The sequence below is a fragment of the Cupriavidus pampae genome (assembly GCF_914271485.1).
Classification (GTDB): Bacteria; Pseudomonadota; Gammaproteobacteria; order Burkholderiales; family Burkholderiaceae; genus Cupriavidus; species Cupriavidus pampae.
Map to the genome: position 1 here is coordinate 1 of NZ_CAJZAG010000010.1, position 57,671 is coordinate 57,671.

52 protein-coding genes and 1 pseudogene (1 of these 53 running past the window's edge) are annotated in these 57,671 nt (G+C 64.5%); 26 read left to right on the forward strand and 27 right to left on the reverse strand.

The window, feature by feature from the left end; all coding sequences use genetic code 11:
- Window positions 1–1,542: hypothetical protein (locus LDO41_RS24000; protein WP_223992859.1), on the forward strand; the 1,542-nt coding region annotated here is incomplete at its 5' end.
- A 1,635-nt stretch (window positions 1,543–3,177) separates the two neighbouring features.
- Here LDO41_RS24000 and flgL read toward each other — a convergent pair.
- From flgL to flgB, 11 genes are all read right to left on the reverse strand, one after another.
- Window positions 3,178–4,401: a flagellar hook-associated protein FlgL gene (gene flgL / locus LDO41_RS24005; RefSeq protein WP_223993406.1), complete on the reverse strand. Its 1,224-nt coding sequence runs from the start codon at window positions 4,399–4,401 to the stop codon at window positions 3,178–3,180.
- Window positions 4,402–4,437: 36 nt separating this feature from the next.
- Entirely contained in the window at window positions 4,438–6,354 is a 1,917-nt protein-coding gene (flgK, locus tag LDO41_RS24010; protein WP_223992861.1) for a flagellar hook-associated protein FlgK, read from the reverse strand.
- A gap of 240 nt (window positions 6,355–6,594) precedes the next feature.
- The gene (flgJ, locus tag LDO41_RS24015) at window positions 6,595–7,608 is read right to left on the reverse strand and encodes a flagellar assembly peptidoglycan hydrolase FlgJ (protein WP_223992863.1); all 1,014 of its coding nucleotides are present in this window, start codon (window positions 7,606–7,608) and stop codon (window positions 6,595–6,597) included.
- The gene (locus LDO41_RS24020; protein WP_290370914.1) at window positions 7,608–8,852 is read right to left on the reverse strand and encodes a flagellar basal body P-ring protein FlgI; all 1,245 of its coding nucleotides are present in this window, start codon (window positions 8,850–8,852) and stop codon (window positions 7,608–7,610) included. The genes flgJ and LDO41_RS24020 overlap by 1 nt, the downstream gene beginning before the upstream one ends.
- A 7-nt stretch (window positions 8,853–8,859) precedes the next feature.
- Complete coding sequence (flgH, locus tag LDO41_RS24025) at window positions 8,860–9,564, reverse strand: flagellar basal body L-ring protein FlgH (protein ID WP_223992864.1); 705 nt, start codon at window positions 9,562–9,564, stop codon at window positions 8,860–8,862.
- Window positions 9,565–9,569: 5 nt separating this feature from the next.
- A complete protein-coding gene (gene flgG, locus LDO41_RS24030; protein WP_223992867.1) occupies window positions 9,570–10,355 on the reverse strand; it encodes a flagellar basal-body rod protein FlgG in 786 nt (261 codons plus the stop codon).
- A gap of 46 nt (window positions 10,356–10,401) precedes the next feature.
- Window positions 10,402–11,145: a flagellar basal-body rod protein FlgF gene (gene flgF / locus LDO41_RS24035; RefSeq protein ID WP_223992869.1), complete on the reverse strand. Its 744-nt coding sequence runs from the start codon at window positions 11,143–11,145 to the stop codon at window positions 10,402–10,404.
- Between the two features lie 19 nt (window positions 11,146–11,164).
- The gene (flgE, locus tag LDO41_RS24040) at window positions 11,165–12,400 is read right to left on the reverse strand and encodes a flagellar hook protein FlgE (RefSeq protein WP_223992871.1); all 1,236 of its coding nucleotides are present in this window, start codon (window positions 12,398–12,400) and stop codon (window positions 11,165–11,167) included.
- 77 nt (window positions 12,401–12,477) lie between these two features.
- A complete protein-coding gene (locus tag LDO41_RS24045) occupies window positions 12,478–13,143 on the reverse strand; it encodes a flagellar hook assembly protein FlgD (protein WP_223992879.1) in 666 nt (221 codons plus the stop codon).
- Window positions 13,144–13,182: 39 nt separating this feature from the next.
- On the reverse strand, window positions 13,183–13,590 hold the full coding sequence (gene flgC, locus LDO41_RS24050; RefSeq protein WP_223992886.1) for a flagellar basal body rod protein FlgC: 408 nt from the start codon (window positions 13,588–13,590) through the stop codon (window positions 13,183–13,185).
- Between the two features lie 25 nt (window positions 13,591–13,615).
- On the reverse strand, window positions 13,616–14,023 hold the full coding sequence (gene flgB, locus LDO41_RS24055) for a flagellar basal body rod protein FlgB (RefSeq protein ID WP_223992887.1): 408 nt from the start codon (window positions 14,021–14,023) through the stop codon (window positions 13,616–13,618).
- A 207-nt stretch (window positions 14,024–14,230) separates the two neighbouring features.
- Between flgB and flgA the strand changes: the two genes are divergently transcribed.
- From flgA to LDO41_RS24080, 5 genes are all read left to right on the forward strand, one after another.
- The gene (flgA, locus tag LDO41_RS24060; RefSeq protein WP_223992888.1) at window positions 14,231–14,980 is read left to right on the forward strand and encodes a flagellar basal body P-ring formation chaperone FlgA; all 750 of its coding nucleotides are present in this window, start codon (window positions 14,231–14,233) and stop codon (window positions 14,978–14,980) included.
- Between the two features lie 211 nt (window positions 14,981–15,191).
- A complete protein-coding gene (gene flgM, locus LDO41_RS24065; protein WP_223992891.1) occupies window positions 15,192–15,509 on the forward strand; it encodes a flagellar biosynthesis anti-sigma factor FlgM in 318 nt (105 codons plus the stop codon).
- 5 nt (window positions 15,510–15,514) lie between these two features.
- A complete protein-coding gene (locus LDO41_RS24070) occupies window positions 15,515–15,979 on the forward strand; it encodes a flagella synthesis protein FlgN (RefSeq protein ID WP_223992892.1) in 465 nt (154 codons plus the stop codon).
- Window positions 15,980–16,166: 187 nt separating this feature from the next.
- Window positions 16,167–16,841: a response regulator transcription factor gene (locus LDO41_RS24075; RefSeq protein WP_223992893.1), complete on the forward strand. Its 675-nt coding sequence runs from the start codon at window positions 16,167–16,169 to the stop codon at window positions 16,839–16,841.
- Between the two features lie 141 nt (window positions 16,842–16,982).
- Entirely contained in the window at window positions 16,983–17,867 is an 885-nt protein-coding gene (locus LDO41_RS24080) for a sensor histidine kinase (RefSeq protein ID WP_223992895.1), read from the forward strand.
- Here the strand turns inward: LDO41_RS24080 and LDO41_RS24085 are convergent.
- From LDO41_RS24085 to LDO41_RS24115, 7 genes are all read right to left on the reverse strand, one after another.
- Window positions 17,858–18,232 (reverse strand): flagellar protein FlhE, encoded by a 375-nt coding sequence (locus LDO41_RS24085; RefSeq protein WP_223993410.1) that lies wholly within the window; start codon window positions 18,230–18,232, stop codon window positions 17,858–17,860. The genes LDO41_RS24080 and LDO41_RS24085 overlap by 10 nt on opposite strands.
- A gap of 95 nt (window positions 18,233–18,327) precedes the next feature.
- Window positions 18,328–19,044: an RNA polymerase sigma factor FliA gene (locus LDO41_RS24090; RefSeq protein WP_223992897.1), complete on the reverse strand. Its 717-nt coding sequence runs from the start codon at window positions 19,042–19,044 to the stop codon at window positions 18,328–18,330.
- A gap of 100 nt (window positions 19,045–19,144) precedes the next feature.
- A complete protein-coding gene (locus tag LDO41_RS24095) occupies window positions 19,145–19,978 on the reverse strand; it encodes a MinD/ParA family ATP-binding protein (RefSeq protein ID WP_223993412.1) in 834 nt (277 codons plus the stop codon).
- A 12-nt stretch (window positions 19,979–19,990) separates the two neighbouring features.
- Window positions 19,991–22,504 carry a flagellar biosynthesis protein FlhF gene (gene flhF / locus LDO41_RS24100; protein WP_223992898.1) on the reverse strand — a complete coding sequence of 838 codons (2,514 nt, stop codon included), beginning with the start codon at window positions 22,502–22,504 and terminating at the stop codon, window positions 19,991–19,993.
- 13 nt (window positions 22,505–22,517) lie between these two features.
- The gene (gene flhA, locus LDO41_RS24105) at window positions 22,518–24,608 is read right to left on the reverse strand and encodes a flagellar biosynthesis protein FlhA (protein ID WP_223992899.1); all 2,091 of its coding nucleotides are present in this window, start codon (window positions 24,606–24,608) and stop codon (window positions 22,518–22,520) included.
- On the reverse strand, window positions 24,605–25,747 hold the full coding sequence (flhB, locus tag LDO41_RS24110) for a flagellar biosynthesis protein FlhB (protein WP_223992903.1): 1,143 nt from the start codon (window positions 25,745–25,747) through the stop codon (window positions 24,605–24,607). The genes flhA and flhB overlap by 4 nt, the downstream gene beginning before the upstream one ends.
- Window positions 25,748–25,966: 219 nt before the next feature.
- A complete protein-coding gene (locus LDO41_RS24115; protein WP_223992905.1) occupies window positions 25,967–26,683 on the reverse strand; it encodes a YceH family protein in 717 nt (238 codons plus the stop codon).
- An 84-nt stretch (window positions 26,684–26,767) separates the two neighbouring features.
- Between LDO41_RS24115 and LDO41_RS24120 the strand changes: the two genes are divergently transcribed.
- Window positions 26,768–28,171 carry an MFS transporter gene (locus tag LDO41_RS24120; RefSeq protein ID WP_223992907.1) on the forward strand — a complete coding sequence of 468 codons (1,404 nt, stop codon included), beginning with the start codon at window positions 26,768–26,770 and terminating at the stop codon, window positions 28,169–28,171.
- A gap of 70 nt (window positions 28,172–28,241) precedes the next feature.
- Here LDO41_RS24120 and LDO41_RS24125 read toward each other — a convergent pair whose 3' ends face one another.
- From LDO41_RS24125 to LDO41_RS24150, 6 genes are all read right to left on the reverse strand, one after another.
- Window positions 28,242–28,661 carry an organic hydroperoxide resistance protein gene (locus LDO41_RS24125; protein WP_223992909.1) on the reverse strand — a complete coding sequence of 140 codons (420 nt, stop codon included), beginning with the start codon at window positions 28,659–28,661 and terminating at the stop codon, window positions 28,242–28,244.
- Window positions 28,662–28,709: 48 nt separating this feature from the next.
- Window positions 28,710–29,033, reverse strand: coding sequence for a hydroxyquinol 1,2-dioxygenase (locus LDO41_RS24130; RefSeq protein WP_223992911.1), 324 nt, complete (start codon window positions 29,031–29,033; stop codon window positions 28,710–28,712).
- Between the two features lie 323 nt (window positions 29,034–29,356).
- Window positions 29,357–30,673 carry an ATP-binding protein gene (locus LDO41_RS24135; protein ID WP_223992912.1) on the reverse strand — a complete coding sequence of 439 codons (1,317 nt, stop codon included), beginning with the start codon at window positions 30,671–30,673 and terminating at the stop codon, window positions 29,357–29,359.
- Window positions 30,670–31,410 carry a response regulator gene (locus LDO41_RS24140; protein WP_223992914.1) on the reverse strand — a complete coding sequence of 247 codons (741 nt, stop codon included), beginning with the start codon at window positions 31,408–31,410 and terminating at the stop codon, window positions 30,670–30,672. Before LDO41_RS24140 ends, LDO41_RS24135 begins: the two co-directional genes overlap by 4 nt.
- Before the next feature lie 190 nt (window positions 31,411–31,600).
- Window positions 31,601–32,992, reverse strand: coding sequence for a sensor histidine kinase (locus tag LDO41_RS24145; RefSeq protein WP_223992916.1), 1,392 nt, complete (start codon window positions 32,990–32,992; stop codon window positions 31,601–31,603).
- A gap of 34 nt (window positions 32,993–33,026) precedes the next feature.
- Window positions 33,027–33,770, reverse strand: coding sequence for a response regulator (locus LDO41_RS24150; RefSeq protein WP_223992918.1), 744 nt, complete (start codon window positions 33,768–33,770; stop codon window positions 33,027–33,029).
- Between the two features lie 214 nt (window positions 33,771–33,984).
- Here LDO41_RS24150 and LDO41_RS24155 point away from each other — a divergent pair, with 214 nt between their 5' ends.
- Together LDO41_RS24155 and maiA are read left to right on the forward strand one after the other, a co-directional pair.
- Entirely contained in the window at window positions 33,985–35,814 is a 1,830-nt protein-coding gene (locus LDO41_RS24155) for a redoxin domain-containing protein (protein ID WP_223992924.1), read from the forward strand.
- Between the two features lie 38 nt (window positions 35,815–35,852).
- Window positions 35,853–36,485, forward strand: coding sequence for a maleylacetoacetate isomerase (gene maiA / locus LDO41_RS24160; RefSeq protein ID WP_223992925.1), 633 nt, complete (start codon window positions 35,853–35,855; stop codon window positions 36,483–36,485).
- Window positions 36,486–36,494: 9 nt separating this feature from the next.
- Here the strand turns inward: maiA and LDO41_RS24165 are convergent, their stop codons facing one another.
- Window positions 36,495–36,905, reverse strand: coding sequence for a RidA family protein (locus tag LDO41_RS24165; protein ID WP_223992926.1), 411 nt, complete (start codon window positions 36,903–36,905; stop codon window positions 36,495–36,497).
- A 196-nt stretch (window positions 36,906–37,101) separates the two neighbouring features.
- Here LDO41_RS24165 and LDO41_RS24170 point away from each other — a divergent pair, with 196 nt between their 5' ends.
- From LDO41_RS24170 to LDO41_RS24215, 10 genes are all read left to right on the forward strand, one after another.
- Window positions 37,102–39,468: a hypothetical protein gene (locus LDO41_RS24170; protein ID WP_223992927.1), complete on the forward strand. Its 2,367-nt coding sequence runs from the start codon at window positions 37,102–37,104 to the stop codon at window positions 39,466–39,468.
- Window positions 39,469–39,473: 5 nt separating this feature from the next.
- On the forward strand, window positions 39,474–41,843 hold the full coding sequence (locus LDO41_RS24175) for a hypothetical protein (RefSeq protein WP_223992928.1): 2,370 nt from the start codon (window positions 39,474–39,476) through the stop codon (window positions 41,841–41,843).
- A gap of 42 nt (window positions 41,844–41,885) precedes the next feature.
- The gene (locus LDO41_RS24180) at window positions 41,886–44,201 is read left to right on the forward strand and encodes a hypothetical protein (RefSeq protein WP_223992930.1); all 2,316 of its coding nucleotides are present in this window, start codon (window positions 41,886–41,888) and stop codon (window positions 44,199–44,201) included.
- Between the two features lie 139 nt (window positions 44,202–44,340).
- Window positions 44,341–45,552 (forward strand): efflux RND transporter periplasmic adaptor subunit, encoded by a 1,212-nt coding sequence (locus LDO41_RS24185; RefSeq protein WP_223992932.1) that lies wholly within the window; start codon window positions 44,341–44,343, stop codon window positions 45,550–45,552.
- Entirely contained in the window at window positions 45,549–46,298 is a 750-nt protein-coding gene (locus tag LDO41_RS24190; RefSeq protein ID WP_223992933.1) for an ABC transporter ATP-binding protein, read from the forward strand. Before LDO41_RS24185 ends, LDO41_RS24190 begins: the two co-directional genes overlap by 4 nt.
- A gap of 13 nt (window positions 46,299–46,311) precedes the next feature.
- Window positions 46,312–47,466 carry an ABC transporter permease gene (locus LDO41_RS24195; RefSeq protein WP_223992935.1) on the forward strand — a complete coding sequence of 385 codons (1,155 nt, stop codon included), beginning with the start codon at window positions 46,312–46,314 and terminating at the stop codon, window positions 47,464–47,466.
- 24 nt (window positions 47,467–47,490) lie between these two features.
- Complete coding sequence (locus LDO41_RS24200; protein WP_223992937.1) at window positions 47,491–48,657, forward strand: ABC transporter permease; 1,167 nt, start codon at window positions 47,491–47,493, stop codon at window positions 48,655–48,657.
- A 171-nt stretch (window positions 48,658–48,828) separates the two neighbouring features.
- The gene (locus LDO41_RS24205) at window positions 48,829–49,215 is read left to right on the forward strand and encodes a hypothetical protein (protein WP_223992938.1); all 387 of its coding nucleotides are present in this window, start codon (window positions 48,829–48,831) and stop codon (window positions 49,213–49,215) included.
- Entirely contained in the window at window positions 49,212–50,018 is an 807-nt protein-coding gene (locus LDO41_RS24210; protein ID WP_223992939.1) for a zeta toxin family protein, read from the forward strand. The genes LDO41_RS24205 and LDO41_RS24210 overlap by 4 nt, the downstream gene beginning before the upstream one ends.
- A gap of 187 nt (window positions 50,019–50,205) precedes the next feature.
- Window positions 50,206–50,850, forward strand: a complete 645-nt coding sequence (locus LDO41_RS24215; protein ID WP_223992940.1) for a carboxymuconolactone decarboxylase family protein — start codon at window positions 50,206–50,208, stop codon at window positions 50,848–50,850.
- Window positions 50,851–50,898: 48 nt separating this feature from the next.
- On the opposite strand, the gene LDO41_RS24220 is transcribed toward LDO41_RS24215, so the two are convergent.
- A complete protein-coding gene (locus LDO41_RS24220; protein WP_377743133.1) occupies window positions 50,899–52,269 on the reverse strand; it encodes a M20/M25/M40 family metallo-hydrolase in 1,371 nt (456 codons plus the stop codon).
- Between the two features lie 247 nt (window positions 52,270–52,516).
- Between LDO41_RS24220 and LDO41_RS24225 the strand changes: the two genes are divergently transcribed.
- The 3 genes and pseudogenes from LDO41_RS24225 to LDO41_RS24235 form a co-directional block, all read left to right on the forward strand.
- Window positions 52,517–52,783: an antitoxin Xre/MbcA/ParS toxin-binding domain-containing protein gene (locus LDO41_RS24225; RefSeq protein WP_223992941.1), complete on the forward strand. Its 267-nt coding sequence runs from the start codon at window positions 52,517–52,519 to the stop codon at window positions 52,781–52,783.
- Window positions 52,780–53,388, forward strand: coding sequence for an RES family NAD+ phosphorylase (locus LDO41_RS24230; RefSeq protein ID WP_223992942.1), 609 nt, complete (start codon window positions 52,780–52,782; stop codon window positions 53,386–53,388). The genes LDO41_RS24225 and LDO41_RS24230 overlap by 4 nt, the downstream gene beginning before the upstream one ends.
- Before the next feature lie 77 nt (window positions 53,389–53,465).
- Window positions 53,466–53,591: pseudogene (locus tag LDO41_RS24235) on the forward strand (hypothetical protein); the annotation flags it as partial.
- Window positions 53,592–53,632: 41 nt separating this feature from the next.
- Here the strand turns inward: LDO41_RS24235 and LDO41_RS24240 are convergent.
- Window positions 53,633–54,586, reverse strand: coding sequence for a LysR substrate-binding domain-containing protein (locus LDO41_RS24240; protein ID WP_223992943.1), 954 nt, complete (start codon window positions 54,584–54,586; stop codon window positions 53,633–53,635).
- Window positions 54,587–54,768: 182 nt separating this feature from the next.
- Here LDO41_RS24240 and LDO41_RS24245 point away from each other — a divergent pair, with 182 nt between their 5' ends.
- The 4 genes from LDO41_RS24245 to LDO41_RS24260 all read left to right on the forward strand — a co-directional run.
- Complete coding sequence (locus LDO41_RS24245) at window positions 54,769–56,001, forward strand: MFS transporter (protein ID WP_223992945.1); 1,233 nt, start codon at window positions 54,769–54,771, stop codon at window positions 55,999–56,001.
- A 138-nt stretch (window positions 56,002–56,139) separates the two neighbouring features.
- A complete protein-coding gene (locus LDO41_RS24250) occupies window positions 56,140–57,042 on the forward strand; it encodes an SDR family NAD(P)-dependent oxidoreductase (RefSeq protein WP_223992947.1) in 903 nt (300 codons plus the stop codon).
- A gap of 30 nt (window positions 57,043–57,072) precedes the next feature.
- Window positions 57,073–57,480: a Zn-ribbon domain-containing OB-fold protein gene (locus LDO41_RS24255; RefSeq protein WP_223992949.1), complete on the forward strand. Its 408-nt coding sequence runs from the start codon at window positions 57,073–57,075 to the stop codon at window positions 57,478–57,480.
- Window positions 57,477–57,671, forward strand: the beginning of a protein-coding gene (locus LDO41_RS24260; protein WP_223992951.1) for a thiolase. Its footprint extends 975 nt past the window's final position; only the first 195 of its 1,170 coding nucleotides appear in the window; it begins with the start codon at window positions 57,477–57,479; its stop codon lies off the right edge, out of view. The genes LDO41_RS24255 and LDO41_RS24260 overlap by 4 nt, the downstream gene beginning before the upstream one ends.

Genomic DNA, 57,671 nt, shown 5'->3' on the forward strand with positions numbered 1-57,671 from the left:
TGGTTGATGTCATGCGCAACGCCAATCCTGCCTTCCGGTTCGCTCGGTCACGTTGCCGAAATCACCGGTCACGATCCCGAAACGGCCGGTCACGTTCGGCCGAAATACGCAAAAATCGCTCAAGAACGTCTGCGAGACTTCGACCGGGTGCTCGCCTGCCAGATCATCAACCTCGGCGAAACCGACCTCAATCGGCTCCGAACGGCGCCCGACATCTTAGATGGGTTGCAACTCGACCTCAGTCGAACCGCGTTGCTCTATGCATTGGGTCACGAAGAGCTCCTGCGGTCCGATGGGTCGATCCCTGCCGAGCAGACGCCCTCCGAGGTGACCGAGCTGTTCCATAGGCTGGCAGACCAACCGGCTGCGGACGCTTTATGGCGTCCCGCTGTTTTCAACGCTGCGGGCAAGCAGCGCTTCTCAATCTCGGTGCTGGGGGTCCGCATCGATGTGGTTCACGAAGCGACGGATGCCTCGATCACGGTGGCCGAGGCCGTGGCCGGCGTCATCGAAGCGTTCTTCGCAACCGCCTATGAGCTCGAAGCCGCGGCCCATATCGAACGATTCTGCGTCCGCATTGCCGAGGCCGATATCTCAGAGTACACGGTATCGATGGACGACGATCGAACCGGACTGACTATGCGATGGCCGCGCAGCGTCGTTCCGACCCCGGCATCATCGTATAGCGCCTTCCAAGAGATGCTGATTGATGTGGCTGCGGATGTGTTCTCTTCCACCTGCCATATCAAGAACGCGAAGGAGGCGCTGCCGCGTCTGTTTGAGAATGACGCGGCAGGGGATCGCGTGGCGATGGTCGGATCCTCTTGCCTAAGCCGCGCGCGCATCTTCGGTGGCGTGGCGCGTCTCACGGACTGGGACAAGCATTCACTCAAGAGCTACGACGTGCAGGCGAGCAGGCCGCGCATCGTGCGCTCGGCCTCAGTGAGGCAACGTAACCAATCGGATGCAGGTGACGACGAGGGGTCGTCAGAACTCCCGGCGATTCATGACCATCGCGAAATGCGCGTTCGATCCGTCATCGACGTGCATCTTTGGGACCGTGCGAAATGGATCGGCGCGGCCTATGGCGATGTTGGCCCGCACGCCCCACCATGGTTCGGCCTCATGTTCACGGACGGCGAGACTGGGACGCGGATTTTTGAACGCTGGCGCGAGCGGTTCGGCAACGTGGACGCGGACGAAGAGATCTACATCAGCGTTGTACGCAGGTTCTCGGCGGAGCAGCCGACGCATTACGGGATCATCATCACGTCAAACGTGCGAGACGATGGACGCCTGTCGAGTGTCACTTCTCGCATGCATACCATGCTTCCGACGAACGATGTCAACCTGAACCGATTTCTGACCGCCTATCGGCGGAGCGGTGCGTACCTGCTGATGCCTGCGATATACGACGGTTCAGGCCAACCCGCGTTCCGTCACGACCTGTGCATCATGAAGCGAGCCTTGAGCGTAAGGGATGCGGTAGATGTCACCGCCACCGACATCGAATCGGCGTACCTGAACTGGTCACGCTCTTAGGAGTGCCGCGCCAGCTCTAGCGTCAGCAAAGGTCGCCAAGCTCAATGACTGCTTAATGGCAGACAGCGAGCGGCAACCACTGACCACAATCGCTGTGAAACGGCTTTAGACCTTGCTCCGCCAAACTTCCGATTTGAGTCGGATAGAGTGAGTCGCCGCCCGCGGGACAGCTGCCCGACTCGATCGGCTTCCCGGCCAATAGCGGTCATTTAGGCCGCGTCACCCAAGGAAGTGCGTACAGCGGCCGATGTCGTTTCGGGGCTCTCCTATCGCCCGGATCTCAGGTTCCAGCATGTTGTTGGCTTGAACGACCGCAATGGGTCGATGGCCATACGTCCAACGTACGGCGTCACGCGCTTGGATGAGATGGCTTTGAGCGATCCAGAAGGTGGTTCAATCGGAACTCCAATAAATCTCGGAAACGTGGAGGGCTTGCCACCCACCCATTTCGAACCACCTGCGCGCTCTCGATGAGTTCGGAGGGATGCAATGAAAAGTAGTTCTCGCATATAGCCCACAACCTTTCCGACTCGGTAGGAAATCTGGGCCGCAGAATCATGGCAGCTAGCCGGAAGACGTTCGCATCGCGGTGATTCAGGGGCGCGACGACACCGTGCATTGCGACGTCGATACAGAACTCAACTAGCTTTTCTTCTTCCGATCTGAATGACATTTCGTCGAGATCCGTGAGACCCAGCTGGCTCGTAGTCGGGTGAGTCGAATTGGCTAAAGACGATCGCGTTCGCAAGTCGTACTCTTCCAAACGGACGCTTGTGCAAGGCGTCGCAACGAGATTCAGTATGACCGAAGGCAGCGCAGGAAGGTTAGTTCGGCGTTGTTGTGCTTTTACTGTTATGGATTTGTAGACTTTATTGGCCGCTCACAACTTTACGCTTTGCAGGGCGTTATTGAGGGAACCAGTGATGCAAGAGGTACAAGCCTTCCTGCATTGATCAAAAATAGAGTGGGTTTCGGCTGGTCCGGAAAACCCGATGCCCTTGGCTCTCTTGGCAAACGGCCAGAAGACGAACGCCATGGCAGGCGACCACTTCGGGTGATGACAAAGGCTGTATTCAGTTCTTCGAGATACCCGGCGCGAGTACACACCGAAGTCGCGATTCAGAGCCTAGTCACCTGCCGCCAAGTGTTTCTGGGCAATCCGACGGGTCAATCTGACCAACTATTATGCGAAGTGCTAACAGCTATGTTGCGGCCCAGCACCGTGTCGGCTGCGATCGCAATGGCTAGGGAAGATCGGAACGCGGGGCGCCCAAGCGAGGAACTTCACGCGCCAAAATCTGACATCGGTGAGCGAGAGGCAATCCTGGAGCATGCGCGGACGCAAGTCGAGATCGAACGTACGTGCCGCATACATAACGCTGGATTAGCGCAAAAACAGTCTCGAACTTCGGATGCTCTATGCGTTACGCATTGGCCAGAGTAAGTAGCCCGTATGGAAACGCATCAGGACTAAGCGGGTCCAATGGTGCTTTTACAATAAAGACGCAAAACCCGCGCCCAGTAAGGCAGCGCGGTTGGCGGGAGGTACCATTTTCACGACTTTATTGTCGCGAATTTCATGACTTTATTGTCAGATCACAATGATTGAACAGGGCCCTCAGGCCCGCGTCACTCTTACAGGAATCGGAACAGGTTCATCCCTTGAATCTGCATGAACGATTGCTGCGCACCTTGCAGTGCCGTCGAGCGTTGGTAGAACTCGCTGATCGCCGCCGGGATGTCGAGGTCTTCCAGGCTGGAGCGCGTAGCCTCGTTGGTCAGGTCGCGGTTGGTGCCGATGGTATCGAGCGAGTCCAGTTCCTGCATGCGCGAGCCCACCGACGAGCGTACCGTCAGCACGTTGTCGAGCGAGTTCGAGAACTGGCGGATGCCGGTAGCCAGCACGTTCTGCAGCCTGGCGTTGTCCGTGCCCGTGTTCATCGGCTGCTTGAGCGTGTCGATCACGGTCTGCAGGTTCGCGAACATGTCCGCGCCGGCTTGCTGCGCGGGCTTGATGGTCATGCTGTCGCCGGTCACGGGCGTGCCCTTGACCGAGAACGACACGCCGCCCACCGAGATCGGGGTGTCTTCGATGTAGTCGATCGGGGCACCGACCACGGGCGGCACCGCGCTGTTGTCGGTGATCGTGTACTGCATACGCCCCGCGCCATTCGGCGCGAAATTGAGCGTGAAGGAATGGCCATAGGCCGGGTCACCCGGGTTGGCAGCCGACACCGCGCTGTACGTGGCGGTACCCGCATTGGCAGCATTGCCCTGCAACACATAGCCAGCGTTGGCAGTCACGCTCTGGAAAATCTCCGCGCCGTTGTTGCCAGCTTGCATCTGACGGGCCACATCGACCTGCAGCAGCTGGTGACCGGTATCGCCCTGGTACACCGCGCCACCCGCGGCGTTCTTCGCGAACGGTACGGTGCTGCTCTGCAGACCCGCGAACAGGTAGTTGCCGTTGCCATCGTCGGCATTGGCGAGACCGAGCAGTTGGTCATACTGACCTTGCAGAGCCGTGGCCAGCGAGGCGCGATCGGTGTCGGACATGGTGCCGTTACCGGCGTTGACGAGCAGCGTCTGGATATTCTGAATGGTCGTGGTGACCGTCTTCAGCGTGTTCTCTTCGAGTCCGAGCGTGGAGTTGGCCTGCTTGCGCGAGGTGGCGTACTGCCCGTTGACCGAGGCGGCAAGTTTGACGCCGAGCACGCGGGTTGCCGCGACGGGATCGTCGGAGGGGCTCAGTACGCGACGGCCCGTGCCCAGCTGCTGCTGCACGTGCAGAAGCGCGGACTGCTGGGTGTTCATCGACGACAGGCCCTGGGTGTACAGGGTGGAGCTGGCTACGCGAATCATGGCGATGTTCCTTCAGTTCCGTGGGTTCTGCCGTCAGTTACCGATACCGATCAGGGTGTCGAAGATGTTGCTCGCCGTCTGGATCACGCGCGCGTTGGCCTGATACAGCTGCTGAAACTGCAGCATGTTGACGGTCTCTTCGTCCATGTTCACGCCGGAGATCGACTGCTGCGAGTTGTAGATCTGCGTAGTCACGCTGTCCTGCGAGGTGGACTGGATCTTGATCGATTGCGCCTTGCTGCCAACGTCGTTGACCAGCTGGGCGTACGCGTCATTGAAGCTCGCCACACCATTGATGGTCTTGGCGGTCTGCAGCTTGGCCAGCGACAGCATATTGCCGTTGTCCGACACCGCGCCGGAGTTGTTCGACAGCGTGATCGTGTCGCCGTTGGCGGGCGTGCCGCTGAAGCTGAACGTCATGCCGTTGAGCGTGTAGTCCGTGTTGGGGCCGTTCGGCGTTCCCACCGGCTGCGGAGCCAGCGGCGTACCGGTGGCATCGGCAAACGTGTAGGTCGACGTGGTGCTGTTCCACGTGGCGGTGATCTTGCCGGTGAACAGTGTGAACGGCTGCGCGACGTTGGTCAGCTTGGCTGCAGCGTTGCCGGCATTGCCGGTAGCGGCATCGGCGCGCGCCGGCGAGGCGGCGGCGATCTTGGCCGGGTCGCTGATCAGCACGTCGAAGCTCGCCGCGGCATTGCGCGTCGGCTGGATCTCGAACGAATCGTTGGCAGCCATGCCGGCGCCCACGTTCACGGTGAAGCCGTCAGCGGTGAGCGTCATCGGCGCGGCGCCACCTGCCGTGGCCACCACCTTGTTGTCCGACTTACGCAGCAGCGAGTAGTTGGTGCCATCGAACTTCAGCGTGTAGTCGCTGGTCGTCAGCGCACCCGAGTTGGTGATCTGCGCGGAAATCGTCGCGGTACCGGTGTTGCCCTGCTTGCCGTAGACGGTCGGGCCGCCAATCGCGAACAGGTCGGTGCCGACCGCGCCGTTCAGGTCCACACCAAGCTTGTGCTGATCGTTGAACGCCTGGCCCAGCGCGATCGAGATGCGGCCAATCGAGTTCTGCGCGCTGTCCAGCGTATCGCTGCGGAATGCCAGCAGGCCGCCGAGCGAACCGCCATTGATCGCGCCAGCATCGGCTTCCTGCAGCGCGCCGTTGGGCAGCGTGAAGGCGATCTCGGTGCGGCTGCCGTCGGTGGCGGACTGCACTGCCTTGAGGTTGTACGAATCGGAACCCATCACCAGCGGCTGGCCGTTGGCGGTCAGGATGTTGTACGAGGTACCGCCATCCTGCACCACGACCTTGGCGCCGATCAGCCCGTTGAGCTCCTGCACCAGCTGGTCGCGCTGGTCGAGCAGGTCGTTGGGCGGCTGGCCGCCAGCCTGCGCGCTCATGCGCGTGATCTGGGTGTTCAGCTTGGCGATCTGCGCGGTGTAGGTGTTGACCTGATCGACCGTGGTGGAGATCTGCTGGTTCACACCGTCCTGCAGTTGCTTGAAGTAGCTGCTGGCGGACTTGATCTGGCCGGAGAGCGCCTGCGCTGCGGACAGCATGCCCTGACGCGTTGCCGGGTCGGCGGGCGTGTCGGACACAGCCTGCACGGAGGCGAAGAACTTCTGCATCAGCGGCGCGAGGCCACCCTTCTGATCGGCGAGCAGGTCGTCGATCTGGGAAATCTGATCCGAGTATGCCGACAGCTGCGCGCTGGCGGAGGTCGCGCCACGCAGCTGGTTGGTCAGGAACGAGTCGTACACGCGTTGCACGGACAGCGTGTTGGAGCCCTGGCCGTAGAAGCCGGAGCCGCGGATCTGGCCACCGGCCGAGGCGATGATGGTGTTCTGGCGCGTGTAGCCTGCCGTGGCGGCGTTCGCGAAGTTGTGGCCGGTCGTCGACAGGGCGTTCTGCGCGACGTTCAGGCCCGAAAGACCGATATTGAAGAGAGACATTTGCTCTGACCCCGGATCGTTTAGCTACGCTCGGCACACGGCCGAGAGCGGTGAATGTGCTAGATAACGGCAAAAGGACGGCGGGACTTTAGCGACGCTTCCGGTCCTTTTTTTGTTAGTGTTTATTACGGTTCGAAGCTAATTCCCAGCATGAAGACGTCAATTGCAGGCGTGATAACGCCCTTCTCGCGCATAGCGGGAGAAGGGCGAGCGAAACGTCTCCGCGTTGCGCGATGACGGCTACGTGGACACCTTCTTCATGATCCGCACGAGCTTCTCGCCATACGCCGGGTCGGTGGCATAGCCCGCGCGTTGCAGGCCATGCGCCGCCTCATCGGCGTTGTTGGCGGCGACCACGCCCGCATAGCGCGGGTTGGTCGTCAGCAGGCGCGCGTAGTCAGCGCACGCTTCGTCGTACGAGCCATAAGCACGGAAGCGAGCGCGCACCTTCTGCGGCTGGCCGTCCACGTATTCGGTCGTCATGACTTCCGCCACCGGGCCGCGCCAGTTCGCGCCGGCCTTGATGCCGAACACGTTGAACGTGGTGCTGCCGTCGGCGTTGGTGATCTCGCGGCGGCCCCATCCCGACTCGAGCGCGGCCTGGCCGACGATCAGCTTGGCCGGGACGCCGCTGGCGCGGGAAGCCGCCATGGCCGGTGCGGACATGCGGTTCACAAAGTCGCTGATATGGGCGGGCGAGTCGTCGGGCAACTGGCCGAGGTCGGTCTGACCGCCCTGCCATTCGCTCGCGGACCGATACTGGCGCACGCCAGTGCCCGGACTCCACGAGCCGCCCTGCAATACGGTACCGACCGGCGGCGGGCCGTCGGCATCGGTGGCGCCGCGGCTGTCAAGCATTGATGCCAGTTGCGCGTTCTGCGCGCTGGCGGCGGCCTGAGCGCCGGTCACGCCAGGCGTCACCGCTGGCACCTGCACACCCGCGGCACGCGCGAGCTGGCGGTACATGACATCGGCCAGACCCACGCCGCGCGCGGACATCTGCTGCGACAGCTGCTGGTCCATCATCGACATGTACAGCTTGGTCTGCTGGCTGTCGAGCACGCCATCCTGCGGCGTGGCGTCGCGCATGCTCTTGAGCACCATCTGCGTGAACACGGCCTCGAACTGCTTGGCCGCGGCCTTCAGCGTCTGGTCGTTGTTGCCCGCGCGCGCCTGGTTCTTGAGCGCCTCGAAACCCTGCGTATCGAGCGCGAAGCGTTGCGAGATATCGCCAGCGGCGGTGTCCAGCGCCATCAGATGATCTCCAGTTCCGCGCGCAGCGCGCCAGATGCGCGCATCGCTTCGAGAATCGTCTGCAGATCGGCCGGCGTCGCGCCCAGTGCGTTCAGGCCCTTGACCACCGCCGCCAGCGAGGCGCCGGCCTTGACGATCTGCAGCGAACCGCCGCCCTGCTTGAGGTCGATCTGCGATACCGGTGCGACCACCGTCTGTCCGCCACTGAACGGCGCGGGCTGACTGATCACCGGCTGCGTGTTGATGACGATGGAAAGGTTGCCATGCGCGATCGCGCAGTCTTCTACCGTCACGGCCTGGTTCATCACGATGGAACCGGTGCGTGCGTTGAGGATGACCTTGGCGGGGCCGCGCGCGCGCGTGATGTCGATGTTCTCGATGCGCGCAAGAAAGTTCACGCGCTCGGTGGGCGTCTGCGGCGTGCGCAGCTGCACCACGCGGCCATCGACAGCCTGTGCCACGCCGGGGCCCATGGTGCGGTTGATGGCCTCGATCACGCGCTCTGCCGTGCCGAAGTCCGTGTCCTTGAGTTCGAGGTTCAGGTAGCCGCCTTCGGGCTGGAACGACGGCACCGCGCGCTCGACCACACCGCCGTTGGCGATACGGCCCACCGCGAGCTGGTTGACCTGCACCTTGCTGCCATTGGCCGAGGCACCCGCGCCGCCGACCAGCATGTTGCCCTGCGCGATCGCGTAGACCTGACCGTCAGCCCCCTTGAGCGGCGTCATCAGCAGCGTGCCGCCGCGCAGGCTCTTGGCATTACCCATCGACGACACCACCACGTCGAGCTGGCTGCCCGGCTGCGCGAACGGCGGCAGCGTGGCGGTGACCATCACCGCGGCCACGTTCTTGAGCTGCATGTTGCGGCCCGCCGGCAACGTGATGCCGAGCTGGGACAGCATGTTGGTCAAGCTTTGCGTGGTGAACGGCGTCTGCGTGGTCTGGTCGCCGGTGTTGTCCAGGCCTACGACCAGGCCATAGCCGACGAGCGGGTTGTCACGCACACCCTGAAAGTTCACCAGGTTCTTCAGGCGCTCGGCGCGCGCGCTGCCCATGCTCGCGCCGAGCAGCAATGCCACCATCAGCGCGAAGATCAGCACGCTCGTCAGTGCCGCAAGGAAGACCGCGCGATCGACGGGGCGACCGGTGGGGCGACCGGCAGGGTGACCCGCGCGGGAGAACAGGCCGGGCGGGATGCCCAACGGCGAGCCCGGCTTCTGGAGATGCGTCGGAGGCAAAAGCATGGCGGGATCAGTACGGTAAGACATTGAGGAAGAAGCGCTGGAGCCAGCCCATGTTCTGCACTTCGTCGATATACCCCTTGGCGGTGTACTCGATGCGCGCATCCGCCACTTGCGTGGACGGCACTGCGTTGTCGCCGGTGATCGTGCGCGGATTGACCACACCCGAGAAGCGAATGAACTCCGCTCCCTGATTGATGGCCATCTGCTTTTCGCCGGACACCACCAGATAACCGTTCGGCATGACCTCGAGCACGGTAACGGTGATGGTGCCGTTGAATGTGTTGGCCGCCGACGCGCCGCCGCTGGCCTTCATGCCGTTGGCACCGCTGATGTCGGCGTTCTGTGACGAGCTGAACAGCCCGCCAAACGCCTTGGGCACCGCGTTGAACGCGAGTGCGGTGTTACCCGTACGGCTTGCGTTGGTTCCCGAGGCCTTGGTGGCGTTGACGTTCTCGTTGATCACAATCGTCAGGATGTCGCCGACGTTGCGCGGGCGACGATCCTCGAACAACGGATTGCCCGCGTACGACGCCTGGAAGATGGAGCCGGACGGTGCCATCACGTTGCGTTGCTCGGCGCGCGCGGAGGTCGGCAACTGCACCAGCGGCTCCTTGGGAATCAACGCGCAGCCACCGGCGGCCAGCACGGCGATGCCGGCCAGGCAATACAGCGCGAACGTGCCCATGCGGGACACCATGGTGGCTTGATTCATGATCATCATCCCATCTGGGTCAGGCGCTGCAGCATCTGGTCAGACGTCTGCACGGCCTTGCTGTTGATCTCGTAAGCGCGTTGGGTCTGGATCATGCTGACCAGCTCTTCCACCACGTTCACGTTGGACGATTCCACATAGCCGCCCTGCAGCGTGCCGGCGCCGTTCAGGCCGGGCACCGACGTGTTCGGCGCGCCCGACGCGTCGGTCTGCGCGTACATGTTCTCGCCCAGGCTTTCGAGGCCGGTCGGGTTCGGGAACGTGGCCAGCTGGATCTGCCCGACATTGACCGCATTGGTCTGGCCCGGCGTGGTCACGGTCACGGTACCGTCGCGCGCGACGGTCAGCGAGGTGTAGTTGGCCGGCAGCGTGATGGCCGGGTTCAGCACGAAGCCGCTCGACGTGGTCAGCTGGCCGTTCGGGTCCACCTGGAACGAACCGTCACGCGTGTACGACGTGGTGCCGTCCGGCATGGTGACCTGGAAAAAGCCCTGGCCGATGATCGCGACATCGCGCGAGTTGCCGGTCTGTTGCGGGTTGCCTTGCGTGTGGATACGTTCCGTGGCGACGGGACGCACACCGGTACCCAGCTGCATGCCCGAGGGCAGCACGGTCTGGTCGGACGACAGCGCGCCAGGCTGGCGGATCGTCTGGTACATCAGTTCCTCGAACACCGCGCGGCTGCGCTTGAAGCCCGTGGTTGCCACGTTGGCCAGGTTGTTCGAGATCACGTCCATCTGCGTCTGCTGCGCATCGAGACCGGTCTTGGCAATCCAAAGAGAGCGGATCATGTTGTTCCTTGTGTATCTGTGGTGAGCGTGGCGGCTGCTGCGCGCGTCAGTTGTTGCCCAGCAGCGAGTTCGCGCGCTGGTCGTTCGAATCCACGCCGGAGATCATCTTCATTTGCATCTCGAAGCGGCGCGCGTTGGCGATCATGTCCACCATCGCTTCCACGGGATTCACGTTGCTGCCTTCCAGCGCGCCCGAGACGACTTTCACGCTCGGGTCCGCCTGCAGCGGGTCCGCGCCCTGGCGCAGACGGAACAGACCGTCGTCGCCACGCGCGAGAGAATCGGGCGGTGCGTTGACCACGCGAATGCGGCCAATCTGCGCGAGGCCATTGGGCTGATCGCCCGGGCCCCGCGCCACCACGCTGCCATCGCTGCCGATGGTCAGCTGTGCGTTCTGCGGAACCGCCATCGGACCGCCTTCGCCGAGCACCTGCAGACCCGTGGAGGTCTGCAACTGGCCGTCGGCCGACACCTGCAGCGAGCCAGCACGCGTGTAGGCTTCGGAGCCGTCCGGCAGTTGCACTGCCAGCCAGCCGTTGCCCGTGAACGCGACATCCAGATCGCGGCCGGTGTAGGTGAGCGGGCCCGCCTTCATGTCCGCGCCCGGTGTGGATGCGAGCGTGAAGGAACGGGTCTGCGTTTCCGGCCCCGTGACCGGCACCGCGCGATACATGTTGATCTGCGCGCGGAATGCCGGCGTGGAGGCGTTGGCCAGGTTGTTCGATACCGCGGCCTGCTGGTCGAGTATCTGCTTGGCGCCCGAGAGGGCGGTATAGATCAGGCGATCCATGGCGGTCCGTCGGCGCGCGTCAGATGTTCACCAGGGTCTGCAGGACGGTGTCCTGCGCCTTGATGGTCTGCGCGTTGGCCTGGTAGTTACGTTGCGCCACGATCAGGTTCACCAGTTCGCCGGAAAGGTCCACGTTGGACTGTTCCACGGCGTTCGACTGCAGCGTGCCCATCGAACCGCCGGCCGAGCCGAGCAGTTCCTGACCCGACGAGCCAGTGGCGGACCACACGTTGTTGCCTTCCGGCTTCAGGCCTTCGGCGTTGGCGAAAGCAGCCAGCGCGATGGTGCCCAGCGAACGGGTCTGCTCGTTCGAGTACGAGCCCTGGATGCTGCCATCTGCCTGCACGCTGAAGCCAAGCAACGCGCCCGATGCATAACCGTTCTGCACCAGCGACTTCGGATCGTTGTCGGCGCCGAACTGCGTGGAGCCGGCGAGGTTCAGCGTCATGTTCATCGCGGCGGCGCCATTGGCGGCCGGCAGCGTCAGCGCCGGGTTGGCCGGCGTGGTGGACTGCATCACACCGGCGTTGTCGAACGACATCGTCACCGGCGAGCCGGCCACGATGTTGCCGTTGGCGTCCAGTACGCGCATGGTCCAGTCGGTACCGCCCGGCACGGTCGGCGCGGCGGCCGACTTCGAGAAGTACGCGGTCAGCTGCACCTTGTTGCCGAGCGAATCGTACGTCGTAATCGGCGTGGTGTAGTTGTACATGTCCTTGGTCGGCAGCACGGCCGGGGCCGGCGGCGCGGCCGGCGTCGTGGCGAACGCGGTGGTCGGCACGGTGCTGCGCGAGTCCAGCTGGAACTGCGCGGTGATCTGCGTGCTCGCCTGCGGCGGCAGTTGCGCGTTGCTGATCGTGATCGGCTGCGGCACACCCGTGGTCTGACCAGCCGGGTAGCCCGTCACCTGCAGGCCGCTGGCGTTGACCAGACGGCCGTCCGGCAGCTGCTGCAGCTGGCCGTTGCGCGAGTAGTAGACCTGGCCTTCTTCATTGACGAGGCGGAAGAAGCCGTTGCCGTTGCTGATGGCGGTATCGAGATTGCGCCCCGACGCGGCGATATTGCCGTTACCGAACGATTGCACCACCGAGTTCACGCGCACGCCCAGACCGATCTTCGAACCGGCGTAGACGTCGGCGAACTGCGCCGTCGAGGCCTTGAAGCCAACCGTGTTCGCGTTGGCGATGTTGTTGCCGATCACGTCCAGGTTGGACGCCGCGGCGTTAAGACCGCTTACCCCTTGACCAAAACCCATGACTTTCCCCTTTTAAGGCTGTCTTTCGATATCTGCCCGCACTCGTATGCGGACCGGGTGAAGAATCTGAAACCGACTTACGAGATGCGGCGGACGTCGTCCACGTTGGCGGTGGTACCGTCTTCGAGGTTGACCAGCACACCGGTGCTGTCGCCACTGATGCCTTGCACCTTGCCGAAGACCAGTGCGATCGGACCCACGTCCTTGCCAGCGGCAGTAGCCGTGACCTTGAACTTGTATTCGCCGTCGGGCACCGTGCCGCCCTGGTCGTTCTTGCCGTCCCACGCGATGTCGTGCACGCCCGCGGTCTGGCCCTTCATATCGATGGTGCGAACCACATTGCCGTTCGCGTCCAGCACCTGCACCTGTACCGAATCCGCAGTGCTCGGAATGTCCACGCCGATCTTGCCCGGCACGCCTTCGTCCACGTTGACCTTGGCGCCCGGCACCATCACGGTGTGGCCGATCAGGTTCGCGGAGTCCAGCGCGCGGCTGGCCGCGGTCTGCGACAGCAGCGCGTTCAGCGTCGAGTTGACGTTCTGCAGGCCGCTCACCGTGCTGATCTGCGCGAGCTGCGAAGTCAGCTGCGAGTTGTCCATCGGATTGAGCGGATCCTGGTTGTTCATCTGCGTGACCAGCATCTTCAGAAAGTTGCTCTGGATGTCTGCCGCGCTTGCGCTGCCGCCAGCAAGGGCGCTGTTGAGGGCTGCGGTGTCGTTGCCAACGCTCGAAGTCGAAGTCATTGTTGTTCTCGGCTAGTTCTGGAGAGAAATTCGTTCACATCACTGACCGATGGTCAGCGTCTTGAGCATCATGGTCTTCGCGGTGTTGAGCACCTCGACGTTGGCCTGATACGAACGCGAGGCGGAGATCATGTTGACCATCTCCTCCACGGGGTTCACGTTCGGCATCGTTACGTAGCCATTGGCATCGGCCAGCGGATGCGCGGGGTTGTGGATCTTCCGCGCCGGCGATGGGTCTTCCATCACGCCTTCCACCTGCACGCCGCCCACATCGCTCTGACCCGGCGTCGGCGCCATGCCAAAGATCACCTGCTTGGCGCGATACGGCTGGCCGTTGGGCGCCACCGCGCTGTCCGCGTTGGCGAGGTTGGACGCCGTCACGTTCATGCGTTGCGACTGGGCCGCCATGGCGGAACCCGACACGTCGAAGATATTCATCGAAGGCATTCGCTAGCTCCTTGGCTCTCGATTCTTAGCTCTGAATCGCGGCGAGCATCGTCTTGATCTTGCCGCTGACCACCGTGAGGCCCATCTCGTAGTGCACGGTGTTGTCAGCGAACGCGACGCGCTCGGTGTCCATTTCCACAGTGTTGCCGTCGATGCTCGACTGCAACGGAATGCGGTACTGCAGGTCGTCGTCATTCGACGCCGGCGCCTGCGCGGGCAGGTGACGCGTCTGCGTGGTGGAGAGCGACAGGCCCTCGTTGCGCCGGCCGCGTTCCACCGATTCGGACAACTTGCTCGCGAAATCGAAGTCGCGTGCCTTGTAGCCCGGCGTGTCCGCGTGGGCAATGTTGGAAGCAATCACCGATTGCCGCTGGGTCCGCAAGCTCAGCGCATCCTGTTGGAAGCGCAATGCCGCATCGAGTCTGTCGATCATGTCTGTCTGCCTTTAGCTTCAGGGAGAGACACCCCGTTCCGGACGCGTACGGTCAAGAGGGGGCTTCTTCAGGGTTGCCATCTTAGGGGCCGGGTTGTCGAGCCAATCGTTCGAATAGGGATGGGAAATCCGCGCAATTCGCGCCGCGCTCTCGCGTGAGGCTGCCTACAATTGCCCCACGTACTCATCCTTGCTGGGATGCTTCACATGACTCGTTTTCAATTGGCTGCCAGGCTGCTAGCGCTGGTCGGGCTTGCCTTGGTGCCGCCGTTTCTCTCCGTTGCGCAAGCCGCTCCCGCGCAGGTGACACCGGTGCAGAATCCATCGGCGCCCAATCCTTTTCCGGAAGATCCCGTCCGCGGCGCGGTCGAACAATTCCTGCTGCGTCAGGCCGTCGGCTTGCCAGGCAAGGTCAGCGTGCAGGTGATTCCGCCTTCGGGCGGCCGCGCGCCGGACTGTGTATCACCCGATCCGTTCCTGCCGGCGGGCTCGGCGCCGTGGGGCCGCGTCAACGTCGGCGTACGCTGCGGCGGCGACCGGCCGTGGACGCGCTATATCCAGGCGCGGGTGTCCGTGCTGACCGACTATTACGTAGCCGCGCGCGCCATGGCACCGGGCGAGCCGATCGATCCGGCAGATCTCGAGCTGCGCCAGGGCGATCTGGCCGCGCTGCCGCGCGCCGTGGTCACGGACCCGTCGCAGGTGATGGGTGCCGTGGCGGCCAACCGCATCGCCGCGGGTTCGCCGATGCGCACCGATTTGATGCGGAAAGCCATTTCGGTCCGTTCCGGCCAGACCGTGACCGTGGCCGTAGAGGGCGACGCGTTCCAACTCACCAGCGAAGGCAAGGTGTTGGCCGATGCCGCCACGGGCACGTCGGTGCAGGTGCGCCTGCGCAGCGGTCAGGTGGTGAACGGCATCGTCCGCAGCGCTGATACGGTCGTTTTGCAGCAATAACGATCGCAACGTTTTTTATACGAAGAAGACTGATGTAGTTGCTGGAATCGCTGATGTAGTACCCGCACAACCCCGGCTTTAGGGACGGCATGCGAGAATGCGCACGCCTCCCCCAAAAAGTATGGGAAAGCGTACGTTCAGGCACTTCGCAACCCTAAAGTTCTGCGATTGCCCGTCCGTTAAGTCAGAGGAAACCAGCAAGGAATACCCCGTGAAGATCAATCAATCCACCTCGACCAGGCCGGCGGACAACGCTGCCGGCGACGCGGCCCGCCCGGCGGCTGCCGGCGCGACCCCGCAGGATCCGGCCGCGCTGACCGGCGTGCGCGTGAGCCCGCTGGCCGCGCACGTTCGCGAGATCGCCAATCGTCTGGTCAACGATACCGACGACGATATCGATACCGCCAAGGTCGAGGAGATTCGCCAGGCCATCGCCGAGGGGCGGATCAAGATCGATCCCAGCAAGATCGCCGACGGCCTGCTCGCGTCCCTGCGTGAGCTCTCCCAGGGCGATACTCAACCTACCTAGCTGATATGACCCAACAAGCCCTGATCCAGACACTGAAGCGTGAATCCGATGCCATCCTGGCGTTTGGCCGTGCCCTCGCAGAAGAGCGCGACGCACTGAAGCGCAACGACTTCCAGGCGCTGAGCGAACTGCTCAGCCGGAAGGTGGCACTGGGTCAGGCACTCTCGCGCGAAACTGCCGCGCGTGAGGCGCAGATGATCGCGCTGGGTCTGCGCGTGGGCGAAGGCGGTTTGCTGATTGGCCGCCAGGTGGATCCCACCGTCGCCGACGCATGGCGCAAGATCGTGTTCTTCGCGCACAAGGCGAAGGAATCGAACGAGGTGAACGGCGCCATCGTGGACGCCCATCTCGAATTTACGCAGGAAGCCATTCAGGTCCTGCGGCAGGGCGGCACCGAGCCCAACGAAATGTATGGCCGCGACGGCAAGTCGCAGAACCCGGCAGCAGGCGTACAGCTCGCGGCGGGTTGAACCCATACGGCCCTCGGCGTCCTGAGCCGAGGGCACGTACGAGCGTAGGGACATGCAGCAGGCGACGGAATCTTTGCCCAGGCAAGGGTCTGCACACGTGGCGTGACCAACTTGGTCCGCTTCTGATACCGTTGCAGGCCGGATTCACACATCCGGTTCATGCCGTCTATCGTCCGTTTATCGCTCAATGCCCAACACCTCATCGTCCCGCAATACGCATGGCGCGCCCGCCGTTACCGAGGCGCGCGTCGCATATATCGTTGACGATGACGACCTCGTGCGCGGCGCGCTGAGCAGCCTGCTGCGGTCCATTCATCTGGAAGTGCGCGCGTTCGGCTCGGTCGAAGAGTTCCTGGCCGCGCCGCGGCCGCCGGAGACCCCGTCTTGCCTCGTGCTCGACGTGCGGCTGCGCGGCCAGAGCGGACTTTCATTTCAGAAGTCACTGGCCGACAGCGGCGAGTCGCATATGCCGATCATCTTCATGACCGCGCATGGCGACATCGCCATGAGCGTCAAGGCGATGAAGGCCGGCGCGGTGGATTTTCTCGCCAAGCCGTTTCGCGACCAGGACATGATCGACGCCGTGGTCTCCGCGATCGAGCGAGACGCGGCACGGCTCGAGATCGAACGTTCGCTCAAGCACCTGCGCGCACGATGGGAGTCGCTGACACCGCGCGAGCGCGAGGTGCTGGAGCTCGTGGCAAAGGGCCTCATGAACAAGCAGATCGCCGACGTGATGGGCATCGCGCTGATCACGGCCAAGCTCCATCGCGGACAGGCCATGCGCAAGATGGACGCCTGCTCGGTGGCCGACCTCATGCACAAGATGCAGATGCTCGGCCACGGCAACACGGCCCGCTGATCCGGTTTTTCCGCCATCTCGCGTAGCCCACTCACACTTTGGTAAGGGGTCCGCGAACCCTCGTTTGCTGGTGCGCCGTCGCGCGCCGTGGTGTCATCCCTACCATGCCGACTGATCCATTCGCGGCATGAGGAGATCACCATGCAATTTCATCCCGACCTGCCCGAAATGACCGCGGTCACGCTGATCGGCCTTTGCCTGCTAGTGGCCATGCTCGCGCGGCACGCACTCGTGCAACATCTGGCGATCGCGCGACTGGCCAACGCCATCGAACTTCACGGCGGCGAGGGCAATCCGCCCGTGCTGCCGGAAACCGGCATTGCCGTCATCGCCAGGCTTGCGCGCGCGATCAACGGTTGCCGCACTCGCAATGCGCAACGCGAAGCGGAGCTACTCGAAGTACTGGCGGCCTATACGCACGACCTGCGCACGCCGCTCACGCGCATGCGTCTGCGCTGCGACCTGCTCGACGACGAAGACATGCATCGCGCCATGACACGCGACCTGACCGAGATGCGCGACCTCGTGGAAGCGAGCCTGGCCTGCGCGCGGCTACGCCGCAGCGCCACTGAACCGATGCGACGTGTGGATGCCGATGGCCTGCTCGATCGGCTTATCGAGGATTATCGCGATACCGGTCGTTCGATCGCGCTGCAGGGCCGGGTGGGCCAGCCCGTGATTACCTGCCCGCACGCGCTGCGCCGCGTGCTGGTCAATCTGATCGACAATGCCCTGCATTACGGTAGCCATGTGCAGCTATGCGTGCGCGTGCATGCGCAACGCGTTGAACTCGCGGTGCAGGACTCCGGGCCCGGCATCGCGCCGGCCGACATGGAAGCGGTATTTGCGGCTTGGTATCGGGCGCCAGCCACCGCGACGCGTGCACCTGGTAGCGGGCTCGGCCTTGCGATTGCCCGACGTCTCGCGCTGGCGATGCGTGGTGACCTTCAACTCGAGAATCGGCATACCGGCGGACTCGAAGCCCGCCTGACGCTGCCGCTCGGGCAGGTCGAAGGTCAGCGATAGTTGACCGTGACCTCGTTGCTGCGCCCCTGCAGCACGGGCAGAATGCCCTGCCCCGGCACGCGGAACGCGAAGACAAAGCCCTTGGCGGCATCATCACCGCCGAATGCGTCGGTCTTGCCTTCGGGCGAAGGCAGCATGACGCAGCGCTCGGCATTACAGAGGTACGCCTGCATATCGACGGGCGGCACGCGCGTAAAGCTGTAGCGCCAGCGGACCGACGTGATGACCCCATCCGACTGCGGCATCAGGGCCGTGGGCTGGATGGGCGTCGATACCGTGCGCTGCCCTCGTCCGGTGATGGCGGGGCCGACCACCGATGCATTCCATGCGTGGCGCGAACCGAGTTCGAGCGTGGCGCGGGTCATTCCCTCGGCCGGGCCGGCCAGCGCCGGCAAGGCAGGCAGGGCCGCCGCGATGGTCATGGCGATCGCGCATGTAGAGGCATGGGTCGGCCGTCGCATCACAGCAGTCCGCGCAGCTGGTTGCGCAGGCGCGTGATGGCCTGACTGCGGATCTGGCATACGCGCGACTCGGTTACCTCGAGCACCGCGCCAATTTCGCGCAGGTTGAGTTCCTGGTCGTAGCACAGCGACAGCACCAGCTTTTCCCGCTCCGGCAGCTTGTCGATCGCGCGGATCAGCGCCTCGCGCATGCCGCTCTCCATCAGCACCTTGAGCGGATTCGCGTCGTCGGTCACACCGAGGTGGCGGTCGAGAAAATCTTCCTCGCCCGAGCGCTCGAAATCCTCGTAGTGCAACAGCTGACAGCCGTACACCTCGTTCAGCAGTTGCTGGTATTCCTCGAGCGGCAGCTCCATCTCGGCGGCCACTTCGGAATCGACGGGCGTGCGGCCGAGCTTCTGCTCGAGGCCGCGCTGCGTTCGTTCGATGCGGCGCGTGAACTGCCGCAGACTTCGGGATTGCCAGTCGTTGGCGCGCACCTCGTCGAGCATGGCGCCACGGATGCGCTGACTCGCATAGGTTTCGAAGCGGGCGCCGTGATTGTCTTCATAGCGCTTGGCCGCATCGAGCAGACCGATCATGCCGGCCTGGATCAGGTCGTCGATCTGGACGCTGGCCGGAAGCTTGGCCGCCAGTTGCAACGCGATGCGTCGAACCAGGGGCGCGTGTGACTTGACCACGTCTGCCTGTTCGAGCTTTCCCTGAATCGTATACATGGTGGAACTCTCGGTTTAATGCCTGGTTTTTGTGCCGGCACATCTTCGATGCGCCAGCCAGCTATTGGGTCGTCTGTTTCTCGATGACTTCTAGTTGTTTTTACGCGGGCATGGCCGCTGCCATGCTTCGCGGTACTGCCGTTTCGGTTCGCAGGGGCCAGCCATTGATGGCACCAGCCATGCGACGCAACGCCGTGGTGGCCGCGGCGGCCGGAAAGGCCTCCACCACGCAACGTCCGAGGTGCAGACCACGCACGACCAGTGGATCAACTGGTAACGCGCCCGCACTGCTCGCTTCCACACCGAGGTACTGACCCGCCGTGCGCGCCAGATTCCCGGTGATTGCCGTGACCGCCGCCTCGCTGCTCGCCATATTGACGACCAGATGGAAGCGCCGGCACGCATACTGATGATGCAGCCGCTTGATGCATGCATAAGCGGCTGTGATCGATGTGGCATCGGGCCGCATCACGATCACGAAGTTGTGCGCAGCGCCAGCCAGCGGCGACAGCGAACCGTCCTGCGCGGCACGCGCATCGATGACCACGGTGCGCAGGTCTGCCAGTGCCCGACCATCGCGACCTTCGTGGCCATCCATGGCGATATCCGCCATCATGTTGCCGGCCTCGAGCACCGCCAGTCCGCTCGCGGGACGCGTGCCCAGCGCCTCGGCCAGCGGCATGCGGCCTGCCAGCACATCGGCCAGCGACGCCTTCGGCGTGGCGCCGGCCAGCCGTGTGGCACGCGCGCCCTGACGGTCCTCATCGACCAACAACACGCGCTCGCCCTGCAGCGCCAGTGCGTTCGACAGTCCAAGCGCGACGGTCGTCGCGCCCGCGCCGGGCTCGCTGGCCACCACCGCGATGCGCCGCGTCACGCGCGGCGCCAGCATGCGGCGCAGGCTTTCGGCCTGATCGGAACCGAGCATAGACAAGCTGGACAAGGCTTACTCTCCCAGCGATGCCATCTGCATGGCATCGGCCGATTCGGCATCCATCGAACGTGCGAACTGCGTCGCGGCCAGCGCGGTGGATTGCGGCGCTGCCGCTTCCGCCACCGGTGCTGCCAGCGAACGACCCGGGTAGTTCTCCAGCACATCGAGCAGCGCGAGCAGGCGGCTCATGCCTTCGTTGAGCACAGTGCCCTGCACTGGCGCATTGACGCGCGCCAGCGCGCGGCCAGCCAGACGCGACAGGAAGGCCGGCGCGGTCGGGCTTGGCGTATGTTGCAGGCGCAGCGTGGTCAGGCCGAGCTGGATCGAAACCAGGTTGGCGTAAGTCGCGGCATCGCCTTCCGGTGCATCGTCAGGGCGTCCGGCTTCCTGCGCGAAATGCTCGGCGGCGTGGCGCAGCGTGCGGAACTGTTCGTCGGCGGCATCGACCCAGCGCGACCACCGTGCGACCTGCGCGGCGTCGTCGGCGAGTGCGGCGTCGCACAGCACGTACGCGGTGGCGAGCATCTCGCCCGAGTCGCGATCGACCAGACGCGAAACTACGAGGCAAGCCTCGATGCCGGCGTCCGAGCCGTCGGTGCGCACACGCGCGGCGGTACGCACCTGACCTTCGGGCACGCGCACCATGCACTGGCCGAGCCAGAGCACGGCTTCGCGATCGCGCCACGGCTGTTCGCCGATCGCATGGAACGTCAGCGTATCGGCAATGGTGTCCAGCTTGTTGGCTACGCCGTTGGCAATCACGCGCGTGGTCTTGCGCATGCCCGCCACCCAGCGTTCGCCAGTCTGCTGCCAGCGCGCCAGCGTGGTCGTGGTCGGCAGCGATGCATACAGATTGACGATGGTGCGCGCGGCGGCAAGCGTCGCGCGTACGGTGCTGGCTTCGGCCTCGGCTTCCGCTTCCGCGAGCGACTGACGGGCGCGCGACGACGGCACGAAGGTCGTGGCCAGCGGCATGCCATCGCGGTCAGCCAGCCACAGCGTCTGCTGCAGCAGCTGCGGCGCGCGGCGGCCCTGTGCCGGTAGCGTGGCAGTGTTGGTCACGGCGAGGACATAACGATCGCAGGCGCGCGCGGCATCGCGGCACATCGTCAAACGTACTTGCTGCGCGGCCTGACGCAGGGCCGGAGCACCCATCGCGCGCTGCTGCCACAGCGAACGCGCGAGGTCGAAACCGTACTGCGGACCATTGAGTTCTTCCACGCACACGCCCACGGCGTTGGCGCTATCGGTCAGCGAACGCAGCACGTCGTCCGCGCCACCCTGACGGGCGGCACCAGCCGGCGCGCGGTCTTCATCCGCGACCGCGGCGGCGGCCTGGCGGCGCGCCGCATCGGCGTCAGCAAACAGCGAGCCGCGACGCGGCGTCAGGAACGCGCGCTCGATCAGCGCCGCGCCCTGCGCGAGTTCGAGGTGCTCGGGCACGCGTTGGCCGGTCGACGCGTAGAACACCGGCAGGCGATGCCGGATCACGACGTCGAGCACCGAGCCGAGGTGCGTGGCTTCATCGAGCTTGCTGATGATGCAGCCATCGATACCCGGCACATGAGCGGGTACATGAGCACCGGCATTAGGGGCGGCGTCATGACGGTAGGCGTGCACCACCTCGTTGAGCGTATCGCCGTGGCTTGCGCCATTGAGCACCAGCACACGCTGCACCGGGGCCTGCACGCCGGCCAGCATCGAGATCTGATCCGACAGGCTGCGATCGCGCTGGCTCATGCCCACCGTGTCGATGATCACGAGGTGCTTGTCTTTCATCGCGTTGAGCGCGAAACGCAGATCGGCCGCATCCTTCACCGCATGCACGGGCACGCCGAGGATGTCGCCATAGATGCGCAACTGCTCGTGCGCGCCGATCCGGAAGCTGTCGGTGGTCAGCAGCGCGAGTTGCTCGGGACCGTGGCGCAGCACGAAGCGCGCGGCCAGCTTGGCGGTGGTCGTGGTCTTGCCGACGCCGGTCGGGCCGATCAGCGCGAGCACGCCGCCCTGCCCGAACAGCGCGTCCTCGTCGGCCAGCACCGGCACCTTGCGCGCGAGTTCCTGACGAATCCATGCCATTGCGGCGGGACGGTCGTAGCCGACCGGCAGCTTGCTCAGCAGCGTGCGCGACAACTGACCCGAGAACCCCGCATTGACGAGCCATTCGAACAGGGACTCGCGCAGCGGATCGCCCGCGGCAACGCCCGGCGCTCCGCCCGACAAACCCGCGAACTGACGCTCGAGCATATTGCGCATCGAAGCGAGCTCGCCACGCAGATCACCCAGCTCCGCGCCGTCGTGCGACGCGGTAGCGAGCAGCGGCGACGCGGCATGCACCGGTGCCGGCTCGTGGTACTGAATCGCCGTGGCCGACACCGCGCCGAGATCGGTATCGCGCATCGCGACGATCTCCACGCCACCCTCGACGGTACGGTTGGACAGCACCACGGCGTCAGGGCCCATGGCCTCGCGCACCTTGCGCATCGCTTCGCGGCCATTCGCCGCCACAAACTTTGCCACGCTCATGTTCGTAGGTTCCTCAGGCAGCGCCGCCGATCATTGCGGTGATGCGGATATTGCGGTTGTCCGGTACTTCAGCATGCGACAGCACCTTCAGTTGCGGCAGCGTGCGGCGCAGGAAACGCGCCATCAGCGGACGCAACGGCGACGGGACCAGCAGCACGGGGTCGAGTCCAAGCTGTTCCTGGCGCGCGACGGCGCCGGACGCCTGCTGCAGCAGGGCATCCGCGAGGCCCGGCTCGATGCCGCCACCGTTCGACAGCGCCTGCGTCAGCACGCGTTCGAGACCCGCGTCGAGGCTGATCACCTGCAGGTCCGCGTTGTTCGGGAACAGTTGCTGCGTGATCGCGCGGCCCAGCGCCATGCGCACGAGCGCGGTCAGTTCGGTCGGCTCGCTGATCTTGGGCGCATGCTCGGCAATCACGTCGAGAATGGTGCGCATGTCGCGAATCGGCACACCTTCGTCGAGCAGGTTCTGCAGCACCTTCTGCAGGCCCGTCAGCGTGATCGTCTTCGGTACCAGATCCTCGGTGAGCTTCGGCGAGTCCTTGGCGATGCGGTCCAGCAGCGCCTGCACTTCCTGACGGCCGAGCAGTTCGGAGGCATGCATCTGGATAAGGTGATTCAGGTGCGTGGCCACCACCGTGCTGGCGTCGACCACGGTGTAGCCGTAGGCCTGCGCCTGTTCCTTGAGGCCGGCGTCGATCCACACGGCCGGCAGGCCGAATGCGGGGTCGCGCGTGGCGGCGCCGGGCAGCGTGCCGGTGACCTGGCCCGGATTGATCGCCATCCACTGGCCCGGCGTGGCTTCGCCCTGGCCAATCTCCACGCCCTTGAGCGTGATGCGGTACGCGTTGGGCTTGAGCTCGAGGTTGTCGCGGATGTGCACCACCGGCACGAGGAAGCCAATGTCCTGCGCGATCTTCTTGCGGATACTCTTGATGCGGCCGAGCAGTTCGCCGTTCTGTCCGCGATCGACGAGGGTAATGAGGCGGTAACCGACTTCCATGCCAAGCGGGTCCACCAAGGTCACGTCATCCCACGTGGCTTCCGTAGTTTCCGGCGCCACGGTCGGCGCGCGTTCATTGCTCTTCTTCTCGTTGCGCGCGGCGGCTGCATCGCGGCGCAGCGTGTAACGGCCGAACCAGGCGAGCGAACCGGCCAGCAGCAGGAAGGCGAAATGCGGCATGCCCGGGATAATGCCCATCAGGCCGATGATGCCGGCGGTCAGGAACATCACGCGCGGATTCGAGAACAGCTGGCCCGTGAGCTGCTGGCCCACGTCCTGCTCGTTCGACACACGCGACACGATCACACCGGCCGCGGTAGAGATGATCAGCGCCGGGATTTGCGCGACCAGGCCATCACCGATCGTCAGCAGCGTGTAGTTGCGCACGGCCGTGGAGAAGTCCAGGTCGTGCTGCACCATGCCCACCACCATGCCCGCGGCGATGTTGATGAACATGATCAGCAGGCCGGCCACGGCATCGCCGCGCACGAACTTGCTGGCACCGTCCATCGCGCCGTAGAAGTCCGATTCCTGCGCCACTTCGGCGCGGCGCTTCTTGGCGCCTTCCTCGTTGATCAGGCCCGCGTTCAAGTCCGCGTCGATCGCCATCTGCTTGCCGGGCATCGCATCGAGCATGAAGCGCGCGCCCACTTCGGCGATACGCCCCGCACCCTTGGTAATCACCATAAAGTTGATCACCACGAGGATCGCGAACACCACGATACCTACCGCGAAGTTACCGCCAACCAGGAAGTGGCCGAACGCCTCGATCACCTTGCCCGCCGCGTCGGGGCCGGTATGGCCCTCGAGCAGCACCACGCGCGTGGAGGCCACGTTCAGCGACAGGCGCAGCAGCGTGGTGAACAGCAGCACGGCCGGGAACGCGGCGAAGTCGAGCGCCTTCTGCGTGTACATGCCCACCAGCAACACCATGATCGACAGCGCGATGTTGAAGGTGAACAGCAGATCGAGCACGACGGCCGGCAGCGGCAGGATCATCATGCCGAGGATCATGACGATCAGCAGCGGTCCGGCCAGGGCCTTCATCTGCGCGCCCGCACGGAGGCCAGGCATGTTGAAGAAATTGGTCAGTGCGTTCATGCGCGGGCGTCCGGTACGGCAAGTTCATCGGGCACAAACAACTCCGTCGGACCGCCCGGTTGGGGGCCGTTGGAGTAGTGCCACTGTTTGAGTTGAAAGACCCAGGCCAGGACCTCGGCCACGGCGGTGTACAGCCCCGAGGGGATTTCCTGGCCGATATCGACGTGACGATGCAGCGCGCGCGCGAGCGGTGGCGCGGACAGGATCGGCACGCGATGTTCGCTGGCCAGTTCGCGAATGCGAGCGGCCACTTCGTCTGCGCCCTTCGCCACTACACGAGGGGCGCTCATGCGGCCCTCTTCATATTTGAGCGCCACGGCAAAGTGCGTCGGGTTGGTCACGACCACGTCCGCCTTGGGCACTTCGGCCATCATGCGGCGGCGCGCAATCGCGCGTTGCTGCTGGCGGATCCGCGCCTTGATATGCGGGTCGCCATCACTTTCCTTCATTTCCTGCTTGATCTCTTCCTTGGTCATGCGGAGCTTCTTGTAGAAGGTCCACAGTTGCCAGGGCACGTCGATGGCCACCACCAGCAGCAGCGAGCCGGCCGTGACGCCACACACGTAGAGCACGAGTTCGGCCATGTGCAGCAGCGCTTCGTTGACCGGGGCGCTCATCAGCGCGATGGCTTCGGGCAGGCGGCGCCACAACATCCACGACGCCACGCCACCGACCAGCAGCGATTTGGCGATGGCCTTGGTGAGCTCCACCAGCGACTGCGACGAGAACATCCGCCCGATGCCCTTGAACGGCGACAGACGCGAGAAATCGGGGGCCAGCGACTTGGTCGAGAACAGCCAGCCGCCCAGCGCCAGCGGCCCGATCAGAGCCGCCGCACCGAAGATCAGCAGGATCGGCAGGAATACCAGCAGGCAGTCCCAGATCAGCATGGCGAACTGCGACAGCATGCGGTTGGTATCGAACGCGGTGGCCGGCTCGAATGACAGCCCGGTATGCATCGCCATATTGAGCTGACGCCCCAGCGTGCCGCCGAACAGCCACAGCGTGAACACGCCGGTCATCAGCATCATGAACGTGCCGAGCTCGCGCGAACGCACCACCTGGCCCTCTTCTCGCGCCTTTTCCAGGCGCCGGGCTGTGGCGGGTTCGGTTTTCTCGAGATCGCTTTCCTCGCTCATTGACGCTCCATTACGTCCCAACTACGAAGCGCGCGGACGGCCCTTCGTCACCATGGATTATCAAATCCCGGCGGGGCGGCCATTAGGAGGAAAAGGGAGGGAAATCGGCGCCTGTTTGGGGAATGAGCAGGCGCGAGGGTTAACGGTGCGGGGGCGGGTAAGCTTTAGGGAGGCCTAAAAAATATGCCGATTAGGATACATCGGCCTTTTCCTCGAAGGTTATTCGCCTTCCGGCGGCATGACGATGCCAAGCTGTCCAGCCATCTCCTCGACCAGCGCCTGTAGCCGTGCCACCTTGTTCGCCAGTTCCTGATGGCTGATGCGCAGGGCCTCGAACTCAGAGGGGGGCACCGAGATATCGCCGGAGGCGACGGTTGCTCCGGCGGACGCCTCGGTCATGGCGACCTCGCCGCACAGCAGGTGCATCCATCGGCTTTCGCGCTCGCCCGGGGCACGGGACAGGCGGACCACGAATGGCGGCTGGTGATCGGCCAGCTCGTCCAGAAACGCTTCCACCGACGAGATATCGGCAAACGCGTGCAACCGCGCCGAATTGAGGCGCAGCTCGGCGGCGGTCTGCGGACCGCGCAACAGCATGGTGGCGAGCAACGCCGCCGACTGGCTCGGCACGCCGATCACGCGACCCAGGTTCTGCTCGAAGCGCGGCACGCGGCTGCTGCTGCCTTCGAATACCAGACTCAGCGACTTGAGGCCATCGATCGCGGTCAGCACCTGATCTTCACTGACGCTCATCACTGGCGCCCGCGCGGTCTTCTGGTTACAGCCGGCGGTCAGCGCGTTGAGCGTGAGCGGATAGGTATCGGGAACCGTGAACTGCTTCTCCAGCAACACCGCCACCACGCGGCCCTCGAGTGGCGTGAGTGCGCGGATCGGCTGGCGGGAGGCGGGGCTGGATGTTGAAGAGTCGGCTGACATGCGCGGCGGGGGAATTCCATCTGGTGAGCGGCCATTGGAACCCATGCGCCGCGAATGTGCAATGACGGCCGATATAATTTCGCGATGTCCGCCGCCACCAACTTTCGCGTCACCGCCGCCGTCGTCGCCAGCGCGCTGTTCATGCAGAACCTCGACAGCACCGTGGTTGCCACCGCGTTACCGAGCATGGCGCGCGATCTGCACGTCAGCGCCGTTCACCTCAGCAGTGCCATCACGTCCTATCTGATCGCGCTGACCGCATTCATTCCAGTCAGCGGCTGGATCGCGGACCGCTTTGGCGCGCGGCGCGTGTTCATGGCGGCCATCGCCACGTTTACCATCGCCTCGGTCCTGTGCGCGCTGGCGGACGGCCTGCCGACACTGATCGCCGCACGCATCCTGCAAGGTGTGGGCGGCGCGATGATGGTGCCGGTGGGCCGTCTGATCCTGTTCCGTGGCGTCAAGCGAGAGGAACTGCTGACGGCCACGACCTGGCTGACGATGCCCGCGCTGCTCGGCCCCGTGCTGGGCCCGCCGGTCGGTGGCTTCCTGACCGATGTGCTGTCGTGGCGCGCGGTGTTCTGGATCAACGTGCCCGTCGGCATCGTCGGCCTCGGGCTCACCGCCTGGCTGATTCCGCCCTCGGCGCCCGAGCACCCGCCCGCGCCGGATCTCATCGGCATGACACTGATCGGTGCCTCGCTGACCACACTGATGCTCGGCGTTGAAACGATCGGACGCGGCCTGCTTCCCGCCGCGCTGCCACCGGCGGCGATCGTGCTGGGACTGCTGCTGTTCTGGCTGACCGTGCGCCACTGCCAGCGCCGCGACGACCCGGCCATCGATTTCTCGCTGCTGGCCATTCCGACTTTTCACGCAGCCACGGTGGCCGGCAGTCTGTTCCGGGCGGGGGCCGGCGCGCTACCTTTCCTGGTGCCGCTGACGCTGCAGATTGCCTTTGGCCTGAGTGCCTCGGTCAGCGGGCTGATCTCGCTCGCCAGCGCGCTGGGCTCGTTCTGCATGCGGCCGATGACACGCTTCGCGCTCAGGCGGCTGTCGATGCGGACCGTTTTGATGGCCGGCAGCGTCTCGTTCGGTGCGGTGCTGCTGGTGTGCACGACGCTCTCCCCGGCATGGCCGGCGGCGGCAATCTTCGTGTTGCTGCTGATCGGCGGATTGTCGCGTTCGCTGAGCTTCGCCTCGATGGGCGCGCTCGCGTTTGCAGACGTGCCGCAGCCGCGGCTCTCCGCGGCCACGTCGTTTCAGGGCACCGCGCAGCAGATGATGAAGGCGGTCGGCGTTGCCATCTCGGCGGGGTCTCTGCAACTCACGATGCTGTGGGGCGGCCGCACGCACGCCAACCGTTTCGACTTCGCCTGCGCATTCCTCGCCATTGCGGTGGTGGTGCTGGCTTCGCTGCCGATGTTCGCGAGCCTGTCGCCGGAAGCCGGCGCAGGCATCTCCGGCAAACCCGAGCGCGGTGCCTGAATGTGCCGAAGCCCCCGGTTCCGATCGTTGGGAACGCGGGGGCTTCGGCACATCGTCGTTCCGGCTCAACTCACACCACGTTGATCTCGACGTGGATATTGCCGGCCGTGGCCTTGGAGTACGGGCAGGTCTGGTGCGCGGTGTCCACGAGTTGCTGAGCCACCTCGCGTTCGACGCCCGGGATATGCACGTTCAGACGGGCTTGCAGCAGATAGGCGTCACCGTTCTTGCCCAGATCCACTTCCGTATCCACGCTCAGATCCGCAGGCAGCTTGAGCTTCTGCCTGGCCGCCGCCAGACCGATGGCGCCGATAAAGCACGCCGACCAGCCCGCCGCGAACAGTTGCTCGGGGTTGGTGCCGGCGCCGGTGGTGCCCGGCGACGACAGCTGGATGTTCAGACGGCCATCGTCGCTCTGGGCTTCGCCATCGCGACCGCCAGACGTGGTGTGGACCTTGGCGGTGTACAGGACTTTGTCGATGCGGGTCATGATGTGCTCCTTGTTATGTTCGATGAAGAATCGGTAGTTGGGGGCGAATCAGGCGTAGGCGCCGTCGAGGTAAGGATCGGCGCTGCGCGCGGGAGGCGCGGAAACGCCGGTACGATCCTGGCCGGCCAGGGTGCGGGCGCCGTCCAGATAAGGGGCAAACGAGGATTCCACAGCGCGCGCGCCGTCCGAGTACGGGCTACGCGGCTCGTTCACGGAGCGGGCACCGTCGGAGTACGGGTTGCGCTGTTCCGTGACCGAGCGGGCACCGTCGGTGTACGGATCGCGCGGGCTGCTGACGCTGGCTTGAGCGGCGACAGCGGTAGCGGCGAGCGCGACGGCGAGAAGAACCTGCTTGGCGAAATTGGCGTTCATGATGTGTGTCCTTGATATCTGGTCGATTGGTTCGGCGGTCTCGGTCGGGTAATTCCGTCCGTCGTCGCCATGGAAGCCATTTAAGGACACCGACGTATCACGCCCGTATCGTCGGGATGGGTTTTGTGTGAGGCGACGTATCAGCGGATCGGCGTGATACATGCGCGTACAAACCAACCCTCACCCCTGGCCGCTCTCCCGAAGAAAGAGGAAAAAAAGAACCGCGCAGTACGCCACCGGTACGGGCGCACTGCCGCGGTTCAAGGGAGAGAAAAGGAGACGGGGATACTGCTGCGCGTGACCCTGCGCTCAGGCAGGCAATGTCATGTGGGCAATGTCAGGCGGGCCTCGAGCCCACCCTCCATGCGATTGGCGAGCGCGAGCTTGCCACCCAGCGCATGGGCGAGCTGCTGCGCGATGGCGAGACCCAGCCCCGTGCCGCCGGTGCCGCGATTGCGCGATGCCTCCAGCCGGTAGAACGGTTGCAACACGCGTTCGAGCTCCCCATCCGGGATGCCGGGTCCGCGGTCGCGCACGGCAATCGAGAGCTTGCCGTCCTGCATGCGATCGACCGCCACAGTCACCTCGCCGCCAAACTTGAAGGCGTTGTCGATCAGGTTGGTCAGAATGCGCCGCAAGGCCTGCGGACGCGTGACGATGGGCGCGTCGAGATGCCCGTCGATCGCAATCTCCTGCCCGCCGTCGCGATAGTCGCAGGCAATACTGTCCAGCAGCGCATCGGGGTCGATGCGCACGGGCGTCTCCGCCCCACCGTGTAGCGTGCGCGCATACGTCACGCCTTCACGCACCAGATGCTCCATCGCGCGCAGGTCGCCATGCAGCTTGCCGCGCGTCTCGCAGTTTTCCATCAGGTCCAGCCTCAGTCGCATGCGCGTGATCGGCGTCTGCAGATCGTGCGAGATGGCCGCCAGAATCTGGATGCGTTCGGACAGATAGCCCGCAATGCGTTCCTGCATCGCATTGAACGCGGTGGCCGCATGCACCACCTCATCCGGACCCTGCTCGGGAATGCGATCGCCCTTGAGGTCCGGCCCGAGGTTCTCCGCCGCCAAAGCCAGTTGCTTGAGTGGCCGCGTGACCAGCCGCACGGCCAGCCATGCGCACGCGCCGATCATCGCCAACTGCACGCAGAACAGCACCGGCAGCCATGTGGACAGCGCGATGCCGCTCGGCCTGACGTCGACAGTCAGCGGACTGCCGTCGGCGAGTGTTAGGTGCACCTGAAACGGTTCGTCCGTGCCGGGCACTGCGTTGACAGTGGTCTTGTAGCGCCCTTCCAGCGCGCCGACGATCGCCGCGGCAGCGCGCTTCGACGTCGGTGTCTCCAGCGCCGCGCCGGGCGTACCGGCATCGAGCAGGTAACTGTAGCTGCCACGCTTGAGCCGCTCGACCCACATCGGGCGTTCCGACGCGGGCAGACGATCAAGAATCGCCACCGAGCCCGCCACGTCGAGCTCGAGATTGCCAAGCATGATCTTGTTGGCCGCCTGCATGCGCTCGATCAGCACGAGCCCGAACGACAGGCCCTGCGCCAGCGTGAGGCCGACCACGAGAATGACCATCAGGCGCGCGAACAGCGTGCGTGGCCAGAGCTTCCTCGCGCAGGCAGTCAGGCTCATGCCCGGGCCTCCCGAATCCCGACCGCGGACGAGAACACATACCCTTCGTTGCGCACGGTCTTGATGAAGCGCGGCTCGCGCGCGTCGTCGCGCAGGCGCTGGCGCAGGCGACTGACCATCAGGTCGATGGAGCGCTCGAACAGCTCGGCGTCGCGGCCTTGTGTCAGGTTGAGCAATTGGTCGCGATTGAGCACGCGTTGCGGATGATCGAGAAACGTGCGCAGCAGCCGATATTCGGCGCCGCTCAGCGAGACGATCACGTCGCGCTCGTCGACGAGATGCCGCGCGGTGGTATCGAGCCGCCAGTTGCCGAAGGACAGCACGGTGGCCGCCTCCGTCACCTGCAGGTTTGGCGGCAGCATGCGCGTGCGGCGCAGCACCGAGCGAATACGCGCGAGCAGCTCGCGCGCGGCGAACGGTTTGACCAGATAGTCGTCGGCGCCCATCTCGAGGCCGAGAATGCGATCGGTCTCTTCGTTGCGGGCGGTCAGCATCAGGATCGGGGTATGCCGCTTTTCGCCGGCACGCAGGTCCCGGCACAGCGCCAGGCCGTCTTCGCCGGGCAGCATCAGATCGAGCACGACGAGGTCCACCGAGCCCTTATCCAGCGCCGCGCGCATTTGCTGGCCATTGGCGGCCAGCGATACGCGCATGCCCTGGCCCTCGAGGTAGGTGCCCACGAGTTCGCGAATTTCGCGATCATCGTCGACGATCAGGATATGGTCGGACAAGGTCATAACACGGCTCCGCACTACGCGGCGATCTTGCGCAATGAAGCGCGGTAACCGGATTATGTGGTGGGCCAGAGGGGCCCATGTATCACTGTGTATCTGTGCGTTCGCGCGACAAGAAACTTTTCAAATTCACCGCACGGTGAAACAGATGCGATACATCGAGGCTCGGGCGAGCCGCCTCAGGCAAGTCGGCTCAGTTCAGTCGAACCTCGGCGGTCAGGCCACCGCCCTGGCGATTGCGCAGCCGCAGCGAGCCACCGATCGCGAGCGCCAGCTGATGAGCGATGGCAAGACCGAGGCCTGAGCCGCCGGTCTCGCGGCTGCGCGAGTTCTCGAGGCGCACAAACGGCTGCATGACTGCCTCGAGCTTGTCCTCCGGAATGCCGGGACCACGATCCATCACCTGAATCGTCACCACCCCGCCGCCGTCGCGCGCGACCAGCAGCTCCGCGGCGCCGCCGAACTTGATCGCGTTGTCGATCAGGTTCGTCATCACGCGCCGCAATGCATGAGGCCGCGTGACCACCGCGCCGCTCACGTTGGCGAGGATCGTCACATCCTTGCCGGTGTCCGTGTAATCGTAGGTCAGACTTTCGATAAACGCGCCGACGTCGATGCGCTGCGGCTTCTCGCCGTCGCCCTGCGTGGTGCGCGCATAGGCGAGGCCTTCCTGCACCAGCCGCTCGATCTCGTCCAGGTCATGCACGAGCTTGGTCTTCTCGACCGAGTCCTCGGCCATTTCCGCGCGCAGTTTCATGCGCGTGATCGGCGTTTGCAGGTCGTGCGAGATCGCGGCCAGAATCTGCACGCGCTCTTCGACGAAGCGCGCGATACGGTGCCGCATCGCATTGAACGCCGTGGCCGCATGCGCGACCTCGGTGGGGCCGCTCTCGCTGAGCGGTGGCCCCTTGGCGTTGGGGTCGAGCGCATCGGCCGCATCGGCCAGCGCGACGAGTGGGCGAATCGACTGGCGCACCGCGTACCAGCAGCACAGGATCAGCAACAGCAACTGCACCACCAGCACATAAGGCAGCCATTGCGCGACCGGCGTCATGCGCGGATGCACATCGATCGTCAACGGACTGCCATCGCTCAGCGTCAGATGGGCCTGCAGGCGCTTGCCCTCATTGGGAATCGATTCCACCTTGACCGGAAAGCGGCCGCCGCTGGCTTCGGTGATGCGCGCCGCGATATCCGCGCTGCGCTGGTCCTGCGCGGGCACGCCCGGCATGCCGGGACCCAGGATGTAGCGATAGTTGCCACGATTCACGAGCGGCAGCCATTGCGGCCGTTCGGCCGCGGGCAAACGATCGAGAATCGCCAGCGATGTGGCGACGTCGGTCTCGAGCGTGCCGAGCATGACCTGACGCGCCGATATGTAGCGTTCGGAAAACAGCACCGCGAACGACATGCAGTGCGCAACGATGAGCCCGGCCAGCAGGATCACGAACAGCCGCGAACCCAGCGAGCGTGGCCAGGGCCGCAGACGCTGCAACAGCCCCACCTTCTCTTGCGACGCGTTGGTGGACGCGCTGGTGGACGTGCTTGTGGACGCGTTGGCGGGTGCATTCGTCGAGGTACTCATTGGCGTGCTCATGGACGCATGCTCATGGACCGGCCTACTGCCGTGATTCTTTGATCTCGACGGGCACCGCGAATACGTAGCCCTCGTTACGGACGGTCTTGATATACATGGGCTCGCGTGCGTCGTCGTTCAGGCGCTGGCGCAGCCGGCTGACCAGCAAGTCCACCGAGCGTTCGAACAACTCGGCCTCGCGGCCCTGCGTCAGATTGAGCAGCTGATCGCGGTTGAGCACGCGCTGCGGATGATCGACGAATACGCGCAGCAGCCGGTACTCGCCGCCGCTCAGCGCCACGATCGTGCCTTCGTTGTCGATCAGGTGGCGTGCGGTGGTATCGAGATGCCAGACCCCAAACGCAAGCAACTGCCCCGCCTCGGTGATCTGCAGGTTCGGCGGCAACATGCGGGTGCGACGCAGCACCGCCTTGATGCGCGCCAGCAGCTCGCGTGCGGCAAACGGCTTGGCCAGATAGTCGTCAGCGCCCATCTCGAGGCCGATGATGCGGTCGGTCTCGTCATCGCGCGCGGTCAGCATCAGGATCGGCGTGGTCTTGTGCTTGCCGGCGCGCAGCTCGCGGCAAAGCACCAGCCCGTCGTCGCCGGGCAGCATCACGTCGAGCACGATCAGATCGACCGAATTGGTATCCAGGAACGCGCGCATATGCCGGCCGTCGGGCGCCACCGTCACGCGCAGTCCATTCTTGGTGAGGTACGTCGAGACCAGTTCCCGGATCTCCCGATCGTCGTCGACGATCAGGATGTGGTCGATATGCGCATCCATAGGTTCTGCCTTGCGGAATCAATCAAGGGACGCTCACGCGAACGCCCCGCCTGCATGTGCAGCATTGTATTCGTTTGTATTCCCATTGTTGTGTATCGCTATGTATCTGGAGCCACTTCCAGCACAGTGCCATACGTTCCCGCCCGCCCGCGACACATCGCGGACAACCGCGCGCGGTCTCATACCGGCATACCCAGCCTGATGAGGCCCGACCATGACTTTGCTGATACTTGCCTTCGTTGGCGGCGCGCTGACGATCCTGAGCCCGTGCATCCTGCCCGTGCTGCCCTTCGTGTTTGCCCGGGCCGGACGGCCGTTCGCCACCAGCACGCTGCCCATGCTTGCCGGCATGGCGCTGACGTTCGCCGCCGTGGCCTCGCTCGCCTCCGTCGCCGGCGGATGGGTGGTGCACCTCAACGAGTATGGACGCATCGTCGCGCTCGTGCTGCTCGGCGTGTTCGGCCTGTCGCTGTTGCTGCCGAAGCTCGCGGACACGCTCACCGCGCCGCTGGTGGCATTCGGTAACCGGCTGGCCGCGCGTCACGCGGCGGTCGCACCGGCTTCGGCCACGCGCGCGGTGGTCAGCTCGCTGCTGCTGGGGATTGCCACCGGCATGTTGTGGGCCCCGTGCGCGGGTCCGATCCTCGGCCTCGTGCTGACGGGTGCCGCGCTGCGCGGGGCCAGCGTGCAGACCACGCTGCTGCTGGTGGCTTACGCCGCTGGTGCGGCTACCTCGCTGGCGATCGCGCAGGGCATCGGGGGGCGCGTGTTCGCCGCGATGCGCCAATCCCTCGGCGCCGCCGAAGGCCTGCGCCGCGGGCTTGGCGTGGGCGTGCTGGCCGGTGTGCTGGCCATCGGCTTCGGCGCGGACACTGGCCTGCTGGCGCGCCTGGGCGGCGACAATACGAGCCGGCTCGAACAGGCGCTGGTCAATGCACTGCATGCGAGCGGCCGTGGCACGGACAACCTCAGCGCCGACCGTGGCGAGGCGCCGGGCATGCTGCTGGCCGCCAACGATATGCGTGACGGCATCGGCAACGATGTTACGGACGCTCGCACGAACTTCCGCAGCGGCCTGCCGGTCGAGGGTCGCATGCCCGCGCTCGACGGCGCGACCGAGTGGCTGAACTCACCGCCGCTGACGCTTGCGCAACTGCGCGGCAAACCCACGCTGGTCTATTTCTGGACGTACTCGTGCATCAACTGCATTCGCACGCTGCCGTACCTGCGTGCATGGGCCGAGAAGTATCCCGACCTGAACATCGTTGCAGTGCACACACCGGAGTTCGCGTTCGAGAAAAAATCGGAGAACATCCGCCGCGCGCTGTCGGACTTCCGCATCAAGTTCCCGGTCGCGGTCGATAGCGACTACAAGATCTGGCGCGCGTTCGACAACAACTACTGGCCGGCCGCGTACTTCGTCGATGCCAACGGGCAGATCCGTCACCATCAGTTCGGCGAGGGCGACTATGGCCGCTCGGAACAGGTCATCCAGGCCCTGCTCAAGGAGGCTGGCAACCGCAACGTGCCGACGGACATGGTCACGCCGGACGCCAAGGGCGCGCAGGCCGCGCCAGATCTGCGCAATCTCGCCTCGGGCGAGACCTATCTGGGCTACCAGCAGGCGACCAACTTCGATGCGAGCGGCTTTGGCGGGCGTCTGCTGCCCGATGCCCCGCGCGACTACAAGGCCACCGTATCGCGCCTGAACCACTGGGGCCTCAACGGCAACTGGACCGTGAGCGAGGACAAGGCCACGCTGAACCGCGCCGATGGCGGCATCGTGCTGCGCTTCCGCGCGCGCGATCTTCACCTCGTGCTCGGACCGGCAGCCGATGGCAAGGCCGTGCGCTTTCTCGTGACCGTCGATGGCAAGGCGCCGGGCGCGAGCCATGGCGCGGATATCGATGCCGCCGGCAACGGCGCGATCACGGCAACGCGGCTGTATCAGCTAGTGCGGCAGGCGGGCGATGTCGGCGAACACACCTTTGAAATCCGCTTCCTCGACGCGGGCGCGCAGGCCTACGTCTTCACGTTTGGTTAAGCCACGACACCCATAACAAACTCAGAACGGAGCATGTCATGAAGCTGTACAGCAACGAAATTTCCTCGGCCGCGTCACGCGTGCGCATTGCGCTGGCGCTCAAGGGCATCACGCCCGAGCTGCTGCCGGTATCGATCCTCGGTCCGGACGCCGAAAACCGTCAGCGGGACTACCTCGACCTCAACCCGCAGGGATTGGTGCCAGCGCTGCTGACCGAGAACGGTACGCTGATCACTCAATCGCTGTCGATCATCGAGTATCTGGACGAGCGGTTTCCACAGCCGCCGCTACTGCCCGCCGACGCGGAAGCGCGCGCGTTCAGCCGCACGGTTGCGCTGGCCATCGCCGCCGAGATTCACGCGCTGGTGCCGCCGCGCGTGGCCGCACAGCTAGGTTCGCTCGGTCTGGATGCGACCGCAATCGGTGACTGGAATCGCCACTGGGTCCGCGAGGGCCTGAGCGCGGTGGATGCGCTGCTGGCCTCGCGCCGCTACGGCAGCTACGTGGCAGGCGACCAGCCCTCCGTCGGCGACCTGTTCCTGTTTCCGCAGGCCGTCAACGCCGAGCGTGCCGGCCTGCCGCTGTCGCTGTGGCCAAACATCGCCGCAGTGGTCGGCAAGCTGCGCGGCGTATCAGCGTTCGTTGAAAACGCACCCGCGCCGCGCAAATAGGGCGATCGGTTACGCTCCGGTCGGGCGCACCGCGACCATGTCGATCTCGATCAACGCGCCCTTGGCCAGGCCCGTCACGCCGATGCACGTACGCGCGGGACGGCGGCCCACGGGCCAGTAACCGGCGTAGGTCGTGTTCATGCTGTCGTAGTCGCGCTCGAAATCGGTCAGGTACACCCGTACCTGCACCACATGCTCGAGACCGAGCTTGCAGCCTTCGAGCACCGTGGTCAGGTTCTTCATGACCTGATGGGTCTGCGCCTCGATGCCTTCGGGGTAGCCCGAGTCGAGGCCGGTGCCGATAAACGGCATCTGGCCGGTCACGAACACAAAGCCGTTGGCCTCCACGGCATGGCTGAACGGCGCCACGGGATCCGGCGCGCCGGCAAGCATATGGAAGACGGGGGTGGTTGTGCTCATCGTCAAATCTCTCCTGTAGGCAACGTTGCGATTTACGCATTGTGCAGCAAGTGTCGGACCACCGCGACGCACTGCACTGTCACCGTTCGTACCGCCAATTTCGTAGGTCGGCCATTCTCGCCGCGCGCGCGTGCTTCTAAGGTGGTTGCACGACGACGGTGCATGTCGCACTGTCGAATGCCACAGGAGGATTGCCGTGCAGCGCCTGTCCGCCTTCGTCGCGGTCTTCATCTTGCTGGCTGTGCCCGGTACCGTACTGGCCAGAACCTGCCTGTTTACGGACGCCTCCTTTCTGCCCAGCAGTCTTTGCCTGACCGACGACGACGAGATCGATCTGCAGAGTTACGCCCGTGCGCGCGGGCAGAAGTTCTATCCGGTCGACCGGCTGCTGATGGCACGTGGGGATGTGCTGTACCTCTCGGACAAGCCTCGTCTGGCGGGACGCATCTGGCGAATCGACCGCTCGTTGGATCTGACCGAGATCTCCGCGCTGGGGATCGCCCCCTATTCGACGGCCTCGGCACGGCTTGCGCCCGTCGTCTGCCTGCTGGAAGGCCACCGCTTCGGCGGCGCAAAGATGTGCATGCAGCCTGGGGCGGTGCAACCGACGCTCGGCAAGCTCGAAAGCAGGGTGGCCTCGATCCGTGTCCCCTCCGGGCTCGGCGTGCGGGTCTACACCGAAGCCGGCGGGCGCGGGCGCGGTACCTTCGTACGCCGTAATCAGCATCTGCCTGACCTGCAGCGGCTCGGCCTGGCCAGTAGCATTCGGGCGGTACAGGTAGCGCGCATCAATATCCGCTGCCATGCGGAATGTCCGATCGTGGAATCGGACGCCTATGATCTGCCAACCCTGTTCGGCGATGGCTGGTGGAATCTGGCCGGTGGTCATCCACAGTTCGCTGTCACGCTGCGCGCTGACGCCAGCTCGCGCGCGGTGATCGAGTTCGGCGAAATGCTTTACCTGCAACTGATGGAATCGGAAGCAATGGTCACGACGTTCTGGCCGTATCGTCAGCACGCGCTGTTGCCGATACGGCCAGATGTACGCCATATCACGATTGCATTCGAGTTTCGTCCGGCGGGATCGTTCGATGTTCAGATCGTGCGCAGCGACGAGCAGCGACGCTTTATCGACGCTTCCGCCATCGTTACCCTGCCCTGGCCCGTCAGGCGCTCCGAGATCCTGTCGATTCGCAATGCCAGACCCACGCAGGCGCTCGTGCAGACCTTGCTATCCCTGCAAACTTCGACGCCTGACGCCCGCGCGGCGCGCGGCACGCCTTGCAACAGCGACCCCTTGCTTGGCGTCGGGCACGCGTTCCTCTCCGGCTGCCACGGAAGTGGCAGCGCATTTCCGGCACAGATACCGAAGCCGCCGGCGGCGTTCTCATACGACACCGTTCTGGTCCGGACCTTTGCCAATGCCGGTAATCCGTTGGCAGCCGGTGCCGCGGCGCGCGTCTGCCACGTAACACTCGAACAGCTGTACGGCAGGCGTCCCATGCGCGTCGTCGCGGATTGGTCCGCATGCGTCAGTCGTACCACCCTGATCGTTACGCTATATCAGACGCTTTTCGCCGATCGGTGGAATCTCGGGGACTTCACCGACATCGTGACGGATGCGCTTCACCAAGGCATCACGCCGAGGGTTGGGGACACCGAACTGGCCAGGCAGTTTGTACTCGCCGTGCAGGAGCAGGTGGGCGGCGTGGACCGGCGCCTCGATGATGCCATCGCGGCGTTCCACCAGGCCAATGTCATCCACGCCTACTCGCGCGCCAGGGCGCAGGATATGGAACTCGCGATCGAACGGGCCGAGCAGGCCGGACCGCATGGCTGCACGCGGGGCATTCCGCTCGCCGACTCCGTCTCCGGCCTGCGCGGCGGCACGATGGGCTGGTATCAGGTGGATATCGCCGACTATGTGCCGCGCACGATTATCCCTCGCCTCTGGCGAGACGGCACATTCCACTACATGCACGAATCCTTTACCTATATGGCGGCGGGGGCGGACACGCCGGACCTGATGCTCGCGATCCGCAATCTGATGCAGGACTGGGGTAACACCTATCTGCAGGCATTCGAGGCGGCCTCGGCGCAAGTCGCGTCCGAACCTGAGACCGGCGAACCGCGCGGTGCGGTGGGCGGGCAGCCGCTTGCGGCCCCCCCCACTACGCCCTGTACGCTTACGGACCCCGCCTCCGTCCAGCTTCTGGCGATGTCGGGAAACTCCATCGCGATGGGCATTGCCGAAGCAACGCGCTTCCCAACACGGGCGGACCACTTCGTAGTGGTGTCGTTCCGCGGGCACCCGGTAGCCGTCCTGCAAGGCGTCGTGCCGACGGATGGCTCGCGCATTGCCGAGAGCCGCTTCGTCGTCAGCGCGCCGCTGAACGTACTCGAGCGCTATGCCGACGGGGCTTTGCGGGGCGCGGGCTCGGCGGCCACGCATGCCTTCATCCAGTACGCGTTGAGCCGGAGCATGACGTCGGTCCGCGCCCTGGCGGTGACGGAGCCTTCGGTCACGATCAAGCACCGCGTCGGCTTTCGTCTGATCGATTGACGGCAATGACCGCCCCCCGGCCGAACCCGCACAGGCACCGAGCGGTGCCACACCGGCGCCGCGCCGTCATTCTGTTCGCGCTACTGTGCCTTGTCGGCTCGAGCGACACCAGCGCGCGTGCCTGCCTCTTCGCGATGACGGCCGACGCGCCGCCGAAGCTTTGCCTGCGCGGCGATGACGAGATCGACTTTCAAAACTATGCGCGCACGTTCCGCAGTACGTTCTATCCATTCGAACGCCTCACGCTGGACCCCGGTGATGTCCTGTATCTGTCCGACCGCCCGCGCCTGACGGGCCGACTCTGGCGCATCAGCCAGTCGATGGAGAAAGCGGCCCTGATTGCCGCAGGGATCACGCCCGAGAAAATTGCATCCGCCGTGCTGGCGCCGGTGGCCTGCTTCTATGGTGACGACCGGCTTCGTGGCAAGCAATCCTGCGTGGCGCCGGGGGAGATCGAACCGTCATTCGTGGGGCTCGATGGAAAGATCTCGTCGATCCATGTCCCGTCGGGTCTCGGCGCACGGATCTATACCGAGAACGGCGCGAAAGGGCGTGATGCCGCGCTACGGCGGAGCGTCGATCAGACGGGGCTGCGCAAACTCGGCATGGACGATGCCATCCGCTCGGCACAGATCGCCCGCATCAGTATCCGGTGCCGTACGGACTGTGCCATCCCAGAAGCGGACGCCTACGATCTACCCGCACAGTTCAGCGATGCGTGGACGAATTTCTCACATGGCCATCCGCAGCTCGGCATGACCTTCCGCATCGATGCCGAAGCGAGGGCGATCATCGAGTTCGGCAACGGCCTGTACATCCAGCTGATGCACACAGGCGCGGTCATCACGACGTTCTGGCCCCATCACCATCTCGCCGCGCTATCGAGTCACCACACCGCTCGCTATATAACCGTGGCGATGGAATTCCGGCCGGGCCAGGGCTTCGACGTGCAACTGATTCGCAGTGATGCGGACAGACGCTATATCGACGCGACGCTGATCCACACGCTGCCCTGGCCCACCGGACTCGATCAGGTGATCTCCGTCCGCAATGTGTTCTCGCCGCGCGCGCTGATCCGGGCCGATCTGTCGGTCAACACGGTCGATCCACTGGACCGCGTGACGCGCGACGCTACCTGTCATCGCCAACCCGTGCTGGCGGTGGGCAATGCCTTCCTGCGCGGTTGCGCTCAGGCCGGTGTCACCGAAAGCCCCGTTCCCGTGGCGCAGATACCCGCACCGCCCGCTGACCTCAATCCTCCGGCAACGCTCGTGCGCACGTTCGCCGATGCCGGCAATCCGCTCGCGGTAGCCGCCGCGTCGCGGCTATGCCGTGTATCCATGGATCAGATTTTCAACGCGCGGCCCATGCGCGGCGTCCCCAACTGGTCTGCCTGCGTCAGTCGCACCACACTAATCATCTCGCTCTATCAGACCATGTTTCCGGACCGATGGAACCTCGAGCAATTCAGCAATATCGTCCGGGACGCGCTCGATCACGGGCATATGCCCGACAGCGTGCAGGGTACCCTGCCGGCCACCCAGTTCGTGAATGCCGTCCGGGAACGGGTCAGCGGCGTGGACCGGCGATACGAGGATGCCATCGCGGCATTCCATCAGGCCAACGTCCTCCACGCGTACTCGCTTGCGCGCAACATGGACATGCTCGCGGCACTCGAGCATCCGAGCGAGGAGCATGCACCGGATTGTGCCGCCCTGGCGGGCTCGTCCGAGGCCATCGCGCGCACGCAACGCGGCATGATCGGCGAGTACCTGCTGGATCTGACCGCCTACATATCGCGCACGGTGACGCCGCGCGTGTGGCGGCAGGGTGCACTGCACGATTCGCCCGAGCCCTTTACGTTCGTGCATGCGGGACCACAGGACATGGAACTGCTGGTATCGATCCGGGCCCTTATGCAGAACTGGAGCGATACCTATCTGCGAGAGTTCTCGGCCACGGTACCCCTCGATGTACCTCCCACCGAGGTTTGCTCCGCAGCTTCACCGCAGGCGAACCTCGTTCTGGCGATGTCCGGTGCCTCGATCGCCAACGGCATCGAGGAGGCGACACACGAGGCCGAGACCGGCTCGCATTTCGTCGTGGTGTCGTTTCAGGGATCGCCCGTGGCGGTGCTGTACGGCAAGATTCCCCCTCACGGCGAGTTCGTGGCGGAAAGCCGCTTCCTCGTCAGCGCCCCGCGCAGTGTGCTGGAGCGTCATGCCGAGGGGGCCGTCCGTGGTGCGGGGCTCGCGGCATCGGATGCATTCGTCCGGCATGCCGCAAGCCGCGGGATGACCGCCGTGCGCGCGTACGCCGTCACCGCGCCTTCGGTTGCCATCAAGCATCGCATGGGATATCGCCTTGTCGATTGATGCCACGCTCGCCAGTCGTCGTCGACGCAGTCGGAGCCTTGAATGATCACTCCCTTACCGTTTGCCGTCCTGACCGTCGCCGGACTGATGTTGGCGTGTCCGCTCCCCACATTCGCCGAGCGCGCACCGGATGCCGATGCCTGCGTTGTCATGTCGTTGGCATCGACGCCCCAACCTCCGCGCTGCATGGCGATGGACACCGTGAGCGAATTGCAGACCTCAGGCCAGACCGGACGAGCGGTGCTGGAGGCCGTGCGCATTGCGGGGCGCGGGTCGCTGTTCCTCTCCGACCAGCCCGGCATGGCAGGTCGTCTCTGGAAGGTGTCACGCTCGGGCGATGCGAGTGCACTGTCGCTTCAGGGCGTTCCGCGTGCAGCCATCGCGTCGGCGATGATGGTGCCCGAGGCATGCTTCTACGAAGATGCCGGCTTCAAGAGCCGCACGCGATGCCACGCTCCGGGCCCGGTCGTGGGCGACCTCTTGGTACTGGACCGGATGATCTCCTCGATGCGCGTGCCTCCCGGCCTCGGTGTGCGCACGTTTGTCGGCAAAAACGGTACCGGCAGCATGACCGCATTCACCACGGACACCGATTGGCATGCATTGAAGAAGCGCGGCCTCAACGATGCCATTCGCTCGGTACAGGTGGTGCGCACCCGCTTATGCCCGGAACGCTGCGTCATTGCCGCCGCCGACGCCTATGATCTGCGCGCGATGTTCGGTGCGGACTGGAAGCGCGATGCAAACCGTCTGCCGCAGATCTCCCTGCCGCTGGAGACGGGCCCGGACGCCTACGCCATGATCCGGTACGGCGGTCGCCTCACGATCTCCCACAGCAGCAGCGCGAGCTGGGTGCACGTGCGGGGGCGCGATCGTGGCTCGCTGTTGCTGCCCGGCAATGCGCGTGTGCGGTACACCACAGTGAAGATGGTCTTCCGCGTCGGCGACTCGGTCGACGTTCAGCTGGTGCGCAGCGATGCCGAGCGCCGCTTTATCGATGCCACGCCGATTACGACACTGCCATGGCCGCAACAGTCCGACGAGGTGATCTCGATCCGCAACATGAGCCAGCGCAGCGCGATCGTGCTGGATCGTCCGCGCGCAATCGTGGGATCCGGCACGGATGCGACGGCGGACCCGCTCAAGAGCCTTGGCGAGCGCGCGGTGCTGGCGCAGTACTTCGCCGACGACCGTAACCCGTTGGCGATGTCCGCCGCGGCGCGGGTATGCAGAATTCCGCTGGCCCGACTGTTCTCGATGCCGGGTCCTTCGTTCGCCACAACGCGTGCAAGAAAGGGCATCGGCAACTGGGAGGCCTGTGCCAGCCGCGTGACCACCATTGTCACGCTATATCAGGTGCTGTTTCCCAGAGGGTGGGACATCGCCCGATTTCGCACGGTGATTCGCCGCGTACTCGACCACGGTCTCGTGCAACGGGAAGCCGGCACGGATGCGGAGGAAGCCGAGTTCGTGACCGCGATCCGCGAGCAGACCGATACCGAGGACACGCGGCTTGCCGATGCCGTGCTCGGGTTCCACATGGCCAACGTCATCCGCGCGTATTCATTGGCCGCCCGGATCGATCTCGAACCGCTGGCCGCCGATCGTGAGGCGCTCGGCGCGGTCGCCTGCCGCACGCCAGGCGGCCAGGCCGGCGTATCTGAGGCCGGCGCCAACACACTGGGCTGGTATCGGTACGACCTGAACGACTATGTTTACCGCGTGGTGCTGCCACAGGAGCGGCGTCATGGCACGCCCTCGCAGCTACTCAACGAACCGTTCGTCATCAGTGTCGCAACACGCGAAGATACCAGTGACATCATGGCGCTTCGTGTGGAAATGTATGAATGGCAGCTGCGATACATGCAGGCGCTGCTGCCGGGCACTCAGATTCCCACACACGGCTTCCGGCCGGAGCTGCCCGATTCGCCGGCGCCGCGTGTCCATTCGTCTCCCTGCCGTCCCGACCTGCCCCATGCCGGCCGGGACTTCCTCGCCGCGACAGGTTATTCGATGACTCAGGGGATCGACGACGCGCTGCGGCACGCGTACGCGCGCACTTACGCGGATAGCGTCTTCGTGACGGTGTTCTTTCGCCGCCAGCCGGTTGCGGTGCTCTATGGCCAGATCCCACTGACCGGTTCCACCGAAGCCGAAGTCCTCATGCTGGTCAGCGCGCCCGAGAACGTCCTTGAGCCGAGGCGGGACGGCGCGATTCGTGGCGCAGGCGCTGCCGCGCTCAACTATTTCATCCAGCATGCCCGCAGCCAGGGCATGACCGCGGTGCGTGTGCAGGCCATTTCCGGACCGGCGACCAAGGTTACCAAGGCGGGCTTCCGGCTCGATGACGAGCTGTAGCTTGCCAGCTCCGGCCTTCGGGGGGGCCGGGACCGCCGTGCGACCGACGCTATACTTCGGGGGGCGCAATCATTTCCGACGGTGGCGCCTCACGCAGCGCCTCCGACAGCGCCCACACAACGGCAACAGGTTCCGTCAATTGGCTGATCAAGATCTATCGAAGCTGAAAATCGACCGCCGCGCGCCCGCCGCGGCGCCGCGCCGTCGGCGTCCCTGGCTGCGTTACGCGGCCGTCGTCGTCGTGCTGCTGGTGCTCGCCGGCATTGCCATGCGGCTGGCCGGTCCGCAGGCCGTGGAGACCGCCACCGTCACCACCGCCTATCCCACGCAGAACTACACGCTGCTCAACGCCACGGGCTATGTCGTGCCACAACGCAAGGCGGCGGTCGCCTCGAAGGCGCAGGGTCGCCTCGAATGGCTCGGCGTGCTCGAAGGCTCGCGCGTCAAGCGCGACGAGATCATCGCGCGGCTCGAGAGCCGCGACGTAGAGGCCTCGCTCGCCCAGGCCACCGCGCAGGTCAAGGTAGCCCGCGCCAACCTCGAACTACAGCAGGCGGAGCTGCGCGACGCGGAGATCAGCCTGCGCCGGTCGCAGACGCTATTGGAGCCGAAGGCAATCTCGCAGGCCCAGTACGACGCCGATCTGGCGCGCTACAACAAGGCCAAGGCCTCCGTCAGCAGCGCCGCCGCATCGATCGTATCGTCCCAGGCCAATGCGCAGGCCGCGCAGGTATCGGTGGATCAGACCGTGATTCGCGCCCCGTTCGACGGCGTGGTGCTGACCAAGCAGGCCAACGTCGGTGACAACATCACGCCGTTCTCGCAGGCATCCGATACCAAGGGCGCGGTGGTGTCGATCGCGGATATGGATACGCTCGAGGTCGAGGCCGACGTGGCCGAGTCGAATATCGCGAAGATCACGCTAAACCAGAATTGCGAACTGTTGCTGGACGCGTTGCCCGACACGCGCTTTGCGGGGCAGGTGTCGCGCATCGTGCCGACCGTGGATCGCGCCAAGGCAACCGTGCTGGTCAAGGTGCGCTTCGTCGATCGCGACGCGCGCGTGCTGCCCGACATGAGCGCCAAGATCGCCTTCCTGTCGAAGGCCGCGCCCCCCGAGGATCGCAAGGCGGTCACTGCGGTACAGCCCGGCGCGGTGGTCTCGCGCGACGGCAAGCAGGTGGTATTCGTGATTCGCGACGGCAAGGCGGCCGAAGTGCCGGTGACCGCCGGTGCCAAAGTCGGCGATCTGCTCTCTGTGCAGGGTGTGAAGCCGGGCGACGTCGTGGTGCTGTCGCCGGGCGAGAAACTGCAGGATGGCGCGCGCGTCAGCGTGGCAAAGAAGGCATGAACTCGCCCTCGGACAACCCGGCCAAGGCGACCATATCGACCACGGCGACGCCCCTCGTCGATATCCGTCATGTCGCCAAGTCCTATCGGCGCGGCGCGCAGACGGTGCCGGTGCTGACCGACATCACGCTCGAGATCGCCGAGGGCGACTTTATCTCGCTGATGGGACCATCGGGCTCGGGCAAGAGCACGCTGCTGAATCTGATCGCGGGCATTGACCGGCCTGACAGCGGCGAGTTGCTGGTGGCGGGGCTCGATATCTCGCGGCTACCGGAATCCGCGCTGGCGGAATGGCGCGCCGCGCATGTGGGCTTTATCTTCCAGTTCTACAACCTGATGCCGGTCCTGACGGCATTCGAAAATGTCGAACTGCCGCTGATGATGACGCGACTGTCGCGCGCGGAGCGCAAGGAGCGCGTGGAACTGGTGCTCGACATGGTCAACCTCGCCGACCGCATGGACCACTATCCGTCCGAGCTGTCGGGTGGCCAGCAGCAGCGTGTGGCCATCGCGCGCGCGCTGATTACCGATCCGATGCTGATCGTCGCCGACGAGCCCACCGGCGATCTGGATCGTACCTCCGCGAGCGAAATCCTGGCGATGATGCAGCGGCTCAACGGCGATCTCGGCAAGACCATCATCATGGTCACGCACGACGCGCATGCGGCCAACGCGGCGAAGTCGCTCGTACACCTCGAAAAGGGCGAGCTAAGCCGCGGGGAGCTGGATCGAGAGGGACACCGCTGAGCGGACCATTGCCATGTATGTGCTCAAGCTGATCTCCCGCAACCTGCTGCGCCACAAGCTGCGCACCTCGCTGACGCTGCTTGGGCTCGTCATTGCAGTGCTGGCGTTCGGCCTGCTGCAAACCGTGGTGGACGCCTGGTACGCGGGCGCGGCGGCGGCCTCCAATGCGCGGCTCGTGACGCGCAACGCCATCTCGCTGGTGTTTCCGCTGCCGCTCAGCTACGAGAATCGCATCCGCGGCGTGGACGGCGTGACGCTGATCGCACGCTCGAGCTGGTTCGGTGGCACCTATCGGGATCCCAAGAATTTCTTCGCGCAGTTCGCGGTGTCGGACAACTACCTCGACCTCTACCCGGAGTTCGTGCTGCCCGAGGCGCAGCGCGCCGATTACCGGCGCGACCGCAAGGGCGCGCTGATCGGGCGCCAGCTCGCGGATCAGTTCGGCTTCAAGATTGGCGATGTGATTCCGATCAAGGGCACGATTTATCCGGGAACGTGGGAGTTCGTGGTACGAGGCATCTTCGACGGCCGCGATGCCAGCACCATTACGCGCACGATGCTCTTCCATTACGACTACCTCAATGAGACCGTGCGCAAGCGGACGGGGCGTCAGGTGGATCAGGTTGGCGTGTTCATCCTCGGCGTGGCCGACCCGGATAACGCCGCCACGATCTCGCGCAATGTGGATGCGGTGTTCCACAATTCGCTCGCGGAAACGCTGACGGAGACCGAGCAGGCGTTCCAGCTCGGTTTTGTCGCGATGTCCAACCAGATCATCGCCGCGATCCGCCTCGTGTCCTATGTCGTCATCGTCATCATCATGGCGGTGATGGCCAATGCAATGGCCATGAGCGCGCGCGAGCGCACGGTCGAGTACGCCACGCTCAAGGCGCTGGGCTTCGGCCCCGGCTTTCTGGCGCTGATCGTGTTCGGCGAGTCGATCCTGATGGGGCTGGTCGGCGGTGCCATTGGCATGCTGGCCACGCCGCCACTGGCCGCGATCTTCAAGCAGGCCGTGGGCGGCGTGCTGCCGGTATTCAGTGTCTCGCGCGAGACCATGCAGATGCAGGCGCTGTGCGCGCTCGTGGTCGGCGTGGTGGCGGGCATCGTGCCGGCCATCCAGGCCGCGCGCGTGCGTATCGTCGAGGGCCTGCGGGCCATCGGCTGACGGGCCGGCGAGGATGCACTAGCCATGGCGATTCCGTTCTCTTACATCGCGCGCAACCTGTGGGCGCGCCGGCTGACCACCGCGCTGACCGCCGGCGGGCTCGCGCTGGTGGTCTTCGTCTACGCGACGATGCTGATGCTCGATGCGGGGCTCAAGCAGACGCTGGTCACCACCGGCGAGCAGGACAACGTGGTGGTGATTCGCAAGGGCGCGGATACCGAGATCCAGAGCGCGATCTATCGCGACCAGGCGAGCATCATGGAGATGCATCCGGCGGTGGCGCTCGGGGGCGATGGGCGGCCGATGTCCTCGAAGGAGGCGGTGGTACTGATCTCGCTGAACAAGATTGGCTCAGACAAGGCGTCCAACGTCGTGATCCGTGGCGTATCGCCCAAGGGTCTGGAACTGCGTCCGCAGATCCGTCTGATCGCGGGGCGGATGTTTCGCCCTGGCTCGTCGGAGATCATCGTTGGCAGCAGCATTGCCAAGGGCTTCAGCAGCATGGAGATTGGCGAGCATCTGCACTTCGCCCAGCGCGACTGGACCGTGGTCGGGCACTTCGATGCGGGCGGCAGCGGGTTCGACTCCGAGATCTGGGGCGATGTCGATCAGCTGATGCAGGCCTTCCGGCGCACCAACTATTCGGCGATGGTTGTGCGGCTGGGGCGCAGCGACCAGTTCGAGCGCTTTCGCGCGGATATCGACGTCGATCCGCGACTGGCCAACGAGGCCAAGCGCGAGCAGACTTTCTACGGCGATCAGTCGCGCGCGCTGTCCACGTTCATCAACCTCCTCGGCGTCACGCTCACGACGATTTTCTCGATTGCCGCGATGATCGGCGCGATGATCACGATGTATGCCTCGGTGGCGAACCGCGTGGCCGAAATCGGCACCCTGCGCGCGCTGGGCTTCAAGCGCGCAAACGTGCTGGTGGCATTCCTGATCGAGGCCGTCCTATTGGGCCTCGTCGGTGGCATTGCGGGCCTTGCCGGTGCGGCGTTGATGCAGTTTGCGTCGTTCTCGACGACCAATTTCCAGACCTTTGCGGACCTCTCGTTCCGCTTCCTGCTGACCCCGTCGGTCATCGTGCGCACGCTGCTGTTCTCGATGACCATGGGCCTGATCGGCGGCTTCCTGCCAGCGCTGCGCGCCGCCCGCATGAACATCGTCGACGCGCTACGCGCCCGCTGACACCGCACGTTTTTCTCTCCTCCCCGCTTAACTTCGCTGATCGGCTACGCAAAACACACGATTCACGTGTCAGTTTGTGTCGACGCGCGCATACGCACCACATTCGGCGCAGAATGCCTTTCAGCGTTGGACGGGGGTCTACGAACAGTTTCAACCTTGGAGAGAAAAGCCATGTCGAACATGAAAAGCATCGCAGAGGTCAGCGACACCGGTGCCACTCACAACGTGGACGCTAAGGCGATGGCACGCGGCGTACCTGAAGCGGAACCGGAGGAAGTATGCGAGTACGTGACGTCCACATGCGGGTCGGTCACGGTTGTTGTCAGGAAGCCGACCGAGGAGGAGGTTCAGGAAGGCATTCGCGAGAGTGCCAGAGTTATGCGAGCGTTCTTCGCACAGATCGGCCGTGTGGGCGTGACCCTTCCTTATGGTGAAGACGTCCCGATCTGGGTCGCCGATCCCGAGGATCCCACCCGCGTGGTGCGCTACTACCGGGACCAGAGCGAGCGTGGCTATTTTCTTGGCGAGGCCTTCGTGCTTGAGGAGGTGCCGGCATGAGCGATCTGCCATGGAACCGGACGTTCGATGGGCAGATGCTGGCCACCATTTGCAATCGGACGACCGGCAGACCCCTGGCCATCATCGTCGCTGGCCACAATGGCTCCGGCAAATCAGCCATGTGGTATGAGCGGTTGGCGGATGAGCTGAAGGTCCCGATGATCAACGCCGACCGCATGATGGCGTCAATCCTGCCGGAGCCCAACGCGGCCGGTCAGCTGCGGCCGTGGGCTAAACGTTTGCGGGACCGCAGCACGCGCTGGATGTCGATTTCGCAGAAGGGCGTCGAAAGTTTTACCGCGCACGCCGCGGCGGACTCTGCCCCATTTGCGATCGAGACCGTCTTTTCATACTGGCGCAAGCGCTTCGATGGGACGCACGCAAGCAAGGCGGACCTGATTCGCATGCTGCAGGCGAGGGGCTACTTCGTCGTACTAACGTTTGTCGGGCTGGCCAGTCCTACCTTGTCGTGCGCTCGCGTCGCGTTGCGCGTATCGAGAGGCGGGCATGATGTCGCGCGCGCCAAACTGTTCAGTCGGTTTGCTCGCACGCAGCAGGCCATTCGACATGCCATTCCGCTCGCTGACGCCGTCGTGCTGGTGGACAACAGTCGGGATACTTCAAGGGCCTTCACCACGAGTTATGTCACGCTGGGGACGAAGGTGCTGTACGACATCCGAACTGAGGTAGCCCCTCCCTCGGAGATACGAGCGTGGCTCGATGTTGTCGTACCGGAAGCCGGGTCGCTCCCGCCATCCCTTGCCGGGATGGCGCCCCACGCCAACGGGGCCTTTACGCATTAGCGGGAAGCGTAGGAGGGTCATGAGGCGTCACGGGCGCGGCGGCTGTCCGCCGCGCCCATCGGCCCGATGCTACTCCCCGTTCACGCAGGCTTTCCGCTCTTGGCGTCTGACGAATGCTGCAGCAGAATAGCTACGCCCGTCATCACCCGACTGGATGATGGGGGAAAACAACACTCTCCGAGACACCATGACTTTCAAGCACGCCCTGATGGCCGCCACGCTCGCCGCGTTGGTCGGCAATGCTTTTGCCGCCGAAGACCGCATGCCGCCGATTCCGGCTGACAAGCTCTCCGATGCGCAGAAGAAATCGATCGAACTGCTATCCGAGGGCGCCCCGGCGGGCGGCGCACCGCGCAATGTCGGCGCGGGACCATGGGTGCCCCTGCTGCGTAGCCCGGAGCTGCTGAACCGACTGCAACGCATGGGTTCGTACCTGCGCTATGAAAGCGCGTTTGATCCACGGCTGAGCGAGTTCGTGATCCTACTGACCGCGCGCGACTGGAGCAATCAGTACGAGTGGCTCGCACACCAGAAGCTCGCGTTGAAGGCGGGTGTGACACCGGCGGTGACGCAGGCGATTGCCGAGGGTCGTCGGCCCACGGGCATGACCGCCGACGAAGAGATGGTCTACGACTTTATCGACGAGTTGCTGCGCAATCGCAGCGTGAGCGATCCGACCTATGCGCGGATCAAGGACCGCTTTGGCGAGCGTGGCGTGATCGACCTGATCGCGATCAACGGCTACTACAGCATGCTGGCCGCGGTGCTCAACGTTGCGCAGAGCCCGCTGCCGGGCGGCGCGCCTCAGCAGATTCCGACATTGCCGCGATAAAGATTGCTCCATCTCCCTCTGCCCGAGGGAGATGGAACGAAACACAGCTTAACGCGCGCGCTTCGGCAGAACCGGCTGCACCACGCCGTCCACACCGACCAGGCCCAGCACCGTCGTCATCGCCAGCTGCGCGCCTTCCCAGGCATTGGTGGGATCGAACCACTCGTCGCGCGAATGCGAGCCACCGGCCTTGCCGCCGCTACCGAGAATGACCGCCGGAATGCCCAGCGACATCGGCACGTTCGCATCGGTACTGCCGCCACGCAGCGAGGGCTTCTCCTTACCGTTACCTTGAATCACACGCACCGCGGACTGCACGATCAGCGAGTCGGTCGCGGTCTGACCGGCGGGACGATCGCCGATCAGCTTCTTGTCGAAGGTGATCTGGTTCTTGCCTTCGGCGGACCAGCGCTTGTTCTCCTCGCTCACACCAGCCTCGATGGCCGCCATGATCTGTTTCTCGGTTTCAAGCAGTGCGGGAGTGCCATTCGAGCGGATATCAATCGCGATACGCGCGTCGCCGGCAATGGCGTTCACCGATGTGCCGCCACCGACGGTGCCGACCGTGAAGGTAGTCTTCGGATCGGTAGGGGTGCGCACATCGCTGATCTTGCCCACCGCGCGGCCCATCGCATGGATCGCGCTCGGCAGGCCGAACGCGCCAAAGCTGTGGCCGCCGGGGCCGCGGAACGTGACTTCGTAGCGATGGCTGCCGGTACCCTGCGTCAACACGCTGCCGCCGGTGCCGGGCTCCAGCCCAACCATGCCGTCGATGTCCGGATGGTCGCGGAACAGCGCCTTCATGCCGCGCAGGTTGCCGAGCTCTTCCTCGCCAACGTTACCGACGAACACGATATCGCCGACGGTGCGCACCTTGTTGTCGTTGAGCACCTTGATCATCGACAGCAGCACGGCGAGGCCGCGTGTGTCATCGGCGATGCCCGGCGCATACAGCTTGCCATCGCGCTCCTTGACGGTGACGTCGGTGCCTTCCGGAAATACGGTATCGAGGTGAGCCGACACGACAATGCGTGGACCGTTGCCGGTGCCCTTGCGCACGCCGATCGCATTGCCTTCGCTGTCCATATGCGCATCGGCAAGCCCCAACGCCTTGAGCCGCGACAGGAAATACTCGGCGCGTACCTTCTCCTTGAACGGCGGCGACGGGATCTGCACCATCGTCTTCAGTTCGGCAAGCGTGCGCGCGTCATCGGCCTGGAGGTCCGCCAGCACCTTCTTCACCAGCGGCGCACTCTCGAGCCGCGTGTAGGTGCCATCCACGGCAGGCGAGACAGGGCCAACGGGAAACGTTTGCGCGCTGACGCCACTGGCTGCTAGCGCAAGCAAGGCGGCGCAGGGCGCGGCAACCATCGACGAACGGACCGACTGCAAGGCGTTGAAGCGAATTCGATATGTCATGGGGGCGCATCTCGTGTGGGTGAGACATGCGATTCTGCCAGCACCCACGTGTTGAGGCGAACACCTGTCTCGCCACGGCAACGCCTGTTCACACGCGCCCCTCTTCCGCTTGACGATCTCGTTCCGAGAAAAGATGAGACAACTCTGATTTTGCGTGGCGGTGCGCTTTTTCGAGCGAATCGATTGGACAATCGTTCGTGCACCATGCGTCCGTATTGGTGCCAACCCATCACGCCAGGAGGTAGCCATGCACTACAACAACGCACGATCGAGATTCAGCGTCGCCGAACAACTGGAACGTAGCGCACTGTTGTTAGAGCTCGTGCGCGATGTCCAGGAAGCTGCTGACGAATCCGGGAGGAATGTCGATGCCATCCGCTGCGTGGAGGAATGGCTGCGCTATCCGCTGCCGCTGTTCCGGGGCCAGTGCGCTCTGGAGTTGATGGAAACCCGCGAAGGCCGGGAGAAGATTCGCTATCTGATGCGAGTTGATCGTGGGGAGACGTGTGTATGACGGTATCAGTCTGGAGAATAGCGAGGGAGACGCCTGAGTACGCGTCAGATGCGATGACCGGCGACGGCGCGCGCATTGGCGGAGGCCGCTGGAACCCGCGAGGTATGCCGGTCGTCTACACCGCTTGCAACGTATCGCTGGCATGCCTGGAGTCGTCTGCGCATCTGTCGGCAGCATCCACTCAACGTGACCGATTTCTGATACGAATCGATGTCCCGATCGCGATTTGGGAGCGCGCGAGGGTTTTGACGTGTGAGACTGCACCTGTCGGCTGGGATGCCGTACCCGCAGCCCTGACGAGCTTGGATTTGGGCCGCAAGTGGTTGCTGGATCCGGAGGGCCCCGCCCTGCTTCGCGTACCCTCATCAGTGATTCCGGAGGAGAGCAACATCCTGATCAATCCGTCTCATCCGGATGCCAAAGAGCTTAAGACAGTCAAGCTCAGGCTGTGGCATTACGACGATCGCGTTTTCGGCAACATCCCGGATGTGGGCGTGCCGATCTTCAATGACGGCAAGCTGGTCATCGAAGCCGATGTCAATCTGTACATGGTGGCTCACGCGCGGGATCGTCCGGGTGCATCGGGGCATGCGCATCCGGCATAGTTGAGCGACGCATTGATCATGGCAGGTCGGTCGTGAGGACTCCACACTGAAGGCGTCCACTGGAGCTTCCCATGTACATGATCCTTACCGACCGATCCTGCATTGCGCTCTTGCTTCGGCCCGGGGCGGTGCTGCGTTGCCGTCGGGGCACGCTGTGGCTGACCATGGAGACGCGCGAGCGGCGGCAGGCGGAGGATGTGGTGCTCGCGCGCGGCGACTGTTACCGCGTCACCGCATCGGGCAGTTATTTCGTGAGCGCGCCCGGTGGCGGGACCGCCGTGTGCGGTATTGACGTGCCAACCTTCGCGGCTTCGCTACGAATCCAATCCGCGACACGCCGCACGTCCTCGCGCGGATGGGCGTTCGCGTGGATGAGCCAGTAGGCGTTGGGACTTGGCACCGTGTTGGCCAGCGCGGACACCACTGCCAGTTGGCCGCCTTCGATCAGCGGCTGGATCAACTCCAGCCGACCCAGCGCCACCCCCTGCCCTGCCAGCGCCGCGTGGATGGTCTGGTCATAGAGATTGAAACGCAGGATGCCTCGCTTGCTGGCCTGACGAAAGCCGCGTTGATTGAGCCAGCTGCGCCACTGCAACCACGGTCGCGGGTCGTCGAAGTCCAGCAGCGGATATCGCGCGAGATCGTCGACTTTCTCAACCGCCTCCACGCCTAGCGACGGATGCGCGACCGGCGCGATGGTCTCGCCAAACAGTCGCAATGCATCGACCGGCGCCGCAGCTTCGCGACAGTAACGCACCGCAAGGTCGATGCCGTCAGCACGCAGATCGCTGATCTGGTTATTGGCGGAGAGCCGCACATCGAGGTGCGGATATCTGCGTTGCAACGAATTGAGCCGCGGCAACAGCCACAACCCCGCCACACCGATACTAGCGGTAACGGTCACGGGCTGATGCCCCTCGCCACGCCGAATCTCGGCGGCGACATCCTGCATCTGCTGCAACGCCGCATCGGCCGTGCGGAACAGACGCTCGCCTTCCGGCGTGAAAGCCACGCCACGATGCTGGCGCACGAATAACTGCACGCCGAGCTGCTCCTCCAGTGCACGCACCTGTCGGCTCACCGCCGATTGCGTCAGACACAGGTCGTCCGCGGCCTGCGTCACGCTCATGCGACGGCCGACGGCCACAAACCCCTTGAGCAAATCCAGCGAGAACAACCTTGCAAGCGCGACGGACATGCAAAGACCTCATGCGTGAAGGTGGAATGGTGGCATTACAGCACGATGTGAAGCCACCCTGCCCAACTTCCGCCAGCGATTTGCCATGCACAGACGGAATGTCAAAGCGTCGCAATTTTTGTTTGCGTACGGCCGCGGCGTCGCCTGAAATAGGGTCATCGCCCAACCCACACCAATCGCTCATGAAACCCTCCCCGCAACACTGGTGGCAACAGACCTGGGGCCTCGTGCTCGCGGGCGGCCTGATCATGGGCATCGCGCTGGGTGTGCGCCACGTGCAGGGCATGTTCCTGCTGCCGATCATCATGGATCGCGGCTGGACTCGAGAGAGCTTCGGTTTCGCGATGGCCGTGCAGAACCTCACGTGGGGTCTCGCCCAGCCGCTCACCGGCATGCTTGCCGATCGCTTCGGTTCATGGAAAGTCATGGTCGGCGGCATGCTGCTATACGCCGTGGGCCTGATCACCATGACCCACGCCACCAATGTGCAGACCTTCGTGTGGACCGCCGGCGTCTGCATCGGCATTGCGCAGTCGGGCACCACGTTCGGCGTGGTCTACGGCGCATTGAGCCGCATGGTCCCACCCGCGCGACGCAGCTGGGCCCTTGGCGTGGCCGGCGCCATCGGCGGCATCGGGCAGTTTCTGCTGGTACCGGCCGCGCAGGCGATGCTGTCCGGCCTGGGATGGGCTGGCGCGCTGGTCTGGTTCGCCATCGTGGCACTGGCGCTGCTGCCGATGGGCCTGCCATTCCATGACAAGCAGAACAGTCAGTCCCACGACGCCACCGCAGACCATCCCCGGTTACTGCCGGCCTTGCGCGAGGCATTCAGCCACTCCGGCTTCTGGCTGCTGAACCTCGGCTTTCTGGCGTGCGGATTCCAGCTGGCGTTCATCGCCAACCACCTGCCGGCATACCTCGTCGACAAGGGCATGCCGCCGCGCGATGGCATGGTGGCGCTCGCAATCATCGCGCTATCCAACGTGCTCGGCATCTACGTGTTCGGGTTGCTCGGCGGCCGCTATCCCCGCAAGTACACGTTATCGATGATCTATCTGGCGCGCAGCGCAGCCATGGCGTTGTTCGTGCTGCTGCCGCTCAGCGCGTTCAGCCTGTATGCATTCGCCGCGGCGATGGGCCTGCTTTGGCTCGGCACCGTGCCGCTGACCAACGGCATCGTGTCGCAGATCTTCGGGGTGCGCTACCTCGCCACGTTGTTCGGCTTCGTGTTCTTTGGGCACCAGCTCGGCTCGTTCCTCGGCGTCTGGCTCGGCGGCGTGGTCTTCGAGTCGACGCATTCCTACGACCTCGTATGGCTGTGCGCCATGGCACTCGGCGTCATCGCCGCGGCCCTGCACTGGCCGATCGACGATCGCGAACTTGTGCGCGCCACGCCGGGATTCGCCATGCGCTGATCCCGCATCTATCAGGCGGCGCCAGCATCACACACGACGCTTCTTGCATCCGTCTTGACTTCCATATGTCCATGCCACAGAATATGTTCGAACATAAAGATTTGAACGCAACGGTTCGAACACAGCGAGGCAGACAGCATGGAAGGCAAGGTAGTGGTGGTAACGGGCGCGTGCGGCGGCATTGGCCGTGGGATTGCATTGGCGCTGGCGAAGGCGGGCGCAAGCGTCGTCGTCAATGACGTCGGCGTGTCGCTCACCGGACAAGGCGGCGACGGCACCGTCACCGATCGTCTGGTCGAGGAGATCCGTGCGGCGGGCGGCACCGCCGTCGCCAATACGGACAGCGTGACCACCTGGCAGGGCGCCGCGAATATCGTGGCCAGCGCGCTCGATCATTACGGACGCATCGACGGCATCGTCAACAACGCCGGCAACCTGCGCGACCGCTTCTTCCACAATATGAACGAGGAAGAGTGGCGCGCCGTCATCGACGTGCACCTGCACGGCACCTTCTTCGTCAGTCGCGCCGCCGCACCCCATTTCAAAGTGCAGAACAGCGGTTCCTACGTGCACATGACGTCCACGTCGGGGTTGATCGGCAACTTCGGACAAGCCAACTATTCCGCCGCCAAGCTCGGCATCGCCGCGCTGTCGAAGTCCATCGCGCTGGACATGCAGAAGTTCAACGTGCGCTCGAACTGCATCGCGCCGTTCGCGTGGAGCCGCATGACGGACTCGATCCCGGCCACCACGCCCGAGGAAGCCGCGCGCGTGGAAAAACTCAAGAAGATGGAGGCGCACAAGATCGCGCCGATGGCCGTGTATCTGGTCAGCGATGCGGCCAGTGCGGTGACCGGTCAGATCTTCGGCGTGCGCGCCAACGAGATCCTGCTGTTCAGCCAGCCCCGGCCCGTGCGCTCCGTTCATTGCAGCGAAGGCTGGACCCCCGAGCGCATCGCCGAGGTGGCGATTCCCGCCATGCAGACCAGCTTTCACGAACTCGAGCGCTCGCCCGACGTGGTGTGCTGGGACCCGATTTGATTCGTACAAGCAGACACCACGAGACAGACCATGCCCAAACCCGCACCTCAGGACGGCACGCAGCCCGTCGGTCCTGAACAGACCTATTTCCGTTATCTGCAGTCAGGCGAATGGCGCGTGCCGCAATGCCAGAGCTGCCGCACGTTCGTGTTCTTCCCGCGCGTGAACTGCCTTGCATGCGGCAGTGAAGCCTTCGATTGGGTCGCGCCAGCCGGTGGCGGCACCATTTACTCGACGACGGTCATGCGTCGCCCCGCCGAAGCCGGTGGTGACCGCAACCTGTGCCTCGTCGACCTCGACGAAGGCTTCCGCATGATGAGCCAGATAGACGGCGTCGAAGCCAGCGTACCGAAGATCGGTGATCGCGTGCGCGCCACGCTGCGCAACGACAACGACAGCCACCTCGTGGTGTTCCAACTTACCGAGGCATCGGCATGAGCGATTCCCATCTGCGCGGCGCTACCGCAATCGTCGGTGTGGGTCAGGCTGGCATGGGCACTGCCCACGGCTTTACCGAAATGGAAATCCTCGCCCAGGCCGCCGCGCGCGCGGTGGCCGACGCCGGCATGACGATGGCCGAGATCGATGGTCTGTGCACCTGCAGTGCCTCCGCCACGATGTGGGGCATG

Coding starts and splice junctions, on each gene's coding strand:
- LDO41_RS24125 (WP_223992909.1), bottom strand. CDS start 28,661: ATGACCCGCATCGACAAAGTCCTGTACACCGCCAAGGTCCACACCACG.
- LDO41_RS24200 (WP_223992937.1), top strand. CDS start 47,491: ATGGCGATTCCGTTCTCTTACATCGCGCGCAACCTGTGGGCGCGCCGG.
- LDO41_RS24175 (WP_223992928.1), top strand. CDS start 39,474: ATGACCGCCCCCCGGCCGAACCCGCACAGGCACCGAGCGGTGCCACAC.
- LDO41_RS24020 (WP_290370914.1), bottom strand. CDS start 8,852: ATGCTTTTGCCTCCGACGCATCTCCAGAAGCCGGGCTCGCCGTTGGGC.
- flhA (WP_223992899.1), bottom strand. CDS start 24,608: ATGAACGCACTGACCAATTTCTTCAACATGCCTGGCCTCCGTGCGGGC.
- flgK (WP_223992861.1), bottom strand. CDS start 6,354: ATGTCTCTCTTCAATATCGGTCTTTCGGGCCTGAACGTCGCGCAGAAC.
- flgA (WP_223992888.1), top strand. CDS start 14,231: ATGACTCGTTTTCAATTGGCTGCCAGGCTGCTAGCGCTGGTCGGGCTT.
- flgF (WP_223992869.1), bottom strand. CDS start 11,145: ATGGATCGCCTGATCTATACCGCCCTCTCGGGCGCCAAGCAGATACTC.
- LDO41_RS24070 (WP_223992892.1), top strand. CDS start 15,515: ATGACCCAACAAGCCCTGATCCAGACACTGAAGCGTGAATCCGATGCC.
- LDO41_RS24225 (WP_223992941.1), top strand. CDS start 52,517: ATGCACTACAACAACGCACGATCGAGATTCAGCGTCGCCGAACAACTG.
- LDO41_RS24080 (WP_223992895.1), top strand. CDS start 16,983: ATGCAATTTCATCCCGACCTGCCCGAAATGACCGCGGTCACGCTGATC.
- flgB (WP_223992887.1), bottom strand. CDS start 14,023: ATGATCGACAGACTCGATGCGGCATTGCGCTTCCAACAGGATGCGCTG.
- LDO41_RS24210 (WP_223992939.1), top strand. CDS start 49,212: ATGAGCGATCTGCCATGGAACCGGACGTTCGATGGGCAGATGCTGGCC.
- LDO41_RS24195 (WP_223992935.1), top strand. CDS start 46,312: ATGTATGTGCTCAAGCTGATCTCCCGCAACCTGCTGCGCCACAAGCTG.
- LDO41_RS24205 (WP_223992938.1), top strand. CDS start 48,829: ATGTCGAACATGAAAAGCATCGCAGAGGTCAGCGACACCGGTGCCACT.
- flgJ (WP_223992863.1), bottom strand. CDS start 7,608: ATGGCGCTGGACACCGCCGCTGGCGATATCTCGCAACGCTTCGCGCTC.
- LDO41_RS24045 (WP_223992879.1), bottom strand. CDS start 13,143: ATGACTTCGACTTCGAGCGTTGGCAACGACACCGCAGCCCTCAACAGC.
- LDO41_RS24085 (WP_223993410.1), bottom strand. CDS start 18,232: ATGACCCGCGCCACGCTCGAACTCGGTTCGCGCCACGCATGGAATGCA.
- LDO41_RS24075 (WP_223992893.1), top strand. CDS start 16,167: ATGCCCAACACCTCATCGTCCCGCAATACGCATGGCGCGCCCGCCGTT.
- flgC (WP_223992886.1), bottom strand. CDS start 13,590: ATGCCTTCGATGAATATCTTCGACGTGTCGGGTTCCGCCATGGCGGCC.
- LDO41_RS24190 (WP_223992933.1), top strand. CDS start 45,549: ATGAACTCGCCCTCGGACAACCCGGCCAAGGCGACCATATCGACCACG.
- LDO41_RS24090 (WP_223992897.1), bottom strand. CDS start 19,044: ATGTATACGATTCAGGGAAAGCTCGAACAGGCAGACGTGGTCAAGTCA.
- LDO41_RS24245 (WP_223992945.1), top strand. CDS start 54,769: ATGAAACCCTCCCCGCAACACTGGTGGCAACAGACCTGGGGCCTCGTG.
- LDO41_RS24180 (WP_223992930.1), top strand. CDS start 41,886: ATGATCACTCCCTTACCGTTTGCCGTCCTGACCGTCGCCGGACTGATG.
- flgH (WP_223992864.1), bottom strand. CDS start 9,564: ATGAATCAAGCCACCATGGTGTCCCGCATGGGCACGTTCGCGCTGTAT.
- LDO41_RS24155 (WP_223992924.1), top strand. CDS start 33,985: ATGACTTTGCTGATACTTGCCTTCGTTGGCGGCGCGCTGACGATCCTG.
- LDO41_RS24250 (WP_223992947.1), top strand. CDS start 56,140: ATGGAAGGCAAGGTAGTGGTGGTAACGGGCGCGTGCGGCGGCATTGGC.
- LDO41_RS24255 (WP_223992949.1), top strand. CDS start 57,073: ATGCCCAAACCCGCACCTCAGGACGGCACGCAGCCCGTCGGTCCTGAA.
- maiA (WP_223992925.1), top strand. CDS start 35,853: ATGAAGCTGTACAGCAACGAAATTTCCTCGGCCGCGTCACGCGTGCGC.
- LDO41_RS24115 (WP_223992905.1), bottom strand. CDS start 26,683: ATGTCAGCCGACTCTTCAACATCCAGCCCCGCCTCCCGCCAGCCGATC.
- LDO41_RS24135 (WP_223992912.1), bottom strand. CDS start 30,673: ATGAGCCTGACTGCCTGCGCGAGGAAGCTCTGGCCACGCACGCTGTTC.
- flhF (WP_223992898.1), bottom strand. CDS start 22,504: ATGAGCGTGGCAAAGTTTGTGGCGGCGAATGGCCGCGAAGCGATGCGC.
- LDO41_RS24130 (WP_223992911.1), bottom strand. CDS start 29,033: ATGAACGCCAATTTCGCCAAGCAGGTTCTTCTCGCCGTCGCGCTCGCC.
- LDO41_RS24120 (WP_223992907.1), top strand. CDS start 26,768: ATGTCCGCCGCCACCAACTTTCGCGTCACCGCCGCCGTCGTCGCCAGC.
- LDO41_RS24165 (WP_223992926.1), bottom strand. CDS start 36,905: ATGAGCACAACCACCCCCGTCTTCCATATGCTTGCCGGCGCGCCGGAT.
- LDO41_RS24240 (WP_223992943.1), bottom strand. CDS start 54,586: ATGTCCGTCGCGCTTGCAAGGTTGTTCTCGCTGGATTTGCTCAAGGGG.
- flhB (WP_223992903.1), bottom strand. CDS start 25,747: ATGAGCGAGGAAAGCGATCTCGAGAAAACCGAACCCGCCACAGCCCGG.
- LDO41_RS24215 (WP_223992940.1), top strand. CDS start 50,206: ATGACTTTCAAGCACGCCCTGATGGCCGCCACGCTCGCCGCGTTGGTC.
- flgG (WP_223992867.1), bottom strand. CDS start 10,355: ATGATCCGCTCTCTTTGGATTGCCAAGACCGGTCTCGATGCGCAGCAG.
- LDO41_RS24150 (WP_223992918.1), bottom strand. CDS start 33,770: ATGGATGCGCATATCGACCACATCCTGATCGTCGACGACGATCGGGAG.
- flgE (WP_223992871.1), bottom strand. CDS start 12,400: ATGGGTTTTGGTCAAGGGGTAAGCGGTCTTAACGCCGCGGCGTCCAAC.
- LDO41_RS24230 (WP_223992942.1), top strand. CDS start 52,780: ATGACGGTATCAGTCTGGAGAATAGCGAGGGAGACGCCTGAGTACGCG.
- LDO41_RS24140 (WP_223992914.1), bottom strand. CDS start 31,410: ATGACCTTGTCCGACCATATCCTGATCGTCGACGATGATCGCGAAATT.
- LDO41_RS24220 (WP_377743133.1), bottom strand. CDS start 52,269: ATGACATATCGAATTCGCTTCAACGCCTTGCAGTCGGTCCGTTCGTCG.
- LDO41_RS24145 (WP_223992916.1), bottom strand. CDS start 32,992: ATGAGTACCTCGACGAATGCACCCGCCAACGCGTCCACAAGCACGTCC.